Origin of the sequence: Caldimonas tepidiphila (genome assembly GCF_003569765.1) — a bacterium.
Classification (GTDB): Bacteria; Pseudomonadota; Gammaproteobacteria; order Burkholderiales; family Burkholderiaceae_C; genus Caldimonas; species Caldimonas tepidiphila.
Genome location: NZ_QXMG01000035.1, coordinates 1 through 54,910, shown reverse-complemented (window position 1 = coordinate 54,910; position 54,910 = coordinate 1). Strand labels below are relative to the sequence as shown.

Annotated in this window: 52 protein-coding genes and 1 pseudogene (1 of these 53 cut by a window edge); 24 read left to right on the top strand and 29 right to left on the bottom strand. The window is 71.6% G+C overall.

What is annotated here, in order from left to right; all coding sequences use genetic code 11:
* The 6 genes in view from D3A59_RS17990 to D3A59_RS17965 are tightly spaced (at most 55 nt apart) and all read right to left on the bottom strand, a layout consistent with a single transcriptional unit that may run on beyond the window.
* Positions 1-301 carry the 5' portion of a glycosyltransferase gene (locus D3A59_RS17990; protein WP_119156707.1) on the bottom strand. It extends 2,384 nt beyond the left edge of the window, so 301 of the gene's 2,685 nt are visible here — the first part of the coding sequence; it begins with the start codon at positions 299-301; the stop codon falls past the left edge of the window.
* 55 nt (positions 302-356) lie between these two features.
* Positions 357-2,075 carry a polysaccharide biosynthesis/export family protein gene (locus D3A59_RS17985; protein WP_119156706.1) on the bottom strand — a complete coding sequence of 573 codons (1,719 nt, stop codon included), beginning with the start codon at positions 2,073-2,075 and terminating at the stop codon, positions 357-359.
* Between the two features lie 5 nt (positions 2,076-2,080).
* Complete coding sequence (locus tag D3A59_RS17980; RefSeq protein WP_119156705.1) at positions 2,081-3,184, bottom strand: KpsE/RkpR family capsule polysaccharide export protein; 1,104 nt, start codon at positions 3,182-3,184, stop codon at positions 2,081-2,083.
* Positions 3,181-3,855, bottom strand: a complete 675-nt coding sequence (locus tag D3A59_RS17975) for an ABC transporter ATP-binding protein (RefSeq protein ID WP_119156704.1) — start codon at positions 3,853-3,855, stop codon at positions 3,181-3,183. The genes D3A59_RS17980 and D3A59_RS17975 overlap by 4 nt, the downstream gene beginning before the upstream one ends.
* A gap of 12 nt (positions 3,856-3,867) precedes the next feature.
* Positions 3,868-4,680, bottom strand: coding sequence for an ABC transporter permease (locus D3A59_RS17970; RefSeq protein WP_119156717.1), 813 nt, complete (start codon positions 4,678-4,680; stop codon positions 3,868-3,870).
* A gap of 15 nt (positions 4,681-4,695) precedes the next feature.
* A complete protein-coding gene (locus D3A59_RS17965) occupies positions 4,696-5,682 on the bottom strand; it encodes a KpsF/GutQ family sugar-phosphate isomerase (RefSeq protein WP_119156703.1) in 987 nt (328 codons plus the stop codon).
* Positions 5,683-6,155: 473 nt separating this feature from the next.
* Between D3A59_RS17965 and pyrE the strand changes: the two genes are divergently transcribed.
* Positions 6,156-6,860: an orotate phosphoribosyltransferase gene (pyrE, locus tag D3A59_RS17960; protein WP_119156716.1), complete on the top strand. Its 705-nt coding sequence runs from the start codon at positions 6,156-6,158 to the stop codon at positions 6,858-6,860.
* Positions 6,860-7,549, top strand: a complete 690-nt coding sequence (locus D3A59_RS17955) for a DUF4124 domain-containing protein (RefSeq protein WP_119156702.1) — start codon at positions 6,860-6,862, stop codon at positions 7,547-7,549. The genes pyrE and D3A59_RS17955 overlap by 1 nt, the downstream gene beginning before the upstream one ends.
* Positions 7,550-7,633: 84 nt before the next feature.
* On the opposite strand, the gene gatB is transcribed toward D3A59_RS17955, so the two are convergent.
* The 3 genes from gatB to gatC are packed head-to-tail and all read right to left on the bottom strand — an operon-like array spanning position 7,634 to position 10,891.
* On the bottom strand, positions 7,634-9,088 hold the full coding sequence (gene gatB, locus D3A59_RS17950) for an Asp-tRNA(Asn)/Glu-tRNA(Gln) amidotransferase subunit GatB (protein ID WP_119156701.1): 1,455 nt from the start codon (positions 9,086-9,088) through the stop codon (positions 7,634-7,636).
* Between the two features lies 1 nt (position 9,089).
* Positions 9,090-10,595 (bottom strand): Asp-tRNA(Asn)/Glu-tRNA(Gln) amidotransferase subunit GatA, encoded by a 1,506-nt coding sequence (gene gatA / locus D3A59_RS17945; RefSeq protein ID WP_119156700.1) that lies wholly within the window; start codon positions 10,593-10,595, stop codon positions 9,090-9,092.
* Entirely contained in the window at positions 10,592-10,891 is a 300-nt protein-coding gene (gene gatC / locus D3A59_RS17940) for an Asp-tRNA(Asn)/Glu-tRNA(Gln) amidotransferase subunit GatC (RefSeq protein WP_119156699.1), read from the bottom strand. The genes gatA and gatC overlap by 4 nt, the downstream gene beginning before the upstream one ends.
* 277 nt (positions 10,892-11,168) lie before the next feature.
* On the opposite strand from gatC, the gene D3A59_RS17935 reads away from it, so the two are divergent.
* The 5 genes from D3A59_RS17935 to rodA all read left to right on the top strand — a co-directional run bounded on the left by D3A59_RS17935 (position 11,169) and on the right by rodA (position 17,075).
* Entirely contained in the window at positions 11,169-12,212 is a 1,044-nt protein-coding gene (locus D3A59_RS17935; protein WP_119156698.1) for a rod shape-determining protein, read from the top strand.
* Positions 12,213-12,276: 64 nt separating this feature from the next.
* Positions 12,277-13,191, top strand: a complete 915-nt coding sequence (gene mreC, locus D3A59_RS17930; RefSeq protein ID WP_119156697.1) for a rod shape-determining protein MreC — start codon at positions 12,277-12,279, stop codon at positions 13,189-13,191.
* Positions 13,188-13,706 carry a rod shape-determining protein MreD gene (gene mreD / locus D3A59_RS17925; protein WP_119156696.1) on the top strand — a complete coding sequence of 173 codons (519 nt, stop codon included), beginning with the start codon at positions 13,188-13,190 and terminating at the stop codon, positions 13,704-13,706. The genes mreC and mreD overlap by 4 nt, the downstream gene beginning before the upstream one ends.
* A 103-nt stretch (positions 13,707-13,809) precedes the next feature.
* The gene (gene mrdA, locus D3A59_RS17920; RefSeq protein ID WP_119156695.1) at positions 13,810-15,924 is read left to right on the top strand and encodes a penicillin-binding protein 2; all 2,115 of its coding nucleotides are present in this window, start codon (positions 13,810-13,812) and stop codon (positions 15,922-15,924) included.
* Positions 15,921-17,075 (top strand): rod shape-determining protein RodA, encoded by a 1,155-nt coding sequence (rodA, locus tag D3A59_RS17915; protein WP_119156694.1) that lies wholly within the window; start codon positions 15,921-15,923, stop codon positions 17,073-17,075. The genes mrdA and rodA overlap by 4 nt, the downstream gene beginning before the upstream one ends.
* On the opposite strand, the gene D3A59_RS17910 is transcribed toward rodA, so the two are convergent.
* The 3 genes from D3A59_RS17910 to D3A59_RS17900 form a co-directional block, all read right to left on the bottom strand.
* Positions 17,062-18,159: a patatin-like phospholipase family protein gene (locus D3A59_RS17910; protein ID WP_170162361.1), complete on the bottom strand. Its 1,098-nt coding sequence runs from the start codon at positions 18,157-18,159 to the stop codon at positions 17,062-17,064. The two genes, rodA and D3A59_RS17910, sit on opposite strands and share 14 nt — an antisense overlap.
* Before the next feature lie 228 nt (positions 18,160-18,387).
* Entirely contained in the window at positions 18,388-19,920 is a 1,533-nt protein-coding gene (locus D3A59_RS17905) for a sensor histidine kinase (RefSeq protein WP_119156693.1), read from the bottom strand.
* A gap of 33 nt (positions 19,921-19,953) precedes the next feature.
* The gene (locus D3A59_RS17900; protein WP_119156692.1) at positions 19,954-20,625 is read right to left on the bottom strand and encodes a response regulator; all 672 of its coding nucleotides are present in this window, start codon (positions 20,623-20,625) and stop codon (positions 19,954-19,956) included.
* 173 nt (positions 20,626-20,798) lie between these two features.
* Between D3A59_RS17900 and recA the strand changes: the two genes are divergently transcribed.
* Positions 20,799-21,866, top strand: coding sequence for a recombinase RecA (gene recA, locus D3A59_RS17895; RefSeq protein ID WP_119156691.1), 1,068 nt, complete (start codon positions 20,799-20,801; stop codon positions 21,864-21,866).
* A 114-nt stretch (positions 21,867-21,980) separates the two neighbouring features.
* Positions 21,981-22,430 carry a recombination regulator RecX gene (gene recX / locus D3A59_RS17890; protein WP_119156690.1) on the top strand — a complete coding sequence of 150 codons (450 nt, stop codon included), beginning with the start codon at positions 21,981-21,983 and terminating at the stop codon, positions 22,428-22,430.
* Between the two features lie 25 nt (positions 22,431-22,455).
* Here recX and D3A59_RS17885 read toward each other — a convergent pair whose 3' ends face one another.
* The 3 genes from D3A59_RS17885 to D3A59_RS17875 all read right to left on the bottom strand — a co-directional run bounded on the left by D3A59_RS17885 (position 22,456) and on the right by D3A59_RS17875 (position 25,209).
* Positions 22,456-23,859, bottom strand: a complete 1,404-nt coding sequence (locus tag D3A59_RS17885; RefSeq protein ID WP_119156689.1) for a bifunctional enoyl-CoA hydratase/phosphate acetyltransferase — start codon at positions 23,857-23,859, stop codon at positions 22,456-22,458.
* A 54-nt stretch (positions 23,860-23,913) separates the two neighbouring features.
* Positions 23,914-24,693, bottom strand: coding sequence for an enoyl-ACP reductase FabI (fabI, locus tag D3A59_RS17880; RefSeq protein WP_119156688.1), 780 nt, complete (start codon positions 24,691-24,693; stop codon positions 23,914-23,916).
* 102 nt (positions 24,694-24,795) lie between these two features.
* Positions 24,796-25,209, bottom strand: coding sequence for a hypothetical protein (locus D3A59_RS17875; RefSeq protein WP_157991579.1), 414 nt, complete (start codon positions 25,207-25,209; stop codon positions 24,796-24,798).
* A 345-nt stretch (positions 25,210-25,554) separates the two neighbouring features.
* On the opposite strand from D3A59_RS17875, the gene D3A59_RS17870 reads away from it, so the two are divergent.
* Positions 25,555-26,175: a protein phosphatase CheZ gene (locus tag D3A59_RS17870; RefSeq protein WP_119156686.1), complete on the top strand. Its 621-nt coding sequence runs from the start codon at positions 25,555-25,557 to the stop codon at positions 26,173-26,175.
* A 25-nt stretch (positions 26,176-26,200) separates the two neighbouring features.
* Here D3A59_RS17870 and D3A59_RS17865 read toward each other — a convergent pair whose 3' ends face one another.
* Positions 26,201-26,911, bottom strand: coding sequence for a hypothetical protein (locus D3A59_RS17865; RefSeq protein WP_119156685.1), 711 nt, complete (start codon positions 26,909-26,911; stop codon positions 26,201-26,203).
* A 140-nt stretch (positions 26,912-27,051) separates the two neighbouring features.
* Between D3A59_RS17865 and D3A59_RS17860 the strand changes: the two genes are divergently transcribed.
* On the top strand, positions 27,052-27,903 hold the full coding sequence (locus tag D3A59_RS17860) for an SIR2 family NAD-dependent protein deacylase (protein ID WP_419187264.1): 852 nt from the start codon (positions 27,052-27,054) through the stop codon (positions 27,901-27,903).
* A gap of 19 nt (positions 27,904-27,922) precedes the next feature.
* Here D3A59_RS17860 and D3A59_RS17855 read toward each other — a convergent pair whose 3' ends face one another.
* Positions 27,923-28,915 (bottom strand): helix-turn-helix transcriptional regulator, encoded by a 993-nt coding sequence (locus D3A59_RS17855; protein WP_119156683.1) that lies wholly within the window; start codon positions 28,913-28,915, stop codon positions 27,923-27,925.
* 159 nt (positions 28,916-29,074) lie between these two features.
* Between D3A59_RS17855 and D3A59_RS17850 the strand changes: the two genes are divergently transcribed.
* The 5 genes from D3A59_RS17850 (at position 29,075) to D3A59_RS17830 (ending at position 33,888) form a co-directional block, all read left to right on the top strand.
* Positions 29,075-30,181: a hypothetical protein gene (locus tag D3A59_RS17850; RefSeq protein ID WP_119156682.1), complete on the top strand. Its 1,107-nt coding sequence runs from the start codon at positions 29,075-29,077 to the stop codon at positions 30,179-30,181.
* A 581-nt stretch (positions 30,182-30,762) separates the two neighbouring features.
* Complete coding sequence (locus D3A59_RS17845) at positions 30,763-31,248, top strand: CBS domain-containing protein (RefSeq protein ID WP_119156681.1); 486 nt, start codon at positions 30,763-30,765, stop codon at positions 31,246-31,248.
* A 9-nt stretch (positions 31,249-31,257) separates the two neighbouring features.
* Positions 31,258-31,461, top strand: coding sequence for a hypothetical protein (locus D3A59_RS17840; RefSeq protein ID WP_119156680.1), 204 nt, complete (start codon positions 31,258-31,260; stop codon positions 31,459-31,461).
* 144 nt (positions 31,462-31,605) lie between these two features.
* Positions 31,606-32,256, top strand: coding sequence for an MEDS domain-containing protein (locus D3A59_RS17835; protein WP_119156679.1), 651 nt, complete (start codon positions 31,606-31,608; stop codon positions 32,254-32,256).
* Positions 32,257-32,850: 594 nt separating this feature from the next.
* A complete protein-coding gene (locus tag D3A59_RS17830; RefSeq protein ID WP_170162360.1) occupies positions 32,851-33,888 on the top strand; it encodes a hybrid sensor histidine kinase/response regulator in 1,038 nt (345 codons plus the stop codon).
* Between the two features lie 18 nt (positions 33,889-33,906).
* Here the strand turns inward: D3A59_RS17830 and D3A59_RS17825 are convergent, their stop codons facing one another.
* From D3A59_RS17825 to D3A59_RS17800, 6 genes are read right to left on the bottom strand one after another with little or no spacing between them, the layout of a single operon-like run.
* Entirely contained in the window at positions 33,907-35,832 is a 1,926-nt protein-coding gene (locus D3A59_RS17825) for a hybrid sensor histidine kinase/response regulator (protein WP_119156677.1), read from the bottom strand.
* Positions 35,829-37,199: an ATP-binding protein gene (locus D3A59_RS17820; protein WP_119156676.1), complete on the bottom strand. Its 1,371-nt coding sequence runs from the start codon at positions 37,197-37,199 to the stop codon at positions 35,829-35,831. Before D3A59_RS17820 ends, D3A59_RS17825 begins: the two co-directional genes overlap by 4 nt.
* Positions 37,196-38,218, bottom strand: a complete 1,023-nt coding sequence (locus D3A59_RS17815; RefSeq protein ID WP_119156675.1) for an ATP-binding protein — start codon at positions 38,216-38,218, stop codon at positions 37,196-37,198. The genes D3A59_RS17820 and D3A59_RS17815 overlap by 4 nt, the downstream gene beginning before the upstream one ends.
* Position 38,219: 1 nt before the next feature.
* On the bottom strand, positions 38,220-38,633 hold the full coding sequence (locus D3A59_RS17810) for an anti-sigma regulatory factor (RefSeq protein ID WP_119156674.1): 414 nt from the start codon (positions 38,631-38,633) through the stop codon (positions 38,220-38,222).
* A 9-nt stretch (positions 38,634-38,642) separates the two neighbouring features.
* Positions 38,643-38,999: an STAS domain-containing protein gene (locus D3A59_RS17805; RefSeq protein WP_119156673.1), complete on the bottom strand. Its 357-nt coding sequence runs from the start codon at positions 38,997-38,999 to the stop codon at positions 38,643-38,645.
* 4 nt (positions 39,000-39,003) lie between these two features.
* Entirely contained in the window at positions 39,004-39,876 is an 873-nt protein-coding gene (locus D3A59_RS17800; RefSeq protein WP_119156672.1) for an STAS domain-containing protein, read from the bottom strand.
* A 213-nt stretch (positions 39,877-40,089) separates the two neighbouring features.
* Between D3A59_RS17800 and D3A59_RS17795 the strand changes: the two genes are divergently transcribed.
* Genes D3A59_RS17795 through D3A59_RS17785 form a run of 3 tightly spaced genes read left to right on the top strand, consistent with a single transcriptional unit; the run spans position 40,090 to position 42,738 of the window.
* Positions 40,090-41,094 carry an MBL fold metallo-hydrolase gene (locus D3A59_RS17795; protein ID WP_240636110.1) on the top strand — a complete coding sequence of 335 codons (1,005 nt, stop codon included), beginning with the start codon at positions 40,090-40,092 and terminating at the stop codon, positions 41,092-41,094.
* Positions 41,095-41,117: 23 nt separating this feature from the next.
* Complete coding sequence (locus D3A59_RS17790) at positions 41,118-41,831, top strand: PIG-L deacetylase family protein (protein WP_119156671.1); 714 nt, start codon at positions 41,118-41,120, stop codon at positions 41,829-41,831.
* The gene (locus D3A59_RS17785) at positions 41,818-42,738 is read left to right on the top strand and encodes a glycosyltransferase family 2 protein (RefSeq protein WP_119156670.1); all 921 of its coding nucleotides are present in this window, start codon (positions 41,818-41,820) and stop codon (positions 42,736-42,738) included. The genes D3A59_RS17790 and D3A59_RS17785 overlap by 14 nt, the downstream gene beginning before the upstream one ends.
* 6 nt (positions 42,739-42,744) lie before the next feature.
* On the opposite strand, the gene D3A59_RS17780 is transcribed toward D3A59_RS17785, so the two are convergent.
* Entirely contained in the window at positions 42,745-43,248 is a 504-nt protein-coding gene (locus tag D3A59_RS17780) for an SET domain-containing protein (RefSeq protein ID WP_240636109.1), read from the bottom strand.
* A gap of 119 nt (positions 43,249-43,367) precedes the next feature.
* On the opposite strand from D3A59_RS17780, the gene D3A59_RS17775 reads away from it, so the two are divergent.
* Positions 43,368-44,948 carry a bifunctional aminoglycoside phosphotransferase/ATP-binding protein gene (locus D3A59_RS17775; protein ID WP_119156669.1) on the top strand — a complete coding sequence of 527 codons (1,581 nt, stop codon included), beginning with the start codon at positions 43,368-43,370 and terminating at the stop codon, positions 44,946-44,948.
* Positions 44,949-44,964: 16 nt separating this feature from the next.
* On the opposite strand, the gene D3A59_RS17770 is transcribed toward D3A59_RS17775, so the two are convergent.
* From D3A59_RS17770 to D3A59_RS17755, 4 genes are all read right to left on the bottom strand, one after another.
* Entirely contained in the window at positions 44,965-45,438 is a 474-nt protein-coding gene (locus D3A59_RS17770) for an acyl-CoA thioesterase (RefSeq protein WP_119156668.1), read from the bottom strand.
* A complete protein-coding gene (locus D3A59_RS17765) occupies positions 45,435-47,129 on the bottom strand; it encodes an indolepyruvate oxidoreductase subunit beta family protein (protein ID WP_119156667.1) in 1,695 nt (564 codons plus the stop codon). The genes D3A59_RS17770 and D3A59_RS17765 overlap by 4 nt, the downstream gene beginning before the upstream one ends.
* Positions 47,130-47,139: 10 nt before the next feature.
* A complete protein-coding gene (locus tag D3A59_RS17760) occupies positions 47,140-48,114 on the bottom strand; it encodes a Bug family tripartite tricarboxylate transporter substrate binding protein (RefSeq protein WP_119156666.1) in 975 nt (324 codons plus the stop codon).
* A gap of 73 nt (positions 48,115-48,187) precedes the next feature.
* Positions 48,188-50,338, bottom strand: a complete 2,151-nt coding sequence (locus tag D3A59_RS17755; protein ID WP_119156712.1) for a thiamine pyrophosphate-dependent enzyme — start codon at positions 50,336-50,338, stop codon at positions 48,188-48,190.
* Between the two features lie 118 nt (positions 50,339-50,456).
* Between D3A59_RS17755 and D3A59_RS17750 the strand changes: the two genes are divergently transcribed.
* The 3 genes from D3A59_RS17750 (at position 50,457) to D3A59_RS17740 (ending at position 52,380) form a co-directional block, all read left to right on the top strand.
* Positions 50,457-51,386 (top strand): LysR family transcriptional regulator, encoded by a 930-nt coding sequence (locus D3A59_RS17750; protein WP_240636108.1) that lies wholly within the window; start codon positions 50,457-50,459, stop codon positions 51,384-51,386.
* Complete coding sequence (locus D3A59_RS17745; protein ID WP_119156665.1) at positions 51,355-51,960, top strand: alpha-ketoglutarate-dependent dioxygenase AlkB; 606 nt, start codon at positions 51,355-51,357, stop codon at positions 51,958-51,960. The genes D3A59_RS17750 and D3A59_RS17745 overlap by 32 nt, the downstream gene beginning before the upstream one ends.
* Before the next feature lie 111 nt (positions 51,961-52,071).
* Positions 52,072-52,380, top strand: a complete 309-nt coding sequence (locus tag D3A59_RS17740) for a hypothetical protein (protein WP_119156664.1) — start codon at positions 52,072-52,074, stop codon at positions 52,378-52,380.
* A 16-nt stretch (positions 52,381-52,396) separates the two neighbouring features.
* Here D3A59_RS17740 and pstS read toward each other — a convergent pair whose 3' ends face one another.
* On the bottom strand, positions 52,397-53,461 hold the full coding sequence (gene pstS / locus D3A59_RS17735; protein ID WP_119156663.1) for a phosphate ABC transporter substrate-binding protein PstS: 1,065 nt from the start codon (positions 53,459-53,461) through the stop codon (positions 52,397-52,399).
* A gap of 1,063 nt (positions 53,462-54,524) precedes the next feature.
* Between pstS and D3A59_RS17730 the strand changes: the two are divergent.
* Positions 54,525-54,910: pseudogene (locus tag D3A59_RS17730) on the top strand (hypothetical protein); the annotation flags it as partial.

Sequence of the window (54,910 nt, the reverse complement as noted above, 5' to 3'; positions counted from 1 at the left end):
GGAGCGCGCTGCGGCCCAGCGCGGCGAGGTAGTGGCCCTGGTCGAACAGCGGGTTCGGCGACAGCCCTGCGCGGTCGCCCTCCGTGACGTAGTGACGCAGCGGCAGGGACGCAACTGTGCCGGCGAACTGCCGCAGGTAGTGCTCGCGGTCGAAGAGTCGGGTGCGGCGCGTCAGCGCGATCTCCACCGACATGTAGGCGGACTTCATCCCCAAGCCGGAGAGCAGCAGCCGCAGGCAGGGCAGGACGCACAGCAGCACGCTACTGCCGATGCGGGAATCGAGAACACGGCGAAGAATCATTGGCGGGCTCCGCGTCGGAACAGGCGTGAGGATCGGTGTGGCTTCATCGGCATCCTCAAAGTCCTAGCAGCACTTTCGCGGCGATCGCGATCTGGTAGACGATCTGCGTGAGGCCACGCGCAACCTCGACGCTCTTGGTGTCGATCCTCGGCATCACGATGATCTCGTCGCCTGGCAGCAGGCGCGCATCCGCGCCGCTCGCCACGCTGCCGTCCTGGCGCATCACCACCACGCGAGCGTTGTCCGCCTTCTGGGTGTAGCCGCCGGCCTGGCGCACGTAGTCCGCGACGCGGGCGCGCTCGTCGTACACCAGTGCATTGGGCAGCACCACCTCGCCGCTGATCAGCACCAGGTTGCTGCGCTCGGGCACGCGGATCACGTCGCCGTCCTCGAGCAGCGTCTCCGATGCGCTGCCGCCCTGTGACAGCACGACCTGCCCGCGGGGCTGCACACTGCGGGCCCGCTCCACGAACTGCATGATCAGCTCGGCCTCGCGGTTGCGCAGCGCAGCCTCCTCGCTGGTTGAGGATCGTCCGGTGAGCGCATAGGTCTCCAGCGAGCGCAGCGACGTGTTGAGCATCTCCTTCTGCCGCTCGGCCACCGAGCGGCGGAAGAGCTGCACCGAAGCGAGGTTGGCCTGCGGCGCGGGCTTGAGCCGCTCCAGCGCCTGACGCAGCGTGGCGCCGTAGGGCAGGACCACCGTGCGCTCGCCGAGATGGGCTCCCTCCAGGCGCACAAGGATGGTGCCAGGGAATTTGTCGGCGGTGAAGGAGACCTCGTCGCCGTTCTCGATCGTGACGCGGGCCGCGTCGGACAGGGGGTGGTACTCGCTGCGGCGCTCGGCGCCGACCTTGCGCACGATGCTCATGTGCGTTGCCGCGGGCCGCGGGCGCGCCATCGCCAGCAGCTCGGTTCCACTGAGGCTGGCCTTGCCGAACTCGAAGACGTAGGGGTTCTGCACCTCGCCGCTCACGCGCACGGTGGACTGCTGCGCGGCGACAACGATGGTGTCGCCGTCTTGCAACTGCAGCGGCTCGATCCGCCCCTCCAGCAGGAAGCGGTAGAGATTGAACTGGCCGCGGCTGCGCCCGCCGCGCAGCACGTCCACCGCGAGGTAGCTGCCGCGGTCGGGGTCGATGCCGCCAGCGCGGTCGAGGTAGTGCAGCACTGAGTCGGACGACAGACCGCCGTAGAGTCCGGGCGCGCGCACAAAGCCGGTGACGTAGACCTTGACCGGCTGGGCCGCCTCGAGTGAAGCGTAAAGGCCCACGTTGGAGCGGAAGGTGCGCTTGACCTGCACCTCGACGTGGCGGTGAAGGTCGGCATTTCGCACGCCGAGCACGTTCACCGGCCCGACATTTGGAATGAAGATGTTGCCCTGCGCATCGACCGGCTGCGTGCCGTCGAAGGTGAAGGCGCCCCACATCCGCACGCTGACGCGGTCGCCCACCGAGATCTGGTGGTCGGGGTTGTAGCCGCTGAAGGTCTCGCTGCTGAAGCGCCCGATGAAGATCTGAGAGCCGAACATCAGCGGACGCGCCGAAGTCGCCGGATCGGGCGGCAGGACGCTCGGGGCGGGGCTCGCAGACGACGCGGCCGCGGGCGGCGGGACCGCGCTGCGTGCCGGGGACGGAGCGGCAGCGGGCTGCGCGGCGAGGCCGCGAAGACCGGCGTCGGGCAGCTCGAGGCCGGCGAACTGCGCCTGCGCGGCGCCTGCGAGCGCGAGGAGCAGGGCTGCGAGCGGCGGCGCGGGACGGAAGGAGGGGAGGATCATGAGGCTCAGTCCTGGTGGTCCCGGATCGTTGCGACAGCCAGTTGCACCACGCTGTAGAGCATTGCGCACACGACCAGCAGGGTGGCAAAGTGGTAGAGGCGACGCGGGTGGTCAGCGGTTTCGGCGAGCGAGGGCGGCTCGATCACCGCCACGCTCTTGAGCTTGCGGGTCGCGTCGATGCGTGCGTTCTCCACTGCGGAGAGCGCGAGCTTGTAGGCGTCCTGCGCGAAGCCCGCCTGCAGCTGCAGATCCTGGAACTCGGCCGCCTGGGCATTGAGACGCTGGCTCCTGCGCGCGTCGGTGGTGCGCAGCTGCTCCGACTGGAGCTGGCCGCGCAACGAGGCGATGCGGTTGCGCAGAGCGGCGACCTGCAGCGAATCATCGTTGAGGTAGGTGAGCGCGTTCTTGAGCTCGGCTTCCTGCCGCGAGAGTTCGCCCTGCAGCTGCGCGCTCAGCGCTTCGGCGGCCTGCGCCTGGGCGGTAGGGTCGAGCACACGGTGGACATTCTGGAAGGCGAGCAGCCTCGCCTTGGCCTGCTGCAGCTTCTCGCCCGCCCGCAGCAGCTCGGTCTCGGCGAAGGACATCTGCTCGCGCGCCATCTGGTGCGACAGCGCGTTCACGAACTTCTCGCTCTCCTCCAGGATCGCCGCATTGAGCTGCCGCGCGAAGCCGGGCTCGAAGCCCTGCACGCGGATGCTGAGCAGGCCGGACAGGTCGTCGAGCCCCACCTCGACGCGGCTGCGGTAGTACTCGAGGAACCACTCCTGGCTGGTGCCGGGGAAGAGCCGGTAGAACGGGTCCAGCGTCTGGCCCTCGTAGTGCAGGCGCAGCTGCAGCCGGGCATCGAGCTTGCGGAGCAGATCGAGCGAGTGGATGTAGCGCTGGAGGTAGAGCGTGTCCTCGCGCGACGGCGGCGTGATCCCGGCCAGCAGCAGCGCGGCGCCGGGCACCTGGCTGGCGGACTGGTTGGCCTGGCGCACGGTAACGACGGACTCGCTGACGTAGCGGTCTGCGGCGAAGAAGGTGAAGTAGGCCGCCCCGAGCACGAGGGGCAGACCGATCAGCGCCGCCTGGAGGCGGCGCGGCGTGAGCTTGGAGAGGAACTTCATCGGCGGGCGGGAGGGAGGAGGCCCTGGTAGGCGGCGATGCCTGCCTGGATGTCGGTGTAGAGGACCACGCTGCCCTGATCGACCAGCACCACGACGTCGCAGTACTCTCTGATGTCGCTCATGTTGTGGGAGACGAGGATCATGTGGGCGTTGTGCATGCGCTCCTTGAAGGCCGCCTTGCTCTTCTGCTTGAACTGGGCGTCCCCGACCGCCATCACCTCGTCGATCAGGTAGTAGTCGAAGTCGAAGGCCAGGCTGAGCCCGAAGGCCACGCGCGAGCGCATGCCCGAGGAGTAGGACTTCATCGGCAGGTCGAAGTACTCGCCGATCTCGGCGAACTCCTCGACGAAGCGCACCTTCTCGCGCAGTTGCGCCCCGGTGGCCCCGTAGACGTGGCAGACGAAGCGCACGTTGTCGCGCGCGCTCAGCGAGCCCTGGAAGCCCCCGGACAGGCCGACCGGCCAGGAGATACGCACATCGGTCGCAACCTCGCCGCGGTCAGGCGTGTCGATGCCGCCGAGCAGCCGCATCAGGGTGGACTTGCCGGCGCCGTTGCGCCCCATGAGCCCGATGCTCGCGCCCTCCGGAAAGCTGAAGTCGAGGTCACGGAAGACGTAGCGACGCCCGTGCTTTGTCGGGTAGGACTTGGTGAGCTGGCGCAGTTCGATCATGGCGGCCTCCCCTCAGCTCGTGGCGAGCAGCCGTTCGCGGCGCACTCGGTAGAGGCTCAGGCCCAACAGCGCGCAGGGCAGCGTCACGCCGGCGGCGAACCAGGCACTGATGCCGGGCAGCACGTGGTACTGCGGGAAGAAGCAGCCGCGCGACAACTCGATCAGGTGGAGCACCGGGTTCCACAGCAGCCAGGGCCGCAGGTCGGCGGGTACCGCGTGCACCGGGAAGAGCACGCCGGAAACGAAGTACAGCGGCATGAAGGCCAGCTGGATGAAGGTGCCCAGCCGCGGCATGGCATGCGTGGCCACGGCGAACACCAGCCCGAGCGACATGCCCAACAGCACCAGCAGCGCGCTGACGGCAAGCAGCTCCAGCGGCCGAGTCGGAATGAAGCGCAGGCCGAGCCAGCCCAGCAACAGCAGCGTGAGGACGTAGACGGTGCCGTAGATGCACAGCTCGAGCAGCGCCCGCGAGACGAGCGTGTCCATCGGCTTGACCTGACGGTAGCTGAAGAGTCCCCGGTTGGACTCGATGGCGCCCATCAGGCGCAGCGACAGGTTCTTGAAGATGAAGAAGGGCAGCAAGCCGGTGGCGAGGAAAACCGGATAGTCGATGCCCGAAGGCATCGTGTGGCGCATGAAGCCGAAGACCGCCAGCATCACCAGCACGTGCGCCAGTGGCTCGAAGACGACCCACAGCATGCCGAGCCAGCGGCCGCCGAAGCGCGTCTTGAGCTCGCGCTGGAACAGCGCGAAGACCACCGCGCGCTGGATCTGCCAGGGTGTCCTCTTCGCGCACCCAAGGCCCTGCGGGAACTGCTGCACCGGAAGCACGATCGTTCAGGCCGCCACGTCGAATATCTTCACCACGCCGCTCGGCGCGCCGGTGGTGTCCAGCGCGATCAGCGCGGTGATCTGGCGCGACTCCATCAGCGCCTCGGCGTCGCTGAACATCGCATCCTCGGCAATCGTGACCGGGCGCGAGGACATGATGTCGCGCGCCGCGAGCGAGCGGATGTCGTCGTGCGCCTCCATCGCGCGGCGCAGGTCGCCGTCGGTGATGACGCCGGCGAGCGTGCCGGCCGCGGACTGCACCGCGACGATGCCCAGGCGGCCCCGCGTGATCGCGGAGACGATTTCCTTGAACGAGGCCTCGGGCGCCACGCTCGGCAGCGGCCGGTGCATCACGTCGCGCACCCGCGTCAGCAGCTTGCGCCCGAGCGAGCCGCCGGGATGGAAGCGCGCGAAGTCGTGCGGCTGGAAGCCGCGGATCTGGATCAGCGCCACCGCCAGCGCGTCGCCCATCGCGAGCGTCGCCGTCGTCGAGGTGGTCGGCGCGAGGTTGTTCGGGCAGGCTTCCTTGGCCACGCCCACGTCGAGCGTGACCTTCGCATGCCGCGCGAGCGTGGAGTTCGCGCCCCCGGTGAGCGCGATGATCGGCGCCTCGACATGCTGCAGGTAGGGCAGCAGCTTGAGGACCTCCTCGGTCTCGCCGCTGTAGGAGATCAGGACCACGACATCGTCGCTACGGATCATGCCGAGGTCGCCGTGGAAGGCCTCGCCGGGATGGACGAAGAAGCTCGGCGTGCCGGTGGAGGCGAAGGTCGCGGCGATCTTGCGGCCGATGATGCCGGACTTGCCCATGCCGCAGATGATCACGCGGCCGCGGGCCGAGAGGATCAGGTCGACCGCGGCCGCCACCTCGCGCCCGAGCCGATCGGCGATCGCGAGCAGCGCGGCCGCCTGGTCCCTGAACACCTGTGCGGCGATGCCAACGCTGTCGGAAGGAAGAACAGGACCGCGGCGGGTCGGAAGAGGGGTGGGCATCGGCATTCCAAGGACTGCAAGGCAGGGGCGTCCGCCAAGGCGGGCGCCACAAGCTGCGGGGTTGAACGCTGCGCCGGGCTCCTGAAATGCGGTCGCTCGCGATCGCGGCACGCAGGGACCTCGGCACGAGGCAGGGGAGCACGGCAGGACGCCTGGCAGCGCGCCCCCGGGAACGAGGGGACGCATACCCGGCCCCGGGTGCGGCACATCCGCCGCACACTGCCGTACTCCGGTAGTGCGGCGCATTTTATGGGACAGCGTTTACAAGTAGGTGTGAAATGCAACACTGGTAAACGCACAACGACGTGAGTACACGCTTGTCGTCCGGACATTGAATTCCGATTGCCGGGATGATGCCGGCCTGTGAACGCCCGGGAGGTGCGCTCTTTCCCCGACGATCGCGCGCCTCCCTCTCCTACAATCACGCATCACCCCGCGAGTGGGGGCTCCGCTTGCAGTACGACCGCTTCCGCATGACTTCCACACCCTCCTCCGCAGGCGCCGCGGCACGGCCCGACGCCCCCCTCGCCCAGGACTTCGTCCGTTTCGCGGTCGACACCGGCGTGCTGCGCTTCGGCGAGTTCAAGACCAAGGCCGGGCGGCTGTCGCCCTACTTCTTCAATGCCGGGCTGTTCAACGACGGCGCGAGCCTCGGGCGCCTCGCCGAGTTCTACGCGAAGCGGCTGCTCGCCTCGGGCATCGAGTTCGACATGCTGTTCGGCCCCGCCTACAAGGGCATCACGCTCGCGTCGGCAGTCGCGGTCGAGCTCGCGCGCCAGGGCCGCAACGTGCCCTACGCCTACAACCGCAAGGAGGCCAAGGACCACGGCGAAGGCGGCACGCTCGTCGGCGCGCCGGTGCGCGGCCGCGTGCTGATCATCGACGACGTGATCTCGGCCGGCACCTCGGTGAAGGAGTCGATCGCGATGATCCGCGCCGCGGGCGCCACGCCCTGCGGCGTCGCGATCGCGCTCGACCGCCAGGAGAAGGCCACCGCCGAGGACGGCAGCGACGCGCCCTGGTCGGCGGTGCAGTGGGTGCGCCAGCAGCTCGGCCTGCAGGTCTGCGCGATCGCCACGCTCGGCGACCTGCTCGCCTACCTGCAGAGCAACGCCGACGGCGCGCTCGCCGCGCACTTCCCGGGCGTGGCGGCCTACCGCGACCGCTACGGCGTCTGATGCCGCGCCGCTCGCGCCTGAACGAGGTCCTGCTGGTCGCCGGCGGCCTGCTCGCGCCGCTTGCCGCCCTCGCGGGCAGCGGCTCCAGCGCCACCGGGATCTACACCTGCGTCGACACGCAGGGCCGCCGCCACACCTCCGACCGGCCCATCCTCGAATGCCTGGACCGCGAGCAGCGCGTGCTCAACCGCGACGGCTCGACGCGCCAGCTGATCGGCCCGAGCATGACGGCAGAGGAGCGCGCCGCCGCCGAGGCGCGCGAACGCCAGCGCCAGGCCGAGCGGACGCAGCAGCTCGAGGCCGGCCGGCGCGACCGCATGCTGTTGACGCGCTACCCGGCCGAGCCCGATCACCAGAAGGCGCGCGAGACGGCGCTGAGCGTGGTGCGCGACTCGATCCGCAACTCCGAGCAGCGCATCACCGAGCTCGCGCGCGAACGCCAGCCGCTGCTGAGCGAGAGCGAGTTCTACCGCGGCAAGCCGCTGCCACCGAAGCTGCGCCAGGCGCTGGAGTTCAACGACGTCGCCACCGAGGCGCACAAGTCGCTGATCGAGAACCAGCAGGCCGAGCTCGAGCGCATCAATGCGCTGTTCGACCGGGAACTGCTGCGGCTGCGGCCGCTGTGGGCCGGCGCGAAGCCCGGCGCGGCAGGTGCCGAGGCCGCGACGGCGGCACAGGTGCGCAAGTAAGGCCGGCCGAGAGAGAGCGGACGCGCATGGAAAAGGGGCCCCGTCGGGGCCCCTGCGGCTTCTCGGCGCGCGGCCCGGGGCCGCTCACTGCTGCAGCTTGCGCCGCAGCAGCTCGTTGACCTGCGCCGGGTTCGCCTTGCCCTTGGTGGCCTTCATCGCCTGGCCCACCAGCGCGTTGAAGGCCTTCTCCTTGCCGGCGCGGAACTCCTCGACCGACTTCGCGTTGGCCGCGAGCACCTCGTCGAGGATCGCCTCGAGCGCGCCGGTGTCGCTCATCTGCTTCAGGCCCCGGGCCTCGATCAGCGCGTCGACGTCCGTGCCCTCGCCCGTCCACAGCGCGTCGAACACCTGGCGCGCGCCGTTGTTCGAGATCGTGCCGTCCTGGATGCGCGAGATCAGCTTCGCGAGCGTCGCGGCGTCCACCGGGCTCGCGTCGATGCCGCGGCCCTCGGCGTTGAGGCGGCGCGAGACCTCGCCCATCAGCCAGTTCGCGACCAGCTTCGGCTGCCCGCAGGCGCTGCGCGCGGCCTCGTAGAAGCGCGCGAACGCGAGGCTCTGCGTCATCATCGATGCGTCGTAGGCGGGCAGCCCGTCCTCGCGCTGGAATCTCTCGGCCATCACGCCCGGCAGCTCGGGCATGCCGCCCTTCACGCGCTCCACCCACTCGGGCGCGATCAACAGCGGCGGCAGGTCCGGGTCGGGGAAGTAGCGGTAGTCGTGCGCGTCCTCCTTGGTGCGCATCGCGCGCGTCTCGCCGGTGTCCGGGTTGAACAGCACGGTCGCCTGCTGGATCTCGAAGCCGTCCTCGATCCGGTCGATCTGCCAGTTGATCTCGTAGTCGATCGCCTGCTGCAGGAATCTGAAACTGTTGAGGTTCTTGATCTCGCGGCGCGTGCCGAACGGGTCGCCGGGGCGGCGCACCGAGACGTTGGCGTCGCAGCGGAAGCTCCCCTCCTGCATGTTGCCGTCGCAGATGCCGAGCCAGACCACCAGCGCATGCAGCGCGCGCGCGTACTCGACCGCCTCGGCGGAGGAACGCATGTCGGGCTCGGAGACGATCTCCAGCAGCGGCGTGCCGGCGCGGTTCAGGTCGATGCCGGTGAGCCCGTGGTAGTCCTCGTGCAGGCTCTTGCCGGCGTCCTCCTCGAGGTGCGCACGCGTCAGGCGCACCTCGTGGCGCGCGTCGCCGACGTAGAACTCGATCGAGCCGCCCTGCACCACCGGGATCTCGTACTGGCTGATCTGGTAGCCCTTGGGCAGGTCGGGGTAGAAGTAGTTCTTGCGCGCGAAGATCGACAGCGGCGCGACATGCGCGCCGACCGCGAGCCCGAAGCGGATCGCGCGCTCGACCGCGCCGCGGTTCATCACCGGCAGCGTCCCCGGCAGCGCGAGGTCCACGGCCGAGGCCTGCGTGTTGGGCGCCGCGCCGAAGGCGGTCGAGGAGCCCGAGAAGATCTTCGACTGCGTCGAGAGCTGCGCGTGGGTCTCCAGGCCGATCACGACCTCCCAGCCGCGCACCAGTTTGGATTGCGTGGTCATCTCAATAGCCCTGTGGCGTGCGGAGGTGGAAGTCGGTGACCTGCTGGAAGGCGTGCGCGGCGTGCAGCAGCGCGCCTTCCTGCCAGTAGTTGCCGATCAGCTGCAGGCCGACCGGCATGCCGCCCTCGCCGAAGCCGGCCGGCACGCTCATGCCGGGCAGGCCCGCCAAGCTCGCCGGCAGCGTGAAGATGTCGGCCAGGTACTCCGTGACCGGGTCGTGCTGCGAGCCGATCGCTCGCGCCACCGACGGCGCCACCGGGCCGGCGATCAGGTCGCACTGGGCGAAGGCCGATTGAAAATCGTCGGCGATCATGCGGCGCAGCTTCTGCGCCTGCAGATAGTAGGCGTCGTAGTAGCCGTGGCTCAGCACGTAGGTGCCGATCATGATGCGGCGTTTCACTTCCTCGCCGAAGCCCTCGCTGCGCGACTTGCGGTACATGTCGGCGAGGTCGCGGTAGTCCTTCGCGCGGTGGCCGTAGCGCACGCCGTCGAAGCGGCTGAGGTTGGAGCTCGCCTCTGCCGGGGCGATGATGTAGTAGACGGGGATCGACAGCTCGGTGCGCGGCAGCGACACGTCCACGAGCGTCGCGCCGAGCTTCTCGTACTCCGCCAGCGCCGCGCGCACCGCGGCGAGCACGTCGGGGGCCGCGCCCTCGCCGAAGAACTCCCGCGGCAAGCCGATGCGCAGGCCGGCGAGCGGCTTTTCGGCCGTCGCTCCTTCTCGGCGGGTGTTCAGCGCCGCCACATAGTCGTCCACCGGGCGCTCCGCGGAGGTCGAGTCGCGCTCGTCGAAGCCGCTCATCGCCTGCAGCAGCAGCGCGCAGTCCTCGGCCGACTGGGCCATCGGGCCGGCCTGGTCGAGGCTCGACGCGAAGGCGATCATGCCGTAGCGCGAGCAGCGGCCGTAGGTCGGCTTGATGCCGGTGATGCCGGTCAAGGCGGCCGGCTGGCGCACCGAGCCGCCGGTGTCGGTGCCGGTGGCGGCCGGCACCAGGCGCGCGGCCACCGCCGCGGCCGAGCCGCCCGAGGAGCCGCCGGTGATGCGGCCGCTGTCCCAGGGGTTGCGCGCGGCGCCCCAGGCCGAGTTCTCGTTGCTGCCGCCCATCGCGAACTCGTCGCAGTTGAGCTTGCCCAGGGTCACCATGCCGGCGCCGCCCGGGCCGAAGCCGAGCCGGTCGACGACGGTGGCGTTGAAGGGGCTGCGGTAGCCCTCGAGCATCCTCGACGCGGCGGTGCTCGGGAAGTCGGTGGTGACAAAGATGTCCTTGTGCGCGAGCGGCACGCCGGTGAGCACCCCGCCCTCGCCGCGCGCGCGCCGCGCGTCGGCCTCGCGCGCCTGCGCCAGCGCCACGTCCGCGTCGCTGCACAGGAAGGCACCGAGCGCCTGGTGCTGCGCGACGCGCGCGAGGAACTGCTGCGTCAGCTCGACGCTGGAGACGCGGCCTTCGGCGAGCTCGCGCGACAGCTGCGCGACGCCCATGTGGTGCAGGTCGGTCGTGCGGCTCATTCGATCACCTTCGGCACGAGGAACAGGCCGTCCTCGACGGCCGGGGCGCTGCGCTGGTTGAGCTCGCGCTGGTTGCTTTCGGTCACGCGGTCCTCGCGCAGGCGCAAGGACACCTGCTGCACCGCCGACAGCGGCGTGTACAGCGGCTCGACGCCGCTGGTGTCGACGGCGCGCATCTGCTCGACGAGGGTGAAGAAGCCGTTGAGCTGGGCCAGCATCGCCGCCTGCTCTTCGTCTGGAAGTTCCAGCCGGGCCAGCTGCGCGATCCGGCGGACGTCTTGAGGTGTCAGGGCCATGAAAAATGCTGCGGTTTTGAAGCCTCCCCGAACGGTGGGAAGCGAGTCCGATCGGGTATTATCACTGGTTATCCACAGGCGGCTCCGAGCTGCGCTGCGCCCCCGGGGCGTGCTGCAAGCCGAGGCCGCTTTTGTGCTGGAAAGGCCCCATACAGCCTGCCCGCCTGTGCGGGCGCGGCCACTACAAGGGCATGCGGATACCTCCGGAAACAACATCCGCCGGTGGCGCGCACGAGCTCGGCAGCTCGGGCGTGCGGCCGGCCCCGAAAAACGCAACATGTTCGAATCCTTTCGTCGCTATTTCTCGACGGACCTCGCCATCGACCTCGGCACCGCGAACACCCTGATCTACGTGCGCGGCAAGGGCATCGTGCTTGACGAGCCCTCGGTGGTCTCGATCCGTCACGAGGGCGGCCCGCATGGCAAGAAGACCATCCAGGCGGTGGGCGCCGAGGCCAAGGCCATGCTCGGCAAGGTGCCGGGCAACATCGAGGCCATCCGCCCGATGAAGGACGGCGTGATCGCCGACTTCACGGTCACCGAGCAGATGCTCAAGCAGTTCATCAAGATGGTGCACCCGCGCTCGATGATGAAGCCGAGCCCGCGCATCATCATCTGCGTGCCCTGCGGCTCGACCCAGGTCGAGCGTCGCGCGATCCGCGAGTCCGCGCTCGGCGCGGGCGCGAGCGAGGTGTACCTGATCGAGGAGCCGATGGCCGCCGCGATCGGCGCCGGGCTGCCGGTGTCGGAGGCCTCCGGCTCGATGGTGGTGGACATCGGCGGCGGCACCACCGAGGTCGGCGTCATCGCGCTCGGCGGCATGGTCTACAAGGGCAGCGTGCGCGTCGGCGGCGACAAGTTCGACGAGGCGATCATCAACTACATCCGCCGCAACTACGGCATGCTCATCGGCGAGCCCACTGCGGAGATGATCAAGAAGGAGATCGGCAGCGCCTTCCCCGGCTCCGAGGTCAAGGAGATGGAGGTCAAGGGCCGCAACCTCTCCGAGGGCGTGCCGCGCAGCTTCACGATCTCGTCCAACGAGATCCTGGAAGCGCTCACCGACCCGCTCAACCAGATCGTGTCGGCCGTGAAGAACGCGCTCGAGCAGACGCCGCCGGAGCTCGGCGCGGACATCGCCGAGCGCGGCATGATGCTCACCGGCGGCGGCGCGCTGCTGCGCGACCTCGACCGGCTGCTGGCCGAGGAAACGGGGCTGCCGGTGCTCGTCGCCGAGGACCCGCTGACCTGCGTGGTGCGCGGCTGCGGCATGGCGCTCGAGCGCATGGAGCGCCTGGGCTCCATCTTCACGTCCGAGTGAGTCGTGCCGCCGGCGGCGCGCGCCGCCGCGGCCGCCCCCGCCACCGCGCTGCGCAGTAGTATCCATGCCACTCGGCACCCTGGACCGGACCCCGCCGCCCTTCTTCAAGCAGGGGCCGTCGGCGCTCACGCGGCTGATGTTCTTCGCCGCGCTGGCCTTCTTCCTGATGGTGGCCGACGCGCGCCTGCACGTGACCGACCCGCTGCGCGCGGCCGTCTCGCTGGTGCTGCACCCGCTGCAGCAGACGCTGCTGGTGCCGGTGGTGGCGGTGCGCAACGGCCTGAGCTACCTCGAGGGGCTCGACGCCGCACGAGCGGCCGAGGCCGCGGCGCTGCAGCGGCTGGCCGAGCAGTCGGCACGCGCGGCGCGCACCGAGCAGCTCGCGCAGGAGAACGCGCAGCTGCGTGCGCTGCTGGGCCTGCGCCCCGCGGTGCGCACCGAGTCGCAGGTCGCCGAGGTGCTCTACGACGTGCCCGATCCCTACACGCGGCGCGTGCTGATCGACCGCGGCAGCCAGCATGAGGTGCAGCCCGGCTCGCCGGTGATCGACGACACCGGCGTGCTCGGCCAGGTCACGCGCGTGTTCCCGCTGTCGTCGGAGGTGACGCTGCTGACCGACAAGGACGCCGCCATTCCCGTGCTCAACACCCGCACCCAGGTGCGCGGCGCCGCTTACGGGGCGGCGGGCGGCGGCGGGCTGATGGAGCTGCGCTTCGTCGCCGCGAGCGCCGACGTGCAGCAGGGCGACCTGCTGTCGACCTCGGGCGTCGACGGCGTCTACCCGCCCGGGCTCGGCGTCGCGCGGGTGCTGAAGGTGGAGCGGCGCGCCGACAGCGCCTTCGCGAAGGTGCTGCTCACGCCGCTGGGCAATCCCGACAAGGCGCGCCACGTGCTGGTGCTGCACCCGGTCGGCATGCAGCTGCCGCCGCCCGAGCCCGCGCCGGCCGCGGCGGCCGGCGCCAAGGGAGCCCAGCGATGATGCCGCGCGGCTCCGACCAGCTGCTGCTGCCGGTCAACCCCGTCTACCTCTGGTTCTCGCTGCTGGTCGCGCTGGCGTGCAACGTGCTGCCGATCGGCCGCACGCCGTGGCAGCCGGACCTGCTCGCGCTGACGCTCGTGTTCTGGAACGTGCACCAGCCGCGCCGCGTCGGCGTGGGCACCGCCTTCGTGTTCGGGCTGCTGATGGACGTGCACGACGGCGCGCTGCTCGGCCAGCACGCCCTCGCCTACACGCTGCTGTCGTATTTCGCGATCACGGTGCACCGCCGGCTGCTGTGGTTCCCGGTGCCGGCGCAGGCTCTGCAGATCATGCCGCTGTTCTTCGCCGCGCACGCGGTGACGGTGCTGATCCGGCTCGTCGCCGGCGGCGTCTTCCCCGGATGGAACCTCTGGCTCGCGCCACTGTTCGAAGCCTTGCTCTGGCCGGTGGCGAGCTGGGTGCTGCTCGCGCCGCAGCGCCGCCCGCCCGACCCGGACGAGAACCGGCCGCTCTGAGCCGCCGGACTCCGCGATGAATTCCCGCCCGGTCGCCGCTTCCGTCCCCCGCGCGGCACGGCCCGGGGCCTGAAGAGAACCCTTGCCGGGACCCCGCAACGCAATGACCGAACTGAAGAACGTCGAGCAGGAGCTGTCGCGCTTTCGCGCGCGGCTGCTGTTCGCCGCCGCGATGGTGCTGGTGTGCTTCGGCCTGGTGGCGGCTCGGCTGGTGTGGCTGCAGGTGGTGCGCCACGACGAGCTGTCCACGCGCGCCGAGAACAACCGCATCACCGTGGTGCCCACGGTGCCCAACCGCGGCCAGATCGTCGACCGCAACGGCGTGGTGCTCGCCACGAACTACTCGGCCTACACGCTCGAGCTCACGCCGTCGAAGATCCAGGACCTCGAGGGCACGATCGACGCGCTCGCCGCGATCGTGCAGATCGAGCCGCGCGACCGCCGCCGCTTCAAGCGCCTGCGCGAGGAGTCCAAGAGCTTCGAGTCGCTGCCGATCCGCAGCCGGCTCACCGACGAGGAGGTGGCGCGCTTCACCGCGCAGCGCTATCGCTTCCCCGGCGTCGAGATCAAGGCGCGGCTGTTCCGCAACTACCCCTTCGGCGAGGTCGGCGCGCACGTGATCGGCTACATCGGGCGCATCAACCAGAAGGAGAAGGAAGCGATCGAGGAGTGGCCGGAGGAGGACCAGGCCAACTACCGCGGCACCGAGCACATCGGCAAGCTCGGCATCGAGCAGAAGTACGAGCGCGAGCTGCACGGCACGACCGGCTTCGAGGAGGTCGAGACCAGCGCCAGCGGCCGCGCGGTGCGGCTGCTGCGCTCGGGGCCCGCGACCAGCGGCCACACGGTGCGGCTGTCGATCGACATCAAGCTGCAGGCGATGGTCGAGGAGCTGTTCGGCGAGCGGCGCGGCGCGCTCGTCGCGATCGAGCCCGCCACCGGCGAGGTGCTCGCCTTCGTCAGCAAGCCGAGCTTCGACCCGAACCTGTTCGTCGACGGCATCGACGTCGAGAACTGGCGCGAGCTCAACGAGTCGATCCACAAGCCGCTGCTCAACCGCGCGCTCAAGGGGACCTACCCGCCGGGCTCGACCTACAAGCCCTTCATGGCGATCGCCGCGCTCAACTCCGGCAAGCGTACGGCGAACCAGGCCATCCTCGACAACGGCACCTTCGTGTTCGGCAACCACCGCTTCCGCAGCCACGGCGACGGGGGCCTGGGCATGGTGGACCTGCACCGCTCGATCGTGAAGTCGAGCAACGTCTACTACTACCAGCTCGCCAACGAGATGGGCGTGGACCTGATCCACGACCAGCTCTCGCCCTTCGGCTTCGGCCGCAGGACCGGCATCGACCTCGAGGGCGAGGCCACCGGCGTGCTGCCCTCCACCGAGTGGAAGCGCCGCACCTACAAGCGCCCCGAGCAGAAGAAGTGGTACGCGGGCGAGACGATCTCGCTCGGCATCGGGCAGGGCTACAACCACTTCACGATGCTGCAGCTCGCCAGCGCCACCGCCACGCTCGCCGCGGGCGGGCAGCGCTTCGAGCCGCGCCTGGTGCGCGAGGTCGAGGACGCGGTCACGCGCGAGCGCCGCCGCGTGTCCTCGCAGCAGCTCGCGCCGCTCGCGCTCAAGCCCGAGCACGTGCAGGCGGTGCTGCGCGCGATGCACGGCGTCACGCAGGAGGGCACCTCCACCCGCGTGTTCGCGGGCGCCGGCTACGCGAGCGGCGGCAAGACCGGCACCGCGCAGGCGGTGACGATCCGCCAGAACGAGAAGTACAACGCCTCGCGCCTGGCCGAGTTCCAGCGCGACCACTCGCTCTACCACGCCTTCGCGCCGCTGGACGACCCGAAGATCGCCGTCGCGGTGATCGTGGAGAACGCCGGTTTCGGCGCCCAGGCGGCAGCCCCGATCGTGCGCCGCGTGCTGGACTACTGGCTGATGGGCCTCTACCCGAACGAGGAGGACATCGCGCTGACGCAGAAGGGCCTGTCGAGCGCGCCGGTGGGCAAGCCGCGGCTGGCCGCCGAGGTGCCGCTGCCGGCGGCCGAGGCCGCGGTGCCCGGCACCGGCGCGTCGGCACCGGCGCCGGTCGCCCCGCCGGCGGCGCCCGCCCCCGCCCCGCGTGTTCCCGTCCCTTCCCCCGCGCCTTCCGCGCCCGCTGCCGCCCCGGCGGCCGCGGCGGCGCTGCCGCGCGCCTCAGGAGTCGAACCATGAGCCGTGCCTTCGAGCGGCCCTCGCCGTGGCAGCGGCTGCGCCCCGTGTTCCAGGGCTTCGACGGCCCGCTCGTGCTGGCGCTGCTGCTGCTGGCCGGCATCGGCCTCGTGACGATGTACTCGGTCGGCTACGACCACGGCACGCGCTTCATGGACCACGGCCGCAACATGCTGCTGGGCCTCATCGTGCTGTTCGTGGTCGCGCAGGTCCCGCCGCAGCGCCTGATGCAGCTCGCCGTGCCGCTGTACGTGGCGGGCGTGCTGCTGCTGGTCGCCACCGCGCTATTCGGCATCACGAAGAAGGGCGCGACGCGCTGGCTCAACGTCGGCCTCGTGATCCAGCCGAGCGAGATCCTCAAGATCGCGATGCCGCTGATGCTCGCGTGGTGGTTCCAGAAGCGCGAGGGGATGCTGCGCGTGCCGGACTTCCTGATCGCCGGCCTGATCCTCGCGGTGCCGGTCGGCCTGATCATGAAGCAGCCCGACCTCGGCACCTCGCTGCTGGTGATGGCCTCGGGCCTCTACGTGATCTTCTTCGCGGGCCTGAGCTGGCGGCTGATCCTGCCGGTGCTCGGGCTCGCCGCGGCGGGCATCACCGCGCTCGTCGTCAGCGCCGACGCGATCTGCCAGCCGGGCGTGCAATGGCCCGTCCTGCACGAGTACCAGCGCGGGCGGGTCTGCACGCTGCTCGACCCGACCAAGGACCCGCTCGGCAAGGGCTTCCACATCATCCAGGGCATGATCGCGATCGGCTCGGGCGGCTGGACCGGCAAGGGCTTCATGCAGGGCACGCAGACGCACCTCGAGTTCATCCCGGAGCGCACCACCGACTTCATCTTCTCGGCCTACTCCGAGGAGTTCGGCCTCGCCGGCAACATCGCGCTGCTCTTCTGCTTCCTGTTCCTGATCTTCCGCGGGCTGATGGTCGCCTCGGAGGCGCCGACGCTGTTCACGCGGCTGCTGGCCGGCGCGATGACGCTCAACGTCTTCACCTACGCCTTCGTCAACATGGGCATGGTCAGCGGCATCCTGCCCGTGGTAGGCGTGCCGCTGCCCTTCGTCAGCTACGGCGGCACCGCGATGGTCACGCTCGGCCTCGGCCTCGGCATCCTGATGTCGATCGCCAAGAGCCGGCGCTTCATGCAGAGCTGAGGCAGGCGGGCGGGAGCAGGAACTCGCGCCGGATGTCGAGGCTCGAGCGCCGGCCCACGTCGCGCTTGCAGCGCTCGATCCAGCGCTGCGCCGCGGCGCGGCCGAGCGCGAAGAGCTGCCCGATGAAGGCCGCGTCGGTGTTGAACTTGCTCGACGCGTTGAAGGGCGCGAGCCCCTCGTCGTCGGCCACCATGTGCAGCCGCAGCGCCCGGCACGCACCGCCCGGCTGCTCGCGCAGCAGGCGCGACACCGCCTCGATCGCGCGCATCTCGGCCAGCAGCCCGGCGTTGAAGGTGATCTCGCCGAGCCGCTCGAGGATCTCGGTGCTGCGTGTCGGCGTCGCGTCGCGCCGCAGCGGATTGATCTTCACCAGCAGCACGTCGCGCCCCTCGCCGCCCTGCAGCAGCGGGAAGATCGCCGGGTTGCCGCTGTAGCCGCCGTCCCAGTAGGGCTCGCCCTCGATCTCGACGGCCTGGAACATCATCGGCAGGCAGGCCGACGCCAGCAGCGCGTCGACGCCCAGCTCCCCGCCGCTGAACACCCGCGCCTGGCCCGTGCGCACCGCGGTCGCGGTGACGAACAGCCGCAGCGGCAGGCCGTCGTCGTCCGCGCCGCGCCGCTCGTGGCAGTGGCGCAGCACCTCCTCGTCGACATGGCGCTGCACCATGTCGCGCAGCGGATTGAGGTTCAGCGGGTTGAACTCGTAGGGACTGAAGGTGCGCAGGAAGTTGCCGATCCAGCGGTAGCTCGCGAGCCGGTCGAAGTTGAAGTTGTCCGCCGCCGCACGGCTCTGGCTCAGTGCGAAGGGCGAGAAGACCTGCGCGCCGGCACTCACGTCCTGCCAGAAGCGCCGCAGCGCCTCGCGCGCCCCGGCCCGGCCGCCGCGCACCAGCCCGGTGGCCAGCACCGCGGCGTTGAGCGCGCCGGCGCTCGTGCCGGAGACGCCGCCGATGGCGAAGTCCTCGTCCTCCAGCAGCCGGTCGAGCACGCCCCAGGTGAAGGCGCCGTGCGAACCTCCCCCCTGCAGCGCCAGGTCCAGCCGCAGCGGTGCTCCCACCCAATCGAGTCCGTTCAATCCGTTCATCTGCGAAGCTCCCAGGTTCTTCGAACGCGTGCCGCATCGCACCCCATGCACGGCGGCCGCTTTTTTGTGCAGTGCAACATAAGTGCCTGCCCGGGAGACCCCTTCAGATCGGGGGGTGGTGGCGGATTACGGGTTGACGCCGCAAAGATGAAGGAAGAAGGCGGCGGAAAGCGCTTTTCCACGTCACGAGTGAGCCGGTGCCGGTCGCGGCCGGTGTACCGCTGCTCCTCAGGGATGTACTTCCTGCGCGGTGCTGCCCGGCTCCGGCCCCGTCGTCTGCTCGGTGGCGGCGGGCGCCGGCGGGATGGCGGGGAAGCGGACGGTGATGCGCGTGCCGGGGCCGCCGGCCTCGCCGGGGCCGGCACTGCCGCGCGGCTGCGCATCGTCGATGCTCACCTCGGCGCCATGCTGCTGCGCGATCTCCCGCACGATCGCCAGCCCCAGCCCTGAGCCGTCCACCTCGGTGCCGAGCGCGCGGTAGAAGGGCTGGAACACGAGTTCGCGCTCGGCGACGGGAATGCCGGGGCCGGAATCCTCGACCTCGAGCACCGCCACCTGCCCGAAGGGATCGTCGAGCACGCGCACCGTGACGGTGCCGCCGTCCGGGGTGTACTGCACCGCGTTGTCGACGAGGTTGCGGATCAGCTCCTTGATCAGCAGCGGGTTGCCGAGCACGCGCGCCGGCGCCGGGCCGTCGCCGGCCTCGGGGCCCTCGTAGCCGAGGTCGATGCGCTTGTCGAGCGCGCGCGGCACGAAGTCGCGCACCGCGTCGGTGGCCAGGCGCGTCAGCCCCACCTCGTGGCGGCGCGGCGCCTGGCCCTGGTTCTCGGCACGCGCCAGCGACAGCAGCTGGTTGACCATGTGCGCGGCGCGCTGGCTCGAGCGCGCGATCTGGCGCAGCGATTTTTTCAGCTCCTGCGGGTCGCGCTGGCCGGCGTCGATCTCGCGCTGCGCGAGCTCGGCCTGCATGCGCAGCCCGGCCAGCGGCGTCTTGAGCTGGTGCGCGGCGTCGGCGAGGAAGTGCTTCTGCGTCTTGATCGACTGGTCCAGCCGCGACAGCAGATCGTTGATCGAGCTCACCAGCGGCGCGACCTCCTCGGGCGCGTCGCGCTCGTCGATCGGGCTCAGGTCGTCGCTGGCGCGCCGCCGGATGCGCTCCTGCAGCTCCGACAGCGGCGCGATGCCGCGCGCGAGCGCCAGCCACACCAGCAGCACCGCCAGCGGCAGGATCACGAACTGCGGCAAGATCACGCCCTTGATGATCTCGGTGGCCAGCCGCGAGCGCTTGCCCAGCGTCTCGGCCACCTGCACCAGCGCCGGCGAGCGGCCTTCGCCGCCGCTGACCTGCACCCAGGTGTAGGCCACGCGCACCGGCTCCTCGCGCACCGTGTCGTCGCGGAAGCGCAGCTCGCCGGTCATGACCTTCTCGTCGGCCGGGGGCACCGGCAGGTCCTCGTCGCCGCTGATGAACTCGCCGCGCGTGCCGAGCACCTGGAAATACACCTCGTCGGCCTCGTCGGCCTTCATGAACTGCGTCGCCGAGTAGTGCAGCCGGAAGCTCATGCGGTCCGGCGCCACCGCCACCTGCTCCGACAGCACCCGCGCGGTCTCGCCGAGCGAGCGGTCGAAGGGCTTGCCGGCGATGTTCTGCGCCACCAGCCAGGTCAGCGCGACGCTCATCGGCCACAGCAGCAGCAGCGGCGCGAGCATCCAGTCGAGGATCTCGCCGAACAGCGAGCGCTGTTCGCGCGGGCGCGTCATCGCCTCACCCGCGGGAAGGCGGGTCGTCGTCGCTCAGCCGGGGATCTTTTCAAGGCAGTAGCCCAGCCCGCGCACGGTCGCGATGCGGATCGGGCCCTGCTCGATCTTCTTGCGCAGCCGGTGGATGTAGACCTCGATCGCGTTGTTGCTGACCTCCTCGCCCCACTCGCACAGCCGCTCGACGAGCTGGTCCTTGCTGACGAGCCGTCCCGAGCGCTGCAGCAGCACCTCCAGCAGGCTCAGCTCGCGCGCCGACAGCTCGACCATCTGGTCGTTGATGTAGGCCACGCGCCCGGTCTGGTCGAAGGTGAGCGGCCCGTGCTTGATCACGCTCGACGCGGCGCCGAGGCCGCGGCGCGTGAGCGCGCGCACGCGCGCCTCGAGCTCCTGCAGCGAGAAGGGCTTGGCCATGTAGTCGTCGGCGCCGAGGTCCAGCCCCTTGACCCGCTCCTCGACGCTGTCGGCCGCGGTGAGGATCAGCACCGGCACCGTCGCGCCGCGCCCGCGCAGGCGCTTGAGCACCTCCAGGCCGTGCATCTTGGGCAGGCCCAGGTCCAGGATGACCAGGTCGAACTCGTGCGAGGACAGCGCGGCGTCGGCCTCGCTGCCCGAACCGACCTGGTCCACCGCATAGCCGGAGCTGCGCAGCGAGCGCAGCAGGCCGTCGGCCAGCACTTGATCGTCTTCGGCGATCAGGATTCTCATGACCGTCGTCTCCTCTGCTGTTCTTTTCCACGTCGATGGGAGAAGAATTGTAGGTCCGGCACGCTGGAGCCTGGCGGCTTCGTCGCGGCTTGCCGCAAGGCCGCTCTTGAACACCCGGATACTGTACATATATCCAGCTTTTGCGATAATTTGCCCCTCACTGGGAGAACCCGATGGATGCACAGAACAAATCCGCGCTGAGTGCCGAGAAGGCCAAGGCGCTGCAGGCCGCGCTCGCGCAGATCGAGAAGCAGTTCGGCAAGGGCTCGATCATGCGCATGGGCGAGGGCGAGGTCGTCGAGGACATCCAGGTGGTGTCCACCGGCTCGCTGGGCCTGGACGTGGCGCTCGGGGTCGGCGGCCTGCCGCGCGGGCGCGTGGTCGAGATCTACGGGCCGGAATCCTCCGGCAAGACCACGCTGACGCTGCAGGTCATCGCCGAGATGCAGAAAGTCGGCGGCGTCGCGGCCTTCATCGACGCGGAACACGCGCTCGATGTGCAGTACGCGCAGAAGCTCGGCGTGAACCTGCAGGACCTGCTAATTTCCCAGCCCGACACCGGCGAGCAGGCGCTCGAGATCGTCGACGCGCTGGTGCGCTCGGGCTCGGTGGACCTGATCGTGGTCGACTCGGTCGCCGCGCTCACCCCGAAGGCCGAGCTCGAGGGCGAGATGGGCGACAGCCTGCCCGGCCTGCAGGCACGGCTGATGAGCCAGGCGCTGCGCAAGCTCACCGCGACGATCAAGAAGACCAACTGCATGGTCATCTTCATCAACCAGATCCGCATGAAGATCGGCGTGATGTTCGGCAGCCCCGAGACCACGACGGGCGGCAACGCGCTGAAGTTCTACGCCTCGGTGCGCCTGGACATCCGCCGCGTCGGCTCGATCAAGCGCGGCGAGGACGTGATCGGCAACGAGACCAAGGTCAAGGTCGTCAAGAACAAGGTCTCGCCCCCGTTCAAGACCGCCGACTTCGACATCCTCTACGGCGAGGGCATCAGCCGCGAGGGCGAGATCATCGACCTCGGCGTCGCCGCGAAGGTGGTCGACAAGTCCGGCGCCTGGTACGCCTACAAGGGCGAGAAGATCGGCCAGGGCAAGGACAACTGCCGCGAGTTCCTGCGCGAGAACCCCGACCTCGCGCGCGAGATCGAGAACCGGGTGCGCGAGTCGCTGGGCGTGCCGCTGCTGCCGCCCCTGGCCAAGGCCAAGGCCGAGACCGCGGACGCCGCCGAGTAAGGCGGGGCCGGCGAGCCGGAGCACCCGCTCCGGCTGCCGCAGCCGCCCCCCTGCAGGCCCGTCGCCCCCGTGGCGCCGGGCCTTTTTCGTCTTGTCCCCGTCGAGAGGCCCACGATGTCGTTCGAGAAGCTGTCCCTGAAAGGCCGCGCGCTGAAGTACCTCGCCGCGCGCGAGCACTCCCGCGTCGAGCTGCGGCGCAAGCTCCAGCCGCACGAGGAGGAGGCGGGGCAGATCGAGGCGCTGCTCGACGAGCTGGAGGCGGCAGGCTGGCTGTCGGCCGAGCGCTTCGTCGAGTCGGTGCTGCACCGCAAGGCGGCGCGCTTCGGCACCGCGCGGCTGCGCCACGAGCTGCAGGGCCACGGGCTGCCCGCCGAGGCGGTCGCCGACGCGGTGGGGCGGCTGCAGGCGAGCGAGCTCGAGCGCGCGCGCGCGGTGTGGCAGCGCAAGTTCGGCGCGCCGGCGGCGGACGCGGCGGGCCGCGCCAAGCAGATGCGCTTCCTGGCCACGCGGGGCTTCTCGGGCGAGGTGGTGCGCCGCGTCGTGCAGGGCGGCGACGAGGACTGAGGAGCGGGCCCCCGCGCGGCGGCGCTCAGGGCTGCTGCTGGCGCCAGGCGCGCGCCAGCAGCGCGCCGAGCGCGGCCGACGCGGCGCGCGAGCCCGCGCCGTCGGCGCGGCTCGTCAGCGCGATCGGCACGCGCGCGCCCACGACCACGCCGCAGCTCGCCGCGCCGGCGAGGTACTCGAGCTGCTTGGCGAGCATGTTGCCCGCCTCCAGGTCCGGCACCACCAGGATGTCCGCGTCGCCCGGCACCGGCGACAGGATGCCCTTGGTGCGCGCCGCGTCGGCCGAGATCGCGTTGTCGAAGGCGAGCGGCCCGTCGATCACGCAGCCGGCGATCTGGCCGCGGTCGGCCATCTTGCACAGCGCCGCGGCGTCGAGCGTGGACTGCAGCTTCGGCGTGACGGTCTCGACCGCCGACAGCACCGCCACCTTGGGCTTGAGCACGCCGAGCACGCAGGCGACGTCGACCGCGTTCTGCACGATGTCGCGCTTCTCCAGCAGGTCCGGCGCGATGTTGATCGCCGCATCGGTGATCAAGAGCGGCTTCGGATAGGTCGGGATGTCGAAGCGGAACACGTGCGACACGCGCCGCTTGGTGCGCAGCGCCGGGGTCGCGATCACCGCGTGCATCAGCTCGTCGGTGTGCAGGCTGCCCTTCATCAGCAGCTCCACCTCGCCCTGCGCGGCGAGCTCCGCCGCGCGCGCGGCCGCCGCGTGGCTGTGCGGCACCGCGTCGATCGCGACGCCGCCGAGGTCGATCCCGGCCTCCTCGGCCACGGCGCGGATCTTCGCCTCCGGCCCGATCAGGCGCGGCACGATCAGCCCGCGGCGCGCCGCGTCGAGCGCGCCGCGCAACGATTCGATGTCGCAGGGATGCACCACCGCGCAGGGCACCGGATCGGCCGCGCCGAGGCTGTCCACCCAGGCGTTGAGGCGCGATTGCGGATCGAACAGGTGCATCGTCGGCAGCGGCGCGCGCGCGCGCACCACCTTCTGCGTCGGCGCGAGCACCGTCGCGATGCCGCTGAGCACGAGGTCGCCCTCCTGGTTGACCATGCGGCAGTCGAGCGTCACGCGCTTGCGCTGCTCCTCCTTCGCGGTGACCGTCACCGTGACGGTGAGCGTGTCGCCGATGTGCACCGGGCGCGCGAAGCGCAGCGTCTGCTCGATGTAGATCGTGCCGGGGCCGGGGAAGACGGTGCCCAGCAGCGTCGAGATCAGCGCGCCGCCCCACATGCCGTGGCCGATCACGCCGTGGAACATCGTGTCGTTGGCGTAGGCCGGATCGACGTGCGCCGGGTTGACGTCGCCCGACACCAGCGCGAAGGCCTGGATGTCGGCCTGCGACAGCGTGCGCACCAGCGACGCGCTGCGCCCCACGGCGAGCTCGTCGAAGGTCACGTTCTCGATCAGTTCTTCTTGCACCGACATGGCAGGCCCCGCTGGATGGGTGGATCGACCGAAAGGAAGGAGGACGCGGCGCGCTCAGCGCATCGCGTGGCAGCCGGCGTCGACGTAGAGCGTCTGGCCGGTCATGCCGCGCGCGGCGTCCGACGCGAGGAAGGCGGTGAGGCCGCCGATCTCGTCGAGCGTCACGAGGCGCCCGAGCGCCGAATGGGTGCGCGCCTGCGACATCAGCTCGTCGAAGTCCTGCAGCCCCGAGGCGGCGCGCGTCGGGATCGGGCCGGGCGAGACCGCGTGCACGCGGATGCCGCGCGGCCCGAGCTCGACCGCGAGGTAGCGCACCAGCGACTCGAGCGCCGCCTTCACCGGCCCCATCAGCCCGTAGTGCGGCACCGCGTCCTCGGCGCCGAGGTAGCTCATCGTCACCAGCGCGCCGCCCTGCCTCATCAGCGGCTCGCAGCTGCGCGCCAGCCGCGCGAAGGAGTGGCAGGAGATGTTCATCGCCCGCGCGAAGCCGGCCGGCGTCGTGTCCGCCACCCGGCCGTGCAGCTCGGCCAGCGGTGCCCACGCGATCGAATGCACCGCGAAGTCGAGGCCGCCGAGGTGCGCCGCGGCTTCCTGCACCAGCCGCTCGACCGCCCCCTCCTCCTCGACGTTGCAGCACAGCAGCTTCGCGCCCAGCGCGTCGGCCAGCGGCTGCACCGCCTGGCGCGCCTTCTCGTTGAGGCAGGAGATCACGAGCGAGGCGCCCTGCCCGCGCGCCACCTGCGCGCAGCCGTGCGCGATGCTGTGGGCGTCGGCGAGCCCCATGATCAGGCCGCGGCGGCCCGAGAGGCTGAAAGGATCGGCAGTCGGCGGCATCCAATTCCCCTGAAAAAGTACGGGCATATTAAGCCACGATGCACTGCACGCACGGCTCCCGCCGTGGCGCCAGGGGTCATCTCCTCGCTTTCCGCCGGGGATTCAGCGGCGGCGCAGCCGCAAGGCCACCTGCACCGGCTGCTCGCCGCGGTTGGACCAGATCCAGCAGTGCTCGCGCGCCCCGCCCACTTCCAGCAGCCCCTGGGCCTCGCGCACCGCGTCGCGCCGCGCCGAGGGCAGCACGGGCCCGCCGTCGCGCCCGCGCAGGTCGAAGTCGAGCGGCGCGGGCGCGACGAAGGCCCACACCACCTGCTGCGAGGTGCGCAGCGGCAGGCAGAACTGCCCCGTCTGCCGCGGTGCCACCGTCAGCACATGGCTCGCCACCCCCTGGGCGTCCCACGACGAAGGGGTGGCGGCAAGGGCGCTCCCGGGGCCGAGCAGCCCCAGGACAGCGGCGAGGACGCCACCGATCTTGGTAGGCCGCGACTGCGCGGCAGAATCGACAGACCACTTCATGGTGCGACTGTAAACGGACGAAACAGGCGGCACATGCGCGCAGCGCGTGAAGAAGCACACGAGCCGCCGCAGTCCCCGGCGCGCGGGAGGACGTTTTGTAGAAGAATCGGCGAGCACGCCACCCGTTGCCCCTGCCGGCTCCGGCCTGCCCGCGCTCCGTGCCGTCCCGACCGAGGAGGCGTGCGAACTGCACCTTCCCGGGGAGGGACGACGATCCCCCGCATCGTCGCGAACCTCCTCCAGGAGCCCGGCTGCCGGCGCGGATGACGGCTACATTGGCGGGTCCTTCACCGCGGCCATGCTGCACGAAAAGATGTCGAACATCCTGAACAAGCGGGGGCTCGCATGAGCACCGAGCGGTCCTCCCGGGGCGAGGCCTTCGAGCGTCTCGGCCAGATCACGCGCCAGCTGCACGAGGCAATGGGCGCGCTCGGCGTGACGCCGCAGTTGCGCCAGGTCGCGCACGAGATTCCCGACGCGCGCGATCGCCTCGCCTACGTGGGCCGGATGACCGAGCAGGCCGCCGCGCGCGTGCTCGACCTGGTCGACGGCGCGCGCCCGGCCTGCGGCGAGGTCTCCGCCCAGGGCCGCGAGCTTGCCGGGGCGCTGCAGCGCATGGCCGACGACCCGGCGATGGATGCGGCGCGCGCCCGCGCGCTGATGCGCCTGTGCGCGCAGCACGCCGGGCGCACCGCGGACTTCGCCGAGGCGCAGAACGCGGTGCTCGGCGACATCATGATGGCGCAGGACTTCCAGGACCTCTCCGGGCAGGTGATCCGCAAGGTGATCGACATCATCACGCGCACCGAGCAGCAGCTGCTCGAGCTGCTGATCGACAGCGCACCAGAGGACGTGGCGGCGGCCGCCCCCGCCCCGGTCGAGGCGGAGCTCGCTGGCCCGCAGGTGCCGGACAAGGCGCTGCAGCAGGACGAGGTCGACGACCTGCTCGCGTCGCTCGGCTTCTGAGCGGGCCGCGAGGCCCCCGGCAGCCTCAGTCCGCCTGCTCGTCCCCGAGCCGCCGCTGCCCGTCGTCGTCGGGCGGCGCGAGCGGCACCGCGCGCGCCAGCGCCATCCAGGTGTCGAAGGGCAGCTTCAGCGCGCGCGCCGGCGCCGGGCGCGCCACCTCGAGCCCCGCGCTGCCGGCGATCATCACGCCGCATTCGGGCGGCACCTCCCCGGGCTCGCCGATCCCCTCCGCGAGCACGTACCAGCACTCGCCGGCCAGCGCCAGGTAGGCCGCGCGCTTGTCCGGCAGCCGCAGGTCGGCCAGCAGGTCGGCGCGCCGTACCTTGATCTCGTGCACCACCGGCTGCAGCGCGTCCTCGCGCGTGGTGTGGCGGATCGAGAACACGTCCGGGCGCGCCTGCACCCAGCGCACACGGTCCGGCACGTCGCCGGCCAGCGGCGCGCGCAGCATCAGCCCGGTGTAGACGACGCGCCCGGCGCGCTGCATCTGCGCCGCCACGCGCGCCACCAGCGCCTCGTGGGGGCCGAGCGCGGCGCGGTTGCGCGCCAGCCCCTGCGCCAGCGCCGCGACGCCCGCGTCGGTCACGCGCAGCCGCTCGCGCCCGTCCGCCTCGCGCAGCCGCTCGAGCAGCCCGGCGGCGAGCAGCTCGGCCTCCACGCCGTCCTGGCATGGCCAGCCGGCCGAGCGCCAGACCTCGCGCAGGCGGCGGACATGGAGGCGGGAGAGGGTCGGCATCGGGACGACAGCGTTTCGGCGAAGGCGCGAGCGTAGCGCGTGCGCCGCCGGCAGGTCCGGCGAGGGGGTTCGCCGCAGTTCCGGCGCCGCTGGCCCGGCCGCGACAATGAGGCCCTCCCGGCTTCCCTTGCATGCCTCCCATGAGCGCTCTGCCCGACTTCGAACGCGCCGCCGCACTGCTGCGGCAGGCCGACGCCCTCGTGATCGCCGCGGGTGCCGGCATCGGCATCGACTCGGGCCTGCCCGACTTCCGCGGCAACGAGGGCTTCTGGCGCGCCTATCCGGCGCTCGGCCGCGCGCGGCTCGACTTCAGCGAGGTCGCCTCGCCGCACACCTTCGGCCGCGACCCGGCGCTCGCCTGGGGCTTCTACGGCCACCGGCTCGGGCTCTACCGCCGCACCGAGCCGCATGCCGGCTTCGCGCTGCTGCGGGACTGGGCCGCGCGGCTGCCGCACGGCGCCTTCGTGTTCACGAGCAACGTAGACGGCCAGTTCCAGCGCGCCGGCTTCCCCGGGGACCGGGTGCACGAGTGCCACGGCTCGATCCACTGGCTGCAGTGTCTGCGCCCCTGCGGCGACGCGGTGTGGCCGGCCGACGCGCTGCGCCCCGACGTCGACGCCGAGGCCTGCCAGTGGCGCGGGCCGCAGCCCTCCTGCCCCGACTGCGGCGGGCTCGCGCGGCCCAACATCCTGATGTTCGGCGACGGCGGCTGGCTCGGCGCGCGCTACGACGCGCAGGCGGAGCGCCTCGCGCACTGGCTCGCGCCGGTGCGCCGCCCGCTGGTGGTGGAGATCGGCGCCGGCACGCAGGTGCCGTCGGTGCGCCGGTTCGGCCGCGCGGTGCTGCGCGCCGCCGACGGCGCCCGCCTGCTGCGCATCAACCCGCGCGAGCCGCAGGTCGAGCGGCCGCAGGACCTGGGGCTGGCCCTCGGCGCGCTGCAGGCGCTGCGGGGCATCGAGGCGGCGCTGCAGCGCCAGGGCGGCGCCGGCTGAAGGGCCCGCGCCGCGCCGCTCAGTCCTTGATCTTGCGCTGCAGCGCGCGCCCGGCGTTGAGCCGCTCGTCGTAGCGCTGGCGCAGCTCGAGCGGCGCCAGCACCTCGACCTGGCCGGCGTGCCGGCCGAGGTCCATCAGCAGCTCGGTGTCCTCGACGTAGGGCACCTCCAGCAGGTAGCGGCCGTCGTCCTGCCACTGCGCCCGCTGCGAGGGATGCCACTCCTCGGCCGCCACCCACTGCGCGGTGTCGGCCGAGAAGCGCAGCCGCGCCCACTTCACCTCGCCGCCGGCGAAGATGCCGTAGCCCTGGTCGAGCTGCGCCTCGAGCTGCTTGATCGAGACCTGGCGCGCGCGCGTCTCCAGCGGCTGCGCGTCCTCGATCGCGTCGATCGCGAAGCGGCGCAGGCCCTCGCTGCCGTGGCACCAGGCGTCGAGGTACCAGGTGTTGCGGTAGTGCACGAGGCGCTGCGGCGACACGACCCGGTCGCTCACGCTGCGGTCGCTGCGCTTGCGGTAGCGCAGCTGCAGGCGCTGGCGCTGCATCAGCGCGCTGCCGAGGGTCTCGAAGTGGCGGCTCGGCACGCGGCGGCGCGCGGTGTTGATCAGCTTGACCCGCTTCATCAGCTCGCGCGCCTCGGCCTCGGTGGCGCCGAGCATGCCGGTGAGCTTGTCGAACATCGGCTGCAGGTGGCGCGTCAGGATGCCCGACTCGTCCAGGCCCGCGAGCAACTGGTGCATCGTCAGCAGCGCGTGCAGCTCCTTCTCGCTGAACCAGACGCCCGGCAGCTCGTGCGCGGCGCCGTCGCCGCCGTGCCAGCCGCTGCCGAAGCGGTAGCCGTTGAGCTCGCGGTCGTATTCGATCGGCGCGCTCATGCGCTCGCGCAGGTACTGCAGGTCGCGCTTGAGCGTCGCGGGCGACACCTCCAGCTCGTCGCGCAGCTCCTGGAAGCTCACGCTGTGCCGGTTGCGGATCAGCATTTCGATCTTGTAGAAGCGTTCGGTGCGGTCCATGGCTCGTCCTCTCCGTCCAGATCCCCGATGCTAGCCCGGCGGCGGCCGCCGTGGCGCGCAAGCTGTTACAACGTTGTGGCACCGACCGCCGGCCAGGCTCACCCTGCGAGCCTCGCGGGGCTCAAGCTGGAGGGATCGAATCCTCCACGGAGCTGACCGATGACCGCCAACGCCCCCCTGCTGCGCTCCTCGGGCGCCCGCACGTCGCTCCCGCTGCGCGAGGACGCGGGATGCGAGGACACGCTCGACACCGCCTTCGCGCTCGGCTGGGACCATGCGCGCCACGGCGTGACCCCGTCGCTGGAGACCCTGTGCGCCCACCTGCGGCTGCAGCAGGGCTTCCGGGCAGGGCGCAGCTGCTTCGGGCGCCGCACGCAGCCGGCCGGCGTGCACGTGCGCGCCTGGCTCGAGCTGCGGCTGCACGCGCTGCGCCGCCGCATCACCTTCGAGACGGTGCAGCTGACGCCGCATTTCCTCGCCCGCATCGACGTGGCCTGCTGTCCGGTGACGCGCGAGCCGCTGGGCGAGCCGCTCGGCCCGGAGGGCGGGCGGCGCCTCGTGCGGCTGCGCGGCGATGCGGGCTTCGCCGCCGGCCATGTAGTGGTGACGGGCGCGCGCGCGGCGCAGGCCCGCGGCGAGCTGGGCCTCACCGCGCTGCTGCAGCGCCAGCGCACCTGCGAAACCGAGGCGAAGGTGCTCGACGGGCTCGACGCCGCGCAATGGGCGCGCTGGTCCACGCTGTGCTCGCTGGTCGAGCCGATGCCCCATGCGCGCGCCGCCGGGCTGCCGCTGTGCGTGCTGCCGCCGAACCGGCTGAGGCTCTTCAACCCGGTGCAGGCGCTGCAGACGCTGCTGAGCCGCGCGCTGCTGCACCGCACGCCCAACCGCCGCCTCGCCGCGCTGCGCGAGCGGCTGCCGGCGCAGTCGCTGCCCGCCTTCGACGCCTGGCTGACGAGCTACCAGGCCCGCGTGGCGGCGCTGCTGCCGCAGCAGCCCGACGAGGCCCCGTACCGGGCGCTCGAGGACGCATGGCAGGCGCGGGAGGTGCTGGCGAGATGGCGGCGCTTCGCGACCCGTCTCGACGCGGACCGGTGCGAACGCATCGTCCTCGAATGCGGCGAGGGGCGGGTCCGCTGGCTGCCGGACGCGGCGGCGACGGACGGCTGGGCGCTGGAACAGGGCGGCGTGCGGGCGGCTGTGACCGCCCGGCCCGGGCGCAGCGGCGGACAGCGGCGCCAGCTCGGCCTCTTCGACCGCGCTGCATGAGGTCGAAGAGAGTGCAGCGCGGCAGGACAGCGCAAATCTTTTTCTCCCGGCTCTCTCTACATGGCTATTCAATCTTTCAAGCTGGTAGTTGTAGTAGAGGGGGCGCTTTTCCTGTGGACAAGCGCTTTTTCTCATTTCGCATCAAGGGCTTGCGGGGCGGCAAAGGCTGTGCGGCCGCGGCATGCCGGCGTGTCGCCGACCGATAACAACTTCGCCAGGCAGGCTCGACCTGTGGATAAGGGGTGGGTTGTTAGAAACTTGTCCACAAGCCTGTTTCTTGACAACAGCTTGCTCACAGGGAGATACGCGCGCACGCGCGCGAGAGACCCGTTTTCGTGCCGAAGCCGTGGAAAACGGGCCTTTCCGTCGCCCGGGCATGTGGATGGGCTGGGGATAGCGGCTGTCAGCGGCAGCTGTCGCCGCCGGTGAGCGGAGGTTTGAACTACATCGGTGTGCAAAAACGCGCGCGGCCTGCATGGGGGCGGTCCGGGGGCGATGCCGTGGGATGCCGCGAACAAGTGCGGGCGCGCGGCTTGCAGGACTGCAGTTCCGAGGATTCGTTTTTCACGAAGGAGCAGGCCATGCAAGCGATTTCCCAAGTGATGACCCGAGACGTGCGGGTGCTGGCGCCAAGCGACACGCTGCAGCGCGCCGCGCAGACGATGGACGAGCTGAACGTGGGGGCGGTGCCGGTGTGCGACGGCGAGCAACTCGTGGGCATGATCACCGACCGCGACATCGCGGTGCGGGCGGTCTCGGCCGCGATGCCGGCCGACTCGACCCCGGTGCGCGAGGTGATGACCGACCAGGTCCACTGGTGCTTCGAGGACCAGGACGTCGAGGAGGTGATGAACCAGATGCGCGACGTGCAGATCCGCCGCGTGCCGGTGGTCAACCACGACAAGAAGCTGGTCGGCATCGTCTCGCTCGGCGACCTGGCAACCAAGACCGGTGCCGATGTCGAGGCGGCGCTGGAGGAGATCTCCGAGCCGTCGGAGCCCGACCGCAGCACCACCGGCATGGCGGCCAACGACGCAGCCGGCGGCGGGCGCGACATGCGTCACTGAAGGACAGGCATGCGCGAGGAAGACATCTACCCCGCCCCCGCCGTGCCGCCGGCCCCGGCAGGCCCCGGCGGCACGGTGCCGACCGGACCGGGCGTGAACGCCCCGTCGGAGCCGGTCGAGCGGCCGCTGAACCAGGAGGGCGAGCCCGGCGGCTTCGAGCCGCCGCAACCCGGGCTGCCGCCCGGCCCCGCCGGACCCACCGTCACGCCCTGACCGGCATGCCCGAGGAAACGTGGGCCGGCGCCGCCGGCCCCCTCCCGGGAAGCGGGGCGGCCCCGTGCCCGCCCACTGCCGCGCAGCGGCTCATCCGGGCGGTAGCGAGTGCTAGCATGCCCTTTTGCTCCCTGCCCCGCCGCCATGAAACCGATCACCCTCGCAGGCAAAGACGTCACCCCGTACAACCATGTGTGCGCATTCTTCGACAGCCGCCAAGAGGAATACGAAATACTGGCTCCCTTTTCGAAGGACGGGCTGGAAAACGGGGAAAAGGCGATTCATATCGTCGATCCGGCAAGAATCCAGGAACACCTCCAGCAATTGAAGGAGCATGGCATCGACAGCCATGGCTGCCATTCGTGCGGGCAGCTCGATGTCCTGTCCTGGGATGACGTCTACCTGTCGGACGGGACATTCAACCAGGACCGCATGGTCGGCGCCATCGACAGTGTTCTGGAAGCCGGCCGCGCCGCTGGATTTCCCAAGGTGCGCCTCTGGGCCAACATGGGATGGACGCTCAAGGGCTGTCCCGGCACCGACGAGGTCATGGAGTTCGAGTCGCGCGTGAACGAGGTGCTCTCCCGCAGCAGGCAGCTCGCCATCTGCGTGTACGACATGTCGAAGATCTCCGGCGCGCTGATGATGGACATCCTGCGTTCCCATCCGCTGACGCTGATCGGCAACGTGATCCACGAAAACCCCTTCTATACCCCGCCGGAGCAACTCGTCCAGGAACTGCGGGCACGGAGGCTGGCCAGCCCGCAGGCGACTGCGGTCGCCGAGGCGGCGTAATACTCACGCCCGGCATGACGCCTTCCCTGCCTGGGGGCGATGGCTCGGCGGATTTGCGAACCTGCCTGCGCGACCTGGTCGGCCTGCTGGGCCTGCCCGCGCTCTGGAGCAGCAGGGAACCCCAGGCCACCGCGCGGTTGCTGGCGGAGATGCTGGTCGAGACGCTCTCGCTCGACGCCTGCTGCGTGACGACGAGCTTCGTGGCACACAAGGAGCCGCTGAGCTTCCTGTATGCCGGCGGCAAGCCGGTGGACCTCTGCCGCGCGGCCGACTGGCAGTCTTTCCTCGGCACACCGCTCCAGGAGCGGCACGAGCTGGCAGTCAGCGAGGAGGACACGCCGGCGGGCTCCTTGCGCGTCGCGCGCTTCTCGCTCGGCTTCTACGGGCACCAGGGCCGCATCACGGTGGCATCCTCGCGCCCTGATTTCCCGAAGGCGACGGAGCTCGTTCTCCTGAGGTCGGCGGCCAGCTTGGCCGCCAGCGGGCTGCGCTCCGCGCGACTGACGTACGAGCGCGAAAGGGCCCTGCGCGCCAAGGACGAGTTCCTGGCCATGCTGGGCCATGAACTGCGCAACCCGCTGGCGCCCATCGTCAATGCCCTGGACCTCATCAAGCTCAAGGCCGGCGGCCGGCGGCCGGCTGACGCGGGAACAGACCATCATCGAAAGACAGGTCAACCATCTCAAGGGGCTGGTGGACGACCTGCTCGACGTGACGCGCCTCACGGCGGGAAAGATCGAGCTGCGGCAGGAAATCCTGGAGATCCATGCCGTCGTCCTTGCCGCGCAGGAAGCGGCGCAGCCCTTGATCGAGCAGCGCCGCCACCGCCTGCGCCTCGATGTCCCGGTCTCCGGCCTGCGCGTCAGGGGCGATTCCCTGCGCCTCGCGCAGAGCGTGTCCAACTTGCTGATCAATGCGGCCAAATACACGGACCCCGGAGGAAATATCACGGTGTCCGCGCACCGGGAATCGGACAAGGCGGTGCTGCAAATCACCGACACCGGCACGGGCATCGCGGCCGATTTGCTGCCCCACGTGTTCGACCTGTTCGAGCAGGGCGCGGTGTCCATCGACCGCTCCCGCGGCGGACTCGGGGTCGGGCTGGCCGTCGTCAGGTCGCTGGTGAATATGCACGGTGGCACGGTGAGGGCCGAAAGCGCCGGCCCGGGCACAGGCAGCACTTTCACCGTCGTTCTGCCCATGGCGGAAAACGAAGCGCTCGCGGCTGCATCGGAATTGGCGCCGTTTCCTGGGGCGACGGGTGCCGGCGCCCCGGAATGCGTGCTCATCATTGACGACAACCGGGATGCCGCGGACGTCCTGGCCAAACTGCTGGAAACCTGCGGCCACGAGGTGCACGTCCGTTATTCGCCGCCGGACGCCCTGGCCGCCTGCGAGTCGCTGGTTCCCAGTCTCGTCATCGTCGACATCGGCCTGCCCGTCATCAACGGCTATGAGCTGGCCGGCCTCATCCGCGCCCGTTTCCCGGAGAACCCGCCGCGCATCCTGGCGGTCACCGGCTACGGGCAGCCAGTGGACCGCCAGCGCAGCCGCGAAGCCGGCATTGACGCGCACCTGACGAAACCGGTGTCCCTCAAGGTACTGCTCGACCAGCTCCGCAGGCCGGCCTAGCGGCCGCAGCCGACCACTTCAAGCCGGCGCCCGGCCCGCGCCGATGATCGCCAGCAGCTGCTCCACGTCGGCGGGCTTGACCAGATGGTGGTCGAAGCCCGCCTCCTGCGCCTGCACACGGTCGCTCTCGCTGCCGTAGCCGGTCAGAGCGACCAGGATCGCGCCGCGCCCCTGCGGGGTGCGACGCAGCGCGCGCGCCACCTCGTACCCGTTCATGCCGGGCAGGCCGACGTCGAGCAGCACTACGTCGGGCGCGAAGACCGGCGCCGCGGCGAGCGCCTCGGCGCCGTCGCCGCAGACCCGCACCTCGTGGTCGTGCAGCCGCAGCAGCAGGCCGATCGCCTCGGCGGCATCGGTGTTGTCGTCGACCACCAGCACGCGGCGCGCGGCGGACGCGGCGGCCTCCGCGGTCGCCGCACCCTGCGGCTGCGGCGCCTCGGTCACCGGCAGCACGACGCTGAACTCCGCGCCCTGGCCGGGCCCGGCGCTCGCGGCCTGCACCGTGCCGCCGTGCAACTCGACGAGGCGGCGCACCAGCGACAGCCCGATGCCCAGGCCGCCCTGCGAGCGGTCGAGCGTGCGCTCGCCCTGCGTGAACAGGCCGAAGATGCGCGGCAGCAGCTCGGCGCGGATGCCGCAGCCGTTGTCGACCACGCGCACCCGCACGCCGTGCTCCGCCGGCTCGACGTACAGCCCGATCTCGCCGCCTTCGGGCGTGTACTTCGCCGCGTTGTTGAACAGGTTGCTGAACACCTGCGACAGCCGCACCGCGTCGCCGCGCACCCAGATCGGCTCGCCGGGCAGCGCGAGCGTGACCTGGTGGCCGCGCGACTCGGTGAACTCGCGCGTCGTCTCCAGCGCCGCCTGCAGCACCGCGCGCAGCTCGACCGGCTCGACGCGCAGGTTGATCTTGCCGTGGCTGATGCGCGAGATGTCGAGCAGGTCGTCGACGAGGCGCGCGAGGTGGTCGGCCTGGCGGCCGATGATCGAGATCGCGCGGCTGTCGAGTGCGTCGCGCTCGCCGCGGCGCGCCAGCAGGTCGACCGCGCTGCGGATCGGCCCGAGCGGGTTGCGCAGCTCGTGCGCGAGCATCGCGAGGAACTCGTCCTTGTGGCGATCCGCCTCCAGCAGCAGCAGCTCGGCCTGCTTGCGCGAGGTGACGTCCTGCGAGATGCCGGCGAAGCGGTGCGTCGCGGCCTGCGCGTCGCGGATCGGGAAGCCCCGCTCCGCGATCCAGCGCGCCTGGCCGTCGGGCCCGACGATGCGGTACTCCTCCTCGTAGACGCCGCTCTCGAACAGCCGCGCGAAGCCCTCGCGCACGCGGGCGCGGTCCTCCGGGTGGATCGCGGCGAACCACTCCTGCCAGTCGCGCTGCAGCGGCTCGGCGCTGCGCCCCCACAGCCGCTCGTAGGCGGGGCTGACGTACTCGAAGCCGGCCTCGGCCGGGCTCAGCACCCAGAACACGTCGCTCACGCTCTGCGCGAGCTGGCGGAAGCGCTCCTCGCTCGCGCGCAGCGCCCCCTCGGCGCGCCGGTGCGCCTCCTCGGCGCGGCGCATGCGCAGCAGCGCCTTGACGTTGGCCACGAGCTCCTCGGCGTCGATCGGCTCGACCAGGTAGCTGTCGGCGCCGGCGTCGAGCGCGCGCACGCGGTGCGCGCTGTCGACCAGCGAGGCCGAGGTCTGCAGCACGATCACGGTCGCCGTCGCGGGATCTTCCTTGAGCCGGCGGCAGACCTCGAGCCCGTTGATGTCGGGCAGCTTCACGTCCAGCAGCACCAGCTCCGGCGCCTCGCTGCGCGTGAGCTCGAGCGCCTCCTGGCCGGTGCGCGCCTCCACGACGCGGAAACCCGCCAGCGTCAGCACGCGCGTCTTCACGTAGCGCGCGGCGTCGTTGTCGTCGACGTTCAGGATCAGTGCGCCGGCAGCGCTCTTCGGCGGCGTCATGCGGAACCTCCCTCGGACGGCCCCGCCGCTACGGCGGCGGGCGGCGACAGCTGCATCGGCAGCGTAAAGATGAACACCGAGCCGCTGCCGAGCCGGCTCTCGACGTCGATGCGCCCGCCAAGCAGCGCGGCGAGCCGCCGGCACAGCGGCAGGCCGAGGCCGGTGCCGCGCACGTGCCGCTGCAGCTCGTTCTCGATCTGCGCGAACTCCTCGAAGATCAGCTCGAGGTGGTCGGGCGCGATGCCGATGCCGGTGTCGGCCACGCGCAACTCGACGAGCCCCGTGCCGGCCTGCTGCCGCGCCGACACGCGCACCTCGCCCTCGCGCGTGAACTTCAGCGCGTTCGAGATCAGGTTGCGCAGGACCTGCGATACCTTGCCCTCGTCGCTGTGCAGCGGCGGCAGCATCGACGCGTCGTCGAACACCAGCTCGACATGCGGGTGCACGCGCAGCGGTCGCAGCGTGCCGCGCAGCGCGCCGAAGAGATCGGCGAGCGTGAACACGCTCGGGCGCAGCGCCACCTTGCCGGCCTCGATCTTCGCGATGTCGAGCAGGTCGTTGACCATCTCGGACAGGTCGGCCGAGGCGCGCGCGATCAGCCGCACCTGGTGCTCCTGCTCGGGCGACAGCTCGCCGTCGATGCGCGACAGCAGCAGCTGCGTGAGCGCGTGGATCGAGCTCAGCGGCGTGCGGAACTCGTGGCTGACGTTGGACAGGAAGCGCGACTTCATCTCGTCGGCGCGGCGCAGCCGGTCGGCGTTCTCCTCCAGCTCGGCATAGAGCGCGACGACGCCGCGGTTGGTGTCCTCGAGCTCGCGCGTCATGCGCGCGAGCTCCTGCTGGCGCTCGCGCAGCGCGGCCAGCGCCGCGAGCAGCTCGCGGTTCTGGCGCGAGAGCTCCTCGTAGGCCGCGGCCGGCGCCTGCGGCAGGCTCCACGCCGCCTCGCCCGGGCGCGGCGCGGACGGCAGCGTCTTGCGCAGCCGCACCGTCGTGCCCTGGCCCGGCACCGACTCGATGCGGCAGTCGTCCATCAGCCGCATCGCGGCCTGCAGCCCGAGGCCGGCGCCACCGCCGCCGTCCGGGCGGCGGCCGGCGAGCAGCTCGGGCAGGCCCGGGATGCCTGGCCCTTCGTCGCGGATGTCGATGCGCAGCGCCGGCGGCATCGACTCCTCCTCGAGCGTGAACTCGATGCGCCCGCCGCCGGCATGGTGCAGCGCGTTGCGCGCGAGCTCGGACACGGTGGTCGCCACGCGCACCGGATCCTGCCCGGAAAGCCCGAGCGCGGCGCTGATCTCGCGCGCGCGCTGGCGCGCGAGCACCACGTCGGTCTCGCTGTGCAGCGGCAGCGCGTGCAGCAGCCGGCTCATCGGGCGCCTCCCGCGGCACGGCGCCGCACCGCCAACACCGTCACGTCGTCGCGCTGGCGCCAGAAGTCCCGGTAGAGCACCGCGGCGACGAGCGTCGGGTGCCGCACCGACAGGCCCGGGTAGCGGTCGAGCGACCAGTGCGTGCCGAGCCCGTCGGAGTGCATCAGCAGCAGCGCCGGCTCCTGCCATTCGTAGTCGAAGTGCTGGATGCGCCGCACGTTGTGGCCGACGATGCCGTTGAGCGAGACCATCTGCCGCCCGCCGCCCTGCGGTGGCAGCACCAGCGACGAAACGTTACCGATGCCGGCGAACTCCACCCGGCCGCTCGCGGGCAGCAGCCGGGCGCAGGCCACCGCCGCGCCGCGCGTGAGGCGCAGCGCGGCGTGCACCTGCTCCAGGCAGGCCTTGGGCGGCTGCGGCTGCAGGCCGACGCAATTCGTCGCCGCCGTCGACGCGTCGTGCGCCTGCGGGCCGTGGCCGAGGCCGTCGGCGACCATCGCGAGCAGCTCGTCGCCGGCCGTGGCGACCGCCCAGCCGTCGCCGCTGACCAGCTCGCCCGGGTAGGGCACGCACACCGCGCCCCACTCGAACTCATGCCGGGCGGCGGCCGGCGCGCCGGCACGCTGCACCAGCAGCCGCAGCGCGGTGCCCGCCCCGGGGCTCGAGTAGACGTCGCAGGCGTCGGCGACGCGGTGCATCGCGCCGAGCCCGCCGCCGAGCGTGCCGGCAGTGGAGTAGCCGTCGGGCGAGGCGCGCGCCCAGTCGAAGCCGGGGCCGCGGTCGAGCGCGACGATCTCGATCGCGCCGGCCGGCTGCTCGGGCTCGTGCAGCACGCGCACCAGCAGCTCGCCGTGGCCGGCATGCTTGAGCACGTTGGTCGCCGCCTCGGTGAGCACGAGCGCGACGCGCCCGGCGTCGCGCTCGTCGTAGCCGAGGCTGTGCGCGAGCTCGCCGACGCTGCGCCGCGCCGCGGCCACCTGCGAGGCGTCGTTGAGCAGCAGGCGCATCGAGCAGCTCATGTCAGCGCTTCCATTTGGTGATGCTCACGCGGGTGCCGCGTCCGGGCGCCGAGTCGATGTCGAAGAGGTCGGAGAGGCGCCGCGCGCCGCTCAGGCCCAGCCCCAGGCCGTTGCCGGTGGTGTAGCCGTCCTTGAGCGCGAGCTCGATGTCGGCGATGCCGGGGCCCTCGTCGCGCAGCGTGAGCTGCACGCCGCTGCGCAGGCCCTCGCGCACCGCCACGACCTCCGCGCTGCCGCCGCCGCCGTAGATCACGGTGTTGCGCGCCAGCTCGCTCGCGGCGGTGATGAGCTTGGTCTGGTCGACCAGCGACAGCCCCTGCGCGAGCGCGAGGTCGCGCACCACCTGGCGCAGCCGCACGACGTCGTCCTGAGAGTTGAGGGGCACGGTGACGGGCGCCGCATTGTGGAGTGCCATGCCGCGCCTTCAGTCGAGAGCCGACTGCAGCAGCGCCATGCCTCGCTCCACGTTGAGCGCGGTGCGCACGCCCTCGAGCGTCAGCCCCAGCTCGACCAGCGTGATCGCCACCGCCGGCTGCATGCCGACCACCACCGTCTGCGCGTCCAGCACCCGCGACATCGCGGCGATGTTGCCGATCATGCGGCCGATGAAGGAGTCCACCACGTCGAGCGAGGAGATGTCGATGAGCACGCCACGCGCGCGGTCGCGCACGATGCGCGTGGTCAGGTCGTCCTGCAGCGTGAGCGCGAGGCGGTCGTACATGTCCACCTGCACCGTCACGAGCAGGAAGCGCCCCATCTTCAGAATGGGTATTCGGTCCATCGCGTCAGGCGGCTTTGCGTGCTGCGTTCAGTTCTAGCGAGGAGCCGCTGCGCTTGAGCGCAACGATGAAGGCGTCGGCGAGCGTGGCCTTGGTGGTCACCTCCGACAAATCGACACCGAGGTGCACGATGGTCTGCGCGATCTGCGGCCGGATGCCGCTGATGATGCAGTCCGCCCCCATCAGGCGCGCCGCCGCCACGGTCTTGAGCAGGTGCTGCGCGACCAGCGTGTCGACAGTGGGCACGCCGGTGATGTCGATGATCGCGATCGACGAGCCGGTCTCGACGATCTTCTGCAGCAGGTTCTCCATCACCACCTGCGTGCGGGCGCTGTCGAGCGTGCCGATCAGCGGCAGCGCGATCACGTTCTCCCACAGCTGCACCACCGGCGTCGAGAGCTCGAGCAGCTCCTGCTGCTGTCGCGCGATCACTTCCTCGCGGCTTTGCTGGAAGACCTCGATCGTGTGCAGGCCGATGCGGTCGAGCAGCGTGCTCACGAGCCAGGTGCGCTCGGCCAGCAGCGCCGCGTCGCCGGCAAGTGCCTCGCGCAGCGCGCCGAACACCGCCTGCTTCAGCGAGAAGACGAAGGTCGCCGTCTCCGACGGCGTGAAGCCCTGGCGCGCGCGCGTCGACGACAGCGCGGCCATCACGTGCCGCACCTCGTCCCACTCGGGCGTGGCGAGATCGTCGCCGTGCGCACGCTGCAAGGCGGAGCGCAAGGCGGTAAAAAATTCTTCCGATTCCTGCCGATTCTGCGATTGCGACAGCGCGCCCCTGCGTGACATCAGTGCGTTCTGGTCGCGCAGCCACTCGCTCAGGATGCGATCCTGCTGGGTGGCCAGCAATTCGCCCAACTGGTTCAGGGCCTGATTCGGCATTCGGTTCCTCCCGGAAGCGCGGCGGTGACCGCCGGCACGTTGTTGGATGTTGATGTGTCTTGTCCCGTCGAGGCGGGTGTTCCATTCTTCGATCGAAGGCGCGGCCGGCCTCCGGACAGGGGGTAGAGCAAAGAGTGTGCCTACCCCCGGGCCGCGGAAGAGGCCGGGAACCCGCCTTGCCGCTGCCGGAGGGAACGGTGCTTGACGGGGGCCATGATGCAAGCAGGAGCGCGGTGGGGACGGAGACTGGCGGCCTGGGGGCTGGCGGTGGCGCTCGGCCTGCCGGGCGCGGCCGTGGCGCAGTGGCCCTCGGCGCAGCTGCCGCCGCCGGTGCCCGCGCAGGCGCCGGCGCCGCCTGAGCCGGTGCATGTCTGGAACCTGCCGGCACCGGACAAGGCGCCGGTGCTGGAAAGCGGCTCCGTCTACTTCGTCGGTACCGCCACGGTGATCCTGCGCTATGCCGGCTTCACGATCCTCACCGACCCGAACTTCCTGCACAAGGGCGACCACGCCCACCTCGGCTACGGGCTGAAGTCGCCGCGGCTGACCGACCCGGCGATGAAGTTCGAGCAGTTGCCGCCGGTCGACCTGGTGCTGCTGTCGCACTACCACGGCGACCACTTCGACCAGATCGTCGAGGAGAAGCTGCCGCGCGACACGCGCATCGTCACGACTGACCATGCGGCGCGCCAGCTGCGCGAGCGCGGCTTCACCGCGGTGCAGGCGCTCGACACCTGGCAGTCGGTCGAGCTGCGCCGCGGCGACGCGCGGCTGCGCATCAGCGCGATGCCCGGCCGCCACGGCCCCACCGGCGCGCGGCTCGCGCTGCCCGACGTAATGGGCAGCCTGCTGGAGTTCCACGACCGCGCCGGCCGGCAGCTCTGGCGCATGTACATCAGCGGCGACACGCTGGCGATCGACGAGCTCCGCGAGATCCCGCGGCGCCATCCCGGCATCGACCTGGCGCTGCTGCACCTCGGCGGCACGCGCGTCTTCGGCGTGCTGGTGACGATGGACGCCGAGCAGGGCGTGCAGGCGCTGCGCATGATCGACCCGGCCACCGCGATCCCGATCCACTACAACGACTACGCGGTGTTCATGTCGCCGCTGGAGGACTTCAGGAAGGCGGTGCGGGCCGCGGGCCTCGAGCAGAAGGTGAAGTACCTGTCGCACGGCGACACGCACGAGTTCCGCGTGCCGCGCCAGCGCCTGCCCTGAGCCGCCGCCGCCCCGCCGACCGCATGCCCGCGCTGCCGCCGCTCGAACGCCTGCTGGTGGTCTCGCCGCATCTCGACGACGCGGTGTTCGGCTGCGGCGAGCTGCTCGCCGCGCACCCGGGCAGCGTCGTCGTCACGGTGTTCGCGGGCGATCCCCCGCCCGGGCTGCCGCTTGCCGACTGGGACCGGCGCTGCGGCTTCGGCAGCAGCGACGAGGCGATGCCGGCGCGACGCGCCGAGGACCGCGCGGCGCTCGAGGTGCTGGGGGCCGCGCCGCGTTGGCTCGGCTTCGTCGACGACCAGTACGCGGCGCCGCAGCGGCCTTGCGTCGCGGCGCTCGCCGACGCACTGGGCGCGGAAATCGACGCGGCCCGCCCGGACGCGGTGGTGCTGCCGATGGGCCTGTTCCACTCGGACCACGAGCGCGTGCACGAGGCCGGGCTGCGGCTGCTGCGCGCCGCCCCCGGGCGGCTGTGGCTCGCGGTCGAGGACGCGCTCTACCGCCGCATCCCGGGCCGGCTGCAGCGCCGTCTCGTCGCGCTCGCCGGCGCCGGCATCGTCGCCACACCCGCGTTCCCGCTGCGCAGCGGCCCGCCGCAGGCGAAGCGCCGCGCGCTGGCGCACTACGCGAGTCAGTTGCGCGCCTTCGGCCCCGCGGTGCCGGCCGACCTGGAGGCGCCGGAGCGCTACTGGCGGCTCGGCCTCGACGAGGAGGGACAAGGCGATGACGCCCGATGAGCGCATCACGGTGGTGGTGCTGACGCACGAGCGCGTCGGCGAGCTGCTGCGCACGCTCGTCGAGCTCGCCCGGCTGCCCGAGCGGCCGGCGATCGTCGTCGCCGACAACGCCTCGCGCGACGGCACCGCCGCGCGCGTCGCGCGCGAGTTCCCGCAGGTCACGGTGGTGGACACCGGCGGCAACCTGGGCGCGGCGGGGCGCAACGCCGGTGTCGCGCGGGTCCGCACCCACTATGTCGCCTTCTGCGACGACGACACCTGGTGGGCGCCGGGCTCGCTCGCGCGCGCGGCCGACCTGCTCGACGCGCACCCGCGCATCGGCGCGCTGAATGCGCGCGTGCTGGTCGGCCCCGAGGGGCGCGAGGACCCGACCTGCGAGGTGATGGCGACGAGCCCGCTGCCGGCCGCGGGCCTTCCCGGCCCGGCGCTGATCGGCTTCATGGCCGGCGCGGTGGTGATGCGCACCGCGGCCTTCTCGGCGGCAGGGGGCTACGAGCCGCGGCTCTTCCTCGGCTGCGAGGAGCGGCTGCTGGGGCTGGACCTGCTGGCCGCCGGCTGGCAGATCGTCTACGTGCCCGGGCTCGTCGTGCACCACCATCCGTCGAGCGTGCGCGACTCGCGCGGGCGCCGGCTGCTGATGGCGCGCAACACGCTGTGGATCGCATGGCTGCGGCTGCCGTGGCGGAGGGCCTTGTTCGAGACGCGCCGCGTGCTGCGCGAGGCCCGAGCGCAGGGTCTCCTCGGCACGGTGCTGCGCGCCGCGCTGCCGGGCCTGCCCTGGGCGCTGCGCCGGCGCCGCGTGCTGCCGCCGGCGGTGGAGGCGATGCGCTGGCGCGTGCTGCACGGGCCGCCGCGCGAGCGGCCGATGGCGCCGGGCGCCGCGTGCAGGCCGGAGGCCGGCGCCTGAAGAGGCCTACAGCCGCCCGGCGCAGCGCGGCGCGCCGCAGCGGCAGGCGAGCCGTCCGGCGTGGTGCGTCTCGCCGTAGCGCAGCGTGAGCTCCTCGCCCGCGTCGATGTCGCGCAGCGCGTAGAAGGCGGCGCGCCCCTGCTCGGTCCTGAGCACCACGTTCGGCGCGCAGGAGTGGTTGGCGTAGCGCAGCGGGTCCTGCGAATGCGTCGCGTCGATCGCGCGGCGCTGCGACACCGCGATCATCATGATGCGGCCGGTGGCGCGCTCGGCGGCACGCGCGCGGCGCTCGGCCTCGGCGATCGAGACCGGCTCGCCGCGCACCTCGCCGATCTTGGCCCGCGCCGGGATCGGCGCCAGCGCGAAGGCGCCGAGGCCGTCGATCGCGCTCGGCCGCACCTCGACCGGGTGGCGCTGCGGGTCGCGCGGCCGGCCCCCGGGCGCGGCGGGCACGGCAGGCGCCTCGGCGGCGATCGGCGGGGCGAGGGGGCGGGTGTGCAGCGTGGGCAAGGCGGGACTCGCAAGGGGAGAGCGTCGGCAGCCCGCACTGTAGCGGCGCCGACACGACCTGCGTGCCGGCAGGGTCGCCCGGCTGCGGCGGCCGCGCGCCCGTGCGACGATGCGCGCCGATGGACCCGCTGCAAGACCACCTGAGGCTCGTCGACGGCCTGCGCCGCGCGCTCGCCGCCGCGCCCGGCGGCGCGCCGGTGCAGGTGCTGCACACCCACCTGTCGACCGTGCTGCTCGCCGCCGACAGCGCCTGGAAGCTGAAGAAGCCGCTCGCCACCGGCTTCGCCGACTTCTCGACGCTGCAGCGGCGGCGCCATTTCTGCGAGGAGGAGCTGCGCCTGAACCGCCGCACCGCGCCGGGGCTCTACCTGGACGTGCGGCCGGTGGTCGGCACGCCGCAGCAGCCGCGCTTCGGCGAGACGCCTGCCGAGGACCGCACGGCCCTGGACTGGGCGCTGCGCATGCGCCGCTTCGACGGCGGCGCGCTGCTGTCGGAGCTCGCCCGGCAGGGCCGGCTGACGGCGGCGCTGGCGGACCGGCTCGCGCAGCGCGTCGCGGCCTTCCACGCCGGCCTGGCGCCGTCGCCGCCGGGCTTCGGCGCGCCGCAGGGCGTGCTGCGCTGGGCGCTCGACAACCTGCGCGAGCTCGCCGACGAGGCGCCCGCGCAGGCCGCGCGCCTCGCGGCGCTCGAGCAGTGGACGCGCGCGGAGTTCGAGCGCATCGCGCAGCGGCTGGCGCAGCGGCTGAGCGAGGGCCGCGTGCGCGAGTGCCACGGCGACCTGCACCTCGCCAACCTGGTCCTGATCGACGGCGAGCCGCTGCCCTTCGACGCGATCGAGTTCGACCCGGAGCTGCGCCACATCGACGTCGCGAGCGATGCGGCCTTTCCCTTCATGGACCTGATGGCCCACGGCCTGCCGCGTCTGGCCTGGCGTTTCGTCAGCGGCTGGAGCGAGGCCACGGGCGACCGCGGGGCGCTGGCGCTGCTGCCCTTCTTCTCGGTGTACCGGGCGCTGGTGCGCGCGAAGGTCGCGCTGCTGCGCGCGGGCCAGCTCGCGCCGGAATCGGGGGAAGGCCTGCGGCAGCTCGCCGCCTTCCAGTCCCGGCTCGCGCTCGCCGAGACGCTCGCGCGGCCGCGCCCGCGGCGCCTGGTGCTGACCTGCGGGCTCTCGGGCAGCGGCAAGAGCAGTGTCGCGCAGGGCCTGCTGGAGGCGCTCGGCGCGGTGCGGCTGCGCTCGGACGTCGAGAGGAAGCGCCTGTTCGGCATGGCGCCGACCGAGCGGCCGGCCGTGGGCAGCGCGCTCTACGGGCCCGACGCGACGCGGCGCACCTATGCCGAGCTGGAGGCGCTGGCGCGCACGCTGCTCGAAGGCGGCACGCCGGTGGTGATCGATGCCGCCTTCCTGCGCCGCGGCGAGCGCGACGCGATGCGAGCGCTCGCCGCCGGGCTCGGCGCGCGCTTCGCGCTCGTCGAGTGCCGCGCGTCGCACGAGGTGCTGCGCACCCGGCTGCGCGAGCGCTCGGCCGCCGGCGAGGACCCGTCGGACGCGGGCGAAAGCGTGCTGGACCTGCAGTTGCGCGTGCACGAGCCGCTGGGCGAGGACGAGCGGGCGCACGCCTGGACGATCGACACCGACATCCCGCGCGCCGAGCTCGCGGCGCTGGCCGATGCGGTGGCCGCGGCGCTCGGACGCGAGTGAGGGCCCGCCAGGCCGCTCAGCCCTCGCAGAGCGCGCGGATCTCCGGCGCCTCGACCGCGCGGATGCCGCCGCCCTCGCGGTGCGCCGCGAACACGCGCACCTCGGTGCCCTCGACCAGCAGCTTTCCGTCGCACCAGATGCGGTGGCGCTGCACGAAGCTCTTGCCGCGCCACTCGATCACCTCGGTCTCGATCGCGAGCCGGTCGCCGTAGCTCGCCGGGCGCAGGAAGCGCGTCTGCGCGTCGACGATCGGCGTGCCGATCACGCCCCAGCGCCTTTCCGTCTCGCGCCACGCCGGCACGCCCCGGTGCACGAAGTAGTGGCGGCTCGCCGCGTCCATCCAGCGGTAGAAGTTCGGGAAGTAGACGATGCCGGCGGGGTCGCAGTCGCCGAACTCGACGGCGACCTTGTGGAGCGCGTCGCTGTCGGCCGGTGCGGCGGGCTCGGCCTCGGCGGCCGGGCTGCGGGGAAGGGACTCGGGTGCGTTCATCGGGCGGTGGCGGGCTGGTGTTCCGGGGCGCCGGCGCGCGCGGCGGCCGGGGCCGGCTGCGCGGTGCGCGGCGACGGCGCATTGTCGCCGGGCCTGCGCTTGTAGAAGCGGATCGGCTGGGCCCTGAGCGGTCGCGGCGGCGCGCCGTGCGCGACCATCACCTGGTCGAGCGCGCGGCCGGCATCGTCGGCGAGTGCGGCCTTGCGCGCGGCCTGCACGGCCTGCACGCGCTGCGCCGCGGGCGTGTCGGGGCGCTCGCCGCCCGAGAGGTGGTCGACGACGTGCAGCAGGTTCTCCTTGCCGCGCTCGTTGGTGCTGCCGTAGCCCTTGATCAGCCGTCCGCACTGCGCGAGCTCGTGCCCGAGCGCCCAGTGCTCGCGGGTGCCGCGCACGACGCAGGCGAGCCAGCGCTCGATCAGCGACTGCTCCAACTGAAAACGGCTGCCGCGCCTGCGCTGGCCCTTCAGCCCCGCGACGAAGCGCAGCGCGAGGGCGCCGCGCACCGAGTGCGTGCCGATCTTCAGCGGCAGTGCCCAGGGCTCGCGGCCCTGCCTGCGGCGGCGCTCGTCCCAGGCGCTCAAGGCGCGAGCCAGGCCCTCGGGCAGCAGCGCCGCGAACTCCGGCACGCCGGGCTTGAAGTGGTCGTAGACGCGCACGATCTCGTCCGGCGCCGCGGCCACCTCGCGCCGCACGCGTGCCGCGCGGCTGTCGCGCAGCTTCAGCTCGGCCACACGCACGATGTCGTCGAAGGCCATCCACAGCGCGAGCCAGCGCGCCATTTCGGCCGTCACCGCCCGGCCGTTCGCGCCCGACGGATCGCTCGCCTTCTCGGCGTCGAGCACGCGCTGCAGGCGCTCGAGATACAGCTCGGCATACTTGCGGTCCTGGTAGTCCGCCAGGCGCGCCCAGCCGAGCTCGACGAGCTCCAGCGCCGGCTGCGGGAAGCGCGCGCGTGCCGCGTCGGGCAGCGGCACCGGCGGCCTGGCCGGTGCGGCGGCTGCGGCCGCGCCGTCGATTGCCTGCTGCACCGCCTGCTGCACGACCTGCTGCTGCGCGCGGCGCGCCTGCACCGCGTCGTAGGCCAGTGAAAAGCCGCGCAGGCTCGCCTCGACGCCCTTGCCGGAGCGGCGGATCGTCTCCTCGTAGGCACTGCGACTGAATGGCAGCAGCCCGGTGCCGGCGATGGCGCCGAACAGCACCGCGCTGATCACGGTGCCGGCCTGGCGCGCCATCGCCGCCATGTCCAGCACCTCGGCCTCGCGGCTGTTGCGCTGCACCGCGGCGAGCAGAGCTTCCTGCGCCATGCGGCCGTCGGCCTGCTGCATCTTCTCGGCCACGGTCAGCGTGCGCGCGCTGGAGCTCACCACTACCGTGCGGTCGGCGCCGGCCATGCCCAGCCCGATCTGGCGCGCGGTCTCCAGCAGCTCGGAGGAGACCAGCAGGTCGATCGCGCCCGGCACCGGGTTCAGGCTGAAGACCGGGCGGCGGCCGCCGAGCTCGCGGTCGGGGCGCGGGTGCACCTCGATGTAGTAGGTGGTCGCCCCGGTGCGCTGCGCGACGCCGGGGATGGAGGTGGCCTGCGCGCTGTGGCCGCTGTGCACGGCGGTGTCGTACAGCCACTCGGACAGCACGCCGCCGCCCTCGCCGCCGAGCGCGCACACCAGGATCGTCAGGGGGCGGTTGGAGCTCATGGGGTGATCCTCAATCGGCCTTCAGGCCGACCTCGCGGATGAAGGCGCCGAAGCGGGCGCGGTCCTGGTTCTGGCGCTCGACGAACTGCTGGCGGCTCATCGAGGCGGGCTCGCTGCCGATGCCCTTCATCACCTCGACCACCTTCGGGTTCGCGAGCGCCTTGTTGATCTCGGCGTGCAGCTTCGTCACCACCGCCGCCGGCGTGCCGCCGGGCGCGTAGACGCCGAAGATCGTGTCCGCGTCGAAGCCCTTCATGCCGGCCTCGGCAAGCGTCGGCACGTCGACCTGCGGCGAGCGCGTCGGGCTGCCGACGGCCAGCACCTTGAGCTTGCCGTCCCTGGCGTGGCGCAGGCCCGGGCCCGAGTCGAACATGAACTGGATCTGGCCGGCCAGCAGGTCGGTGAGCGCCGGCGCCATGCCGCGGTAGGGCACGTGCATCGCGTCGATGCCGGCCTGGCGCTTGAGCATCTCGCCCGCGATGTGCGGCGAGCTGCCGGTGCCGGCCGAGCCGTAGGAGAGCTTGCCGGGGTTGGCGCGCGCGTAGGAGACGAACTCCTGCACGTTGTTCACCGGCACCGACGGGTGCGTGACGAGGAAGACCAGCACGCGCGCCACCGACGCCACCGGCTGCAGGTCCCGCTCCGCGTCGAAGGGCATCTTCGTGTAGAGGAAGGGGTTGACCGTCACGGCGCCCCCGGAGCTCATCAGGAAGGTGTGGCCGTCGGCGCTCGCCTTGGCCACCGCCTCGGCGCCGAGGTTGCCGTTGGCGCCGGGCTTGTTCTCGACCACGACCTGCTGGCCGAGCTGCTCGGTCAAGGCGGTGCCGAGCGCGCGGCCGATCACGTCGGCAGCTCCCCCGGGCGGGAAGTTGACGACCAGCTTGATCGGCTTGCTCGGCCAGTCGGCCTGGGCAAAGGCGGGGCCGGCGACGGCCATCGAGGCGGCCAGCGCCAGCAGCGCGCGGCGGGTGGTCCTGAATTTCATCGTCTGTCTCCTTCGGTGGATCGAGGGCGGATTCCCGTCGTCGCGGGAATCTCGTTGCTTGCAGGAATCCTTGTCAGGCCGGGCGCAGCGCGCGCGTCACGCCCTCGCGCAGCCGCGCCATCCATCGCTCGGCCCAGCCCGGGTTCTTCACGACCTCGGCCCGGTAGAACGAGGGGCACAGCGTCGCGGCATGGGCGTTGGCGCCGCACAGCCCGCAGCCGACGCAGCCGTCGATGACGGTCGCGACCGGGTCGACCTTCAGCGGGTCGGGGTTGTCCTTGAGGGTCAGCGTCGGGCAGCCCGAGAGCCGGATGCAGGCGTGGTCGCCGGTGCACACGTCCTCGTCGACGCCGTACTTCACGCGCACCACGCGCTCGCCGCGCTTCAACTTGCCGGCGATCCAGGGCTTGATGCGGCGCTGGCGCTCGAGCTGGCACTCGCCCTCGGCGATGATGATCTTGAGGCCGTTGAAGTCGCTCGTGAGCGCCTCCTGCACCGTGCGGCGCATCGCGTCCACCTCGTAGGTGTGCACGGTCCGCATCCACTTCGCGCCCATGCCGCGCAGCGTGTCCTCGATGGTCTGGTTCTGGTGCGCGAGGCTCTGGTGCTTGTCGGCGGCGCTTTCCTTCGCTTCCTCGTCGGGCGTGGAGATGATGTCCTGCGTGCCGGTCGCCGAGGTGTAGCCGTTCTTCATGATCAGCAGCACCGCGTCGTCGCTGTTGAAGAGCGCGGCCTGCACGCCGGTGAGCAGCCCGTTGTGCCAGAAGCCGCCGTCGCCCATGATCGCGAGCGTGCGGCGCTGCATCATCGGCGACACGCCCGCGCGGCTCGCGAGGCTCATGCCGTAGCCGAGGATCGAGTGGCCGGACGAGAAGGGCTCGAAGGTCGCGAGCGCATGGCAGCCGATGTCGGCGGCGACGTGCACCGGGCCGACCTGCTGCTGCGCCAGTTTCAGCGCGGAGAACACCGGGCGCTCGGGGCAGCCGACGCAGAAGCCCGGCGGCCGTGCCGGCAGCGCGCCGGTGTCCTTCGCGACCGACTCGCGCCGCTGCGCGTTGCCCGCGAGCCACCGGCGGGCCTCGCCGAGGTCCACCTGCGGCAGGTACTTGCCGACGAACTCCAGCAGCCCCCCGGCCATCGCCTCGACGGTGTATTCCCCGGCGGCGGGCAGCAGGTCCTTGCCGTGCACGGGGGTCTGCACGTCGAGCCGGCGCAGCGCCTGGATGATGTCCTTCTCGATGTACTCGGGGCTGCCTTCCTCGAGCACCAGCACCGCGTCCTTTCCAACGCAGAAGCGCGAGACCTCCTCGGGCACCAGCGGGAAGGTGACGTTGAGCGCGAGGATCGGGATCTCGCTGTCGCCGAAGGCGTCGGCGAGGCCCAATTGCTGCAGCGCGCGCACGAGCGCGTTGTAGAGCCCGCCCTGCACGATCAGGCCGACGTTCCTGCGCGGACCGTCGAAGAGCTCGTTGAGGCGGTGCTCGGCGATGTAGCGCTGCGCGGCCGGAATGCGCTGCTCGGTCTTCAGCTTCTCGTGGCGGAAGGTCACCGGCGGGTGCGCGAGCCGCATGTAGTCGAAGCCGGCCGGCTCCTCGATCAGCGCCTGCGTCGAGACGCGCGGCGCGACGTTGTCCTTGCACTCGAACTTGCCGCGCACGTGGCAGGCGCGGATGCGCACCTCCATGATCGCCGGCATGTTCGAGGCCTCCGACATCGCGAAGGCGTGCCCGACCATGTCCACCATGTTGGCGAGGTCCGGCCGCGGATCGAGCAGCAGCAGCGTGGACTTCATCGCATAGGCGTGCGTGCGCTCCTGGATCACGCTCGCGCCCTCGCCGTAGTCCTCGCCGACGACGATCAGCGCGCCGCCGGTGACGCCCGGCGACGCGAGGTTCGAGAGCGCGTCGGCCGCGACGTTGGTGCCGACGATCGACTTCCAGGTGACGGCGCCGCGCAGCGGGTAGTGGATCGAGGCGCCCAGCATCGCCGCGGCCGAGGCCTCGTTCGAGCAGGCCTCCACGTGCACACCGAGCGTGTCGAGATAGGGCTTGGCCTGCACCATCACGTCGAGCAGGTGCGAAACCGGCGCGCCCTGGTAGCCGCCGACATAGGCCACGCCCGACTGCAGCAGCGCCTTGGTGATCGCGAGAATCCCCTCGCCGTGGAAGGTCTGGCCCGCGCCGAGCTGCAGCTGCGCGATTTCCTGGGTGAACTGGACTTCCATGATGCTGCCGGCCGGACGGTGCATGCCGCGCGGCCTCGTCTCCTGTGGCTGTGCATGGACTGTAGGCACCGGGTTTTCATTCGTCCATGCAATGCGCTTAGTGACTACGATTCGCGCCGTGCATATCAAGGACTTCGACCTCAACCTGCTGCATGTCTTCCAGGCGGTCTACGCGGCGCGCAACGTCAGCCGCGCGGCCGAGAACCTGGGCCTGTCGCAGCCGGCGGTGAGCCATGCACTCACGCGCCTGCGCCTGTCGCTGCACGACCCGCTCTTCGTGCGGGCCTCGGGCGGCGTCGCGCCGACGCCGAAGGCCGACCACTTTGCGCGCCAGGTCGAGGCGGCGATGAAGGTGCTGGACGTCGCGCTGCACGAGTCCGACGTGTTCGAACCGGCGCGCTCGCAGCGGCGCTTCGCGGTCTACATGAGCGACATCGGCGCGGACGAATTCCTGCCGCAGTTGATGCGCGAGGTGAGCCGCGAGGCGCCGGGGGTGCGGGTCGAGGTGGTGCCGCTCGATCCCGCGGCCATCGTGCCGGCGCTCGAGGACGGCCGCATCGACCTCGCCTTCGGCTACCTGCCCGAGGTGACCGGCACCGAGCGCGCGCGGCTGCTCGACGAGCGCTACGTGGTGCTGCTGCGCCGGGGCCATCCGCTCGCCGGCCGGCTGCAGGGGCGCGAGGCGCTGCAGCAACTCGACTTCATCCTCGTCAGCAGCCACGTCGAGCCGGCCCGCGCGCTGCACCTGCTCGGGCTCGAGTCGCGCATCCGGCTGACGCTGCCGCATTTCGCGGTGGTGCCCTCGATCCTCGCGGCGACCGACCTCGCGGTCGTGATGCCGCTGCGCCCGGCGCGCACCTTCGCCCGGCGCCATGCGCTGCAGGTGGTCGAGCCCGACCTGGGCCTGCCGCCCTTCACGGTGTGGCTGCACTGGTACTGGCGCTTCCACAACGATCCGGGCCAGCGCTGGCTGCGCGAGATCGCGCTGCGCATGCGCTTCGACGAAAGGCCGCACGATGAACCCGACGGGTCCGAACGGACAGCTTGAGCTCTTCGGCGCCGAGGCGGCGCCCCTGCCGCCGGGCTTTGCCTACCGGCGCGACTTCATCGACGAGGCCGAGGAGGCGGCGCTGCTCGCGGCGATCGCCGCGCTCGGGCTGCGCGAGGCGCGCTACAAGGAGTGGACCGCGCGGCGACGCGTCGCGAGCTTCGGCAGCGAGTTCGACTTCGACACGAACCGGCTGCAGGCCGGTGCCGCGCTGCCCGAGGCGTTCCGGCCGCTGCGCGCGAAGGCCGCCGCCTGGCTCGGCGTCGCGCCGGAGGCCTTCACCAACATGCTGGTGGCCGAGTACCGCCCCGGCACGCCGCTCGGCTGGCACCGCGACGTGCCGGACTTCGAGGCGATCGTCGGCGTGTCGCTGGCGGGCGCCTGCGAGATGCGCTTTCGCCGCTACCCGCCCGTGCCGTCGCGGAGGAAGGGCGCGCTGCTGAAGCTCGAGCTCGAGCCGCGCTCGGCCTACATCCTGTGCGGCGAGGCGCGCTGGGACTGGCAGCACGCGGTCGCGCCGACGCCGGGCCTGCGCTGTTCGGTGACTTTCCGCACGCCCGCGGCGCGCCGTTGAGGATTGGGCCGGGTCCCGGCCTCATTTCCGCGGCTCGGCCGCGGGTTCATCGCCCTATCGTTGCCGCCCACGCAGGCCGCCCCCCGGCGGCATCGTCAGAAAGGCTTCGCGATGTCCCCGCAATCCCTCCCGAACAAGATCCAGCCGAGCACCGGTCCGCGCCGGCTGCGGGTGTGCCGCGCGGCGACGATGCTGGTGATCGAGCCGCTCGATCCCTGCGGCGAGCACCGGCCGGTGCCGGTCGATCTCGCGGTGCTGGAGCGCTTCTCGCGGCTGATGGCCGCCCAGGGCTGGCAGGCGCATGTCTCGCGCCTGGCCTACGACCGCATCTACGCCGGCCAGCGCTTCTCGCTCGCCTTCCGCCGCGGCAGCGACGAGTTGCGCGACATGGGGCACGCGCTGATGGCGCGCCTCGCCTGAGGCGGCCGCCCCGGGCTCAGAACACCTGGTAGTTCAGCGGCTGACCCTCGCGGGTGCGGATGCCGTCGAAGCGCGTCGCGAGCTGCGACTGCATGCTGGTGGGCAGCGGCGCGAAGCCGGTGCCCTGCGTCAGGCGGTCGCCGTTCATGAAGCACCAGTAGAGGAAGCGCAGCGCCGCGTCGGCGCCGTCGGCGGAGGCCGGCAGCGCATCGACCAGCACAAAGCTCACGAGCGTGATCGGCCAGGTCTCGCCGCCCGGGCGGTCGAGCAGCGAGGCGCGGTCGTCGTTGCGGCGGTACAGGTCGCTCTCGAGGATCGCGCTGCGGAAGCCCGTCTCGGAGGCGGCGACGAAGTGCCCCGCCGCATTGCGCAGGCGCACCGTGGAGAGCCGGTCCTGCACCGAGCGGTCGTAGCTCACGTAGGCGATCGAGCCGGAATGCGCCTTGAGCGCACGCACCATGCCGTCGTTGCCCTCGGCGGCGACCACCTCGCCGGGCCAGCTCGGCGCCTGGGCCGCCCCGACCTGCTGCCGGAAGCTTGCCGAGACCTGCGCGAGGTAGCGCGTGAAGCCCTCGGTGGTGCCGGACTTGTCGGCGCGCACGATGCGCCGGATCGGCAGCGCCGGCAGCGCGACGCCGGGGTTGAGCGCGGCGATCGGCGCCTCGTTCCAGCGCGCGATGCGCCCGCTCATGATGTCGGCGAGCACCGGGCCGTCGAGCCGCAGGCGCTGGTCGCCGATGCCGGGCAGGTTCACCACCGGGACGATGCCGCCGACGAGCATCGGCAACTGCACCAGCCGGCGCTGCGCCAGTTCCTCCGGCGGCAAGGGCGTGTCCGTGCCGCCGAACTGCACCGTGCGCGCGCTGATCTGGCGGATGCCGTCGCCCGAGTTGGTCGGGCGGTAGCTCACCTTCGTGCCCCTGTCGCTCTTCGCGAAGGCCTGCGCCCAGCGCTCGTACACCTTGGACGGGAAGGTGGCGCCCGCGCCCTGCACCTGTGCGGTCGCGGGGACGGCCAGCAGTGCCGCCGCCACGCAGAAGACCGCCGCCCGCAGCATGCGGGCGGCCCGGAATGGATTCATCTTGGGGACCTCTTTGCCTGTGTCGAGTCGCGCGCCGCGGCCGGTGCCCCCGCATCGCCTCGCCTCGAGAAGGCGGGCCGAGGGCGGGATCTCCCCCTGGAGGCGGCCCGGTGGAGGGCGCTGGCGCGAAGGCGGAGAAATCCGCCTGCGCTTGCAACGTGCAAGAGGGATTATCTCTGATCGGGATCAAGCTTGACGCGTTCTGTTACTTGTGGGCGACCGCCCTGCCGCCCCTTGCATCGGCGCACCGTCCCCTTGCCGCCGCAGGGAGGCACACCGTGCGCCCACTCCCAGACTCCGGAACCGGGCTGTGCCCGCCTGCCTGCCCGCCATGCCGGGGCCGCACTTCCCCGCACGGCTCGTCCGGATGCGACGACAGGATCCTCGAAGCACCTCGGCGGCGCGCGAGGGCACTCGGGACGCGGGGCGCGGCCCCGGCGGGAGCGGGCGGGGACCGGCGACTGTGCCGTCCGGGAGCGCCCCCGGTCACGAGTCCCGCAGCACGGCGGCACGACACGGAAACGCGCCCCGGTTCTCCTGCCGCATTCTGCTCCCGCCCCCTTTCCCGGCCTCGTTTCGTGAAATCCATCACCTTGGGGAACCGGGGCTTCGTTCTCCCCCTGCGGTAATTGTTCACGCTTTTCTCGCTCCCCGGCGAAAAGCGGCGCCATTCCACTGCGGTAATAGTTCTCGCTTTGCGGGGTCGAGGTTACGGTTATGTAACTCGACGTGTAAGGCTTACACAAGGGAAAACCCCCCATTCGCTTTCATTCTCTTACGGTTGGGGGGTTGAGATCCACAGAATTCGGGTTCTTCGCAAGCCGGCTTCGATTCGAACCGGTTTTTCTTGCGGTCACCGGGACCACGTACCGGGGGCCTTCAACCCAAAATCGTTGGATTTCAAATGCGTTTTTCCATTCGGCCTTATCAGTCCCTGAATCTTCCTTTTGCCCTGTCCGCCTGCGCTCTGGCCGCTGTTTTGGCCGGTTGCGGTGGAGGCGGCGAGGATTCCTATTCTGATGCCGGCCTCGAACAAAACAGCGAAAACCTCGGCCAGGAAAGCGTGCACGACGCTTCCTATTCGAATGACGAGGTGGTCGCGGAAGACAATGCGAACTACGACCCCGTGCTGGGCGGTCGCGAACCGCTGGTGAACGTCATCGCGGCGGAATCCGCCGGGCTCGAGCGCGAATCGGTCGCGGCGACGAGCGGCGGCACCAACGCCACCACGCCGGGGGCCGTCTCGGTGCCCTACCCGACCGTCCACAACCTGAGCGTGCAGTGGGCGATCTCGGGTGACGACAACCTCAACGGCGTCGTGAGCGTGCGCTACCGCCCCTCCGGCACCAGCACCTGGCGCACCGGCATGGCGCTGACCCGCGTGCCGGCCGGCAGCAACAGCGTCGGCTTCTCGTGGACCAACCGCCACTCGGGCAGCATCCTCGACCT

Bases quoted from the DNA above. Each gene is read 5' to 3' on its own strand.
- D3A59_RS17835 (WP_119156679.1), top strand. From the start codon at position 31,606: ATGAAACCGATCACCCTCGCAGGCAAAGACGTCACCCCGTACAACCAT.
- D3A59_RS17850 (WP_119156682.1), top strand. From the start codon at position 29,075: ATGACCGCCAACGCCCCCCTGCTGCGCTCCTCGGGCGCCCGCACGTCG.
- D3A59_RS17830 (WP_170162360.1), top strand. From the start codon at position 32,851: ATGCCCTGGACCTCATCAAGCTCAAGGCCGGCGGCCGGCGGCCGGCTG.
- gatC (WP_119156699.1), bottom strand. From the start codon at position 10,891: ATGGCCCTGACACCTCAAGACGTCCGCCGGATCGCGCAGCTGGCCCGG.
- D3A59_RS17935 (WP_119156698.1), top strand. From the start codon at position 11,169: ATGTTCGAATCCTTTCGTCGCTATTTCTCGACGGACCTCGCCATCGAC.
- D3A59_RS17795 (WP_240636110.1), top strand. From the start codon at position 40,090: ATGATGCAAGCAGGAGCGCGGTGGGGACGGAGACTGGCGGCCTGGGGG.
- D3A59_RS17760 (WP_119156666.1), bottom strand. From the start codon at position 48,114: ATGAAATTCAGGACCACCCGCCGCGCGCTGCTGGCGCTGGCCGCCTCG.
- D3A59_RS17785 (WP_119156670.1), top strand. From the start codon at position 41,818: ATGACGCCCGATGAGCGCATCACGGTGGTGGTGCTGACGCACGAGCGC.
- D3A59_RS17800 (WP_119156672.1), bottom strand. From the start codon at position 39,876: ATGCCGAATCAGGCCCTGAACCAGTTGGGCGAATTGCTGGCCACCCAG.
- D3A59_RS17985 (WP_119156706.1), bottom strand. From the start codon at position 2,075: ATGATCCTCCCCTCCTTCCGTCCCGCGCCGCCGCTCGCAGCCCTGCTC.
- D3A59_RS17905 (WP_119156693.1), bottom strand. From the start codon at position 19,920: ATGACGCGCCCGCGCGAACAGCGCTCGCTGTTCGGCGAGATCCTCGAC.
- gatA (WP_119156700.1), bottom strand. From the start codon at position 10,595: ATGAGCCGCACGACCGACCTGCACCACATGGGCGTCGCGCAGCTGTCG.
- D3A59_RS17820 (WP_119156676.1), bottom strand. From the start codon at position 37,199: ATGAGCCGGCTGCTGCACGCGCTGCCGCTGCACAGCGAGACCGACGTG.
- D3A59_RS17810 (WP_119156674.1), bottom strand. From the start codon at position 38,633: ATGGCACTCCACAATGCGGCGCCCGTCACCGTGCCCCTCAACTCTCAG.
- D3A59_RS17825 (WP_119156677.1), bottom strand. From the start codon at position 35,832: ATGACGCCGCCGAAGAGCGCTGCCGGCGCACTGATCCTGAACGTCGAC.
- D3A59_RS17740 (WP_119156664.1), top strand. From the start codon at position 52,072: ATGTCCCCGCAATCCCTCCCGAACAAGATCCAGCCGAGCACCGGTCCG.
- mreD (WP_119156696.1), top strand. From the start codon at position 13,188: ATGATGCCGCGCGGCTCCGACCAGCTGCTGCTGCCGGTCAACCCCGTC.
- D3A59_RS17855 (WP_119156683.1), bottom strand. From the start codon at position 28,915: ATGGACCGCACCGAACGCTTCTACAAGATCGAAATGCTGATCCGCAAC.
- D3A59_RS17975 (WP_119156704.1), bottom strand. From the start codon at position 3,855: ATGATCGAACTGCGCCAGCTCACCAAGTCCTACCCGACAAAGCACGGG.
- D3A59_RS17865 (WP_119156685.1), bottom strand. From the start codon at position 26,911: ATGCCGACCCTCTCCCGCCTCCATGTCCGCCGCCTGCGCGAGGTCTGG.
- gatB (WP_119156701.1), bottom strand. From the start codon at position 9,088: ATGACCACGCAATCCAAACTGGTGCGCGGCTGGGAGGTCGTGATCGGC.
- D3A59_RS17765 (WP_119156667.1), bottom strand. From the start codon at position 47,129: ATGAGCTCCAACCGCCCCCTGACGATCCTGGTGTGCGCGCTCGGCGGC.
- D3A59_RS17860 (WP_419187264.1), top strand. From the start codon at position 27,052: ATGAGCGCTCTGCCCGACTTCGAACGCGCCGCCGCACTGCTGCGGCAG.
- D3A59_RS17965 (WP_119156703.1), bottom strand. From the start codon at position 5,682: ATGCCCACCCCTCTTCCGACCCGCCGCGGTCCTGTTCTTCCTTCCGAC.
- mrdA (WP_119156695.1), top strand. From the start codon at position 13,810: ATGACCGAACTGAAGAACGTCGAGCAGGAGCTGTCGCGCTTTCGCGCG.
- D3A59_RS17885 (WP_119156689.1), bottom strand. From the start codon at position 23,859: ATGTCGGTGCAAGAAGAACTGATCGAGAACGTGACCTTCGACGAGCTC.
- D3A59_RS17840 (WP_119156680.1), top strand. From the start codon at position 31,258: ATGCGCGAGGAAGACATCTACCCCGCCCCCGCCGTGCCGCCGGCCCCG.
- D3A59_RS17755 (WP_119156712.1), bottom strand. From the start codon at position 50,338: ATGGAAGTCCAGTTCACCCAGGAAATCGCGCAGCTGCAGCTCGGCGCG.
- D3A59_RS17745 (WP_119156665.1), top strand. From the start codon at position 51,355: ATGAACCCGACGGGTCCGAACGGACAGCTTGAGCTCTTCGGCGCCGAG.
- D3A59_RS17845 (WP_119156681.1), top strand. From the start codon at position 30,763: ATGCAAGCGATTTCCCAAGTGATGACCCGAGACGTGCGGGTGCTGGCG.
- recA (WP_119156691.1), top strand. From the start codon at position 20,799: ATGGATGCACAGAACAAATCCGCGCTGAGTGCCGAGAAGGCCAAGGCG.
- D3A59_RS17910 (WP_170162361.1), bottom strand. From the start codon at position 18,159: ATGAACGGATTGAACGGACTCGATTGGGTGGGAGCACCGCTGCGGCTG.
- D3A59_RS17775 (WP_119156669.1), top strand. From the start codon at position 43,368: ATGGACCCGCTGCAAGACCACCTGAGGCTCGTCGACGGCCTGCGCCGC.
- mreC (WP_119156697.1), top strand. From the start codon at position 12,277: ATGCCACTCGGCACCCTGGACCGGACCCCGCCGCCCTTCTTCAAGCAG.
- rodA (WP_119156694.1), top strand. From the start codon at position 15,921: ATGAGCCGTGCCTTCGAGCGGCCCTCGCCGTGGCAGCGGCTGCGCCCC.
- D3A59_RS17980 (WP_119156705.1), bottom strand. From the start codon at position 3,184: ATGAAGTTCCTCTCCAAGCTCACGCCGCGCCGCCTCCAGGCGGCGCTG.
- pstS (WP_119156663.1), bottom strand. From the start codon at position 53,461: ATGAATCCATTCCGGGCCGCCCGCATGCTGCGGGCGGCGGTCTTCTGC.
- D3A59_RS17875 (WP_157991579.1), bottom strand. From the start codon at position 25,209: ATGAAGTGGTCTGTCGATTCTGCCGCGCAGTCGCGGCCTACCAAGATC.
- D3A59_RS17815 (WP_119156675.1), bottom strand. From the start codon at position 38,218: ATGAGCTGCTCGATGCGCCTGCTGCTCAACGACGCCTCGCAGGTGGCC.
- pyrE (WP_119156716.1), top strand. From the start codon at position 6,156: ATGACTTCCACACCCTCCTCCGCAGGCGCCGCGGCACGGCCCGACGCC.
- D3A59_RS17790 (WP_119156671.1), top strand. From the start codon at position 41,118: ATGCCCGCGCTGCCGCCGCTCGAACGCCTGCTGGTGGTCTCGCCGCAT.
- D3A59_RS17770 (WP_119156668.1), bottom strand. From the start codon at position 45,438: ATGAACGCACCCGAGTCCCTTCCCCGCAGCCCGGCCGCCGAGGCCGAG.
- D3A59_RS17900 (WP_119156692.1), bottom strand. From the start codon at position 20,625: ATGAGAATCCTGATCGCCGAAGACGATCAAGTGCTGGCCGACGGCCTG.
- D3A59_RS17955 (WP_119156702.1), top strand. From the start codon at position 6,860: ATGCCGCGCCGCTCGCGCCTGAACGAGGTCCTGCTGGTCGCCGGCGGC.
- D3A59_RS17870 (WP_119156686.1), top strand. From the start codon at position 25,555: ATGAGCACCGAGCGGTCCTCCCGGGGCGAGGCCTTCGAGCGTCTCGGC.
- D3A59_RS17805 (WP_119156673.1), bottom strand. From the start codon at position 38,999: ATGGACCGAATACCCATTCTGAAGATGGGGCGCTTCCTGCTCGTGACG.
- fabI (WP_119156688.1), bottom strand. From the start codon at position 24,693: ATGCCGCCGACTGCCGATCCTTTCAGCCTCTCGGGCCGCCGCGGCCTG.
- recX (WP_119156690.1), top strand. From the start codon at position 21,981: ATGTCGTTCGAGAAGCTGTCCCTGAAAGGCCGCGCGCTGAAGTACCTC.